The following is a 54,326-nucleotide window of genomic DNA, read 5'->3' on the forward strand; positions in this document are numbered from 1 at the left end:
TTCCTGTACGTCTCGTGGGCTCGGTGTTGTGTATAAGAGACAGGGGGGGGATTATGTGCGCCTGTTGGGGATCGATCCCAAAGCCAAGCGGCGGGTGCTGGAGCAGATTATCCAAACCCCAGAAGGTCCCGCAACCCCCTCGGGATCCTCTGGCCGCCTTTCGGTGGCTATGCCAGGCTCCAGCAGGGGGGAATGGCGTCTGGAGGAGGAGATCCAAAGCCTGGTGGCCCAAGGGTACCGCGTTGGCCTGGAAGTGGCCGATGCTCGCCGCTACCGCACTTCTTCGTGGCAGACCTTGGGTACTTTCAGCGGCTCGGTCCAGGAGATCCTAACGGCTGTGCGGGCAGCCCTAGCCGAGCACGCGGGAGAGTACGTGCGCCTGTTGGGGATCGATCCCAAAGCCAAGCGGCGGGTGCTAGAGAAGGTGATTCAGACCCCCAAAGGTCAGGTGGGCAGCAGTCCGGCGGAGGCGGGCGCGGCGACAAGCACGACTTCTGCTTCCGGGGCAGGGGACAGCAGCAGCCCGGATTTGGAGCTGCAGGAAGAGGTGCACCGGCTACTAGCCCAGGGCTACCGCATCGGCTACGAATATGCCGACGAGCGCCGCTTCAAAACTTCCTCTTGGCAGAGCGGGCCGGTCCTTCGCGCTAGCCGTGGGCCAGAGGTGTTGGCCGAGCTGAGGGCGGCGCTGGCAGAGCACCAGGGCCACTACGTGCGCCTGCTGGGGATCGATCCCAAAGGGAAAAAGCGGGTCTATGAGCGCCTCATCCAGACCCCCAGTGGCAAGCCGCCCACTTTTGCGCCAGCAGCTCAAGGAGCGCCGGTGGCTGCAGTTTCCCCTCCCTCCACCCCTAGGCGACTTAGTAGCGAGGTGGTGTCGCAAGTCCAGCAACTACTTAGCCAGGGCTACCGCATCGGCACTGAACACGCTGACAAGCGCCGCTTTCGCACCTCCTCTTGGCAAAGCTGTAGCCCCATTGAAGCCACGCAATTGGACCAAGTGGTAGCAGCCTTGGAGGCCTGCCTAGAGGAACATCGCGGCGAGTACGTGCGCCTGCTGGGCATTGACCCCAAATCTAAGCGGCGGGTGCTGGAGCAGATTATCCAAACCCCTTGAGGAGTTCCGGGTTGGTTTCCAGCCAGCCCTCTAGCGATGAGAAGCACCTTGGCTTCCACTCTGCCCACCTCCCTCAGGTCCCAAGCCTGGCTTGTGCAGAGCGGTAAAGCCCACTACGTTGTCAGTGGTGAGGTAGACATAGAGGAGGAGGCAAGCATCGGCCCAGGGGTGCTGCTGCGCGCCAATCCCGGCTGCCGTATCCACATCGGGCGGGGCGTCTGTATTGGCGCGGGATCTATCCTGCACGCCTGTGGGGGATCCCTGGTTGTGGAGGCGGGGGCTACTTTGGGAAGGGGGGTGCTGGTGATTGGGCAAGGCACCATCAGCGAAAATGCCTGCATTGGCTCGGAAGCCACGCTGCTCAACTGTTCAATACTCCGCCAGGCAGTCATTCCTCCCGGCTCGCTACTTGGGGATCCCACCTGGGGAAGCGAGGAAGAGGCGACTGGAGTAACCCAGACAGAGCCAGAAGAGACAGAGAGGGTGCAAGAGTTGCCCGCAGCCCCTGTCCAAGGGGTGTCCGAGGCCCCTCCTCCTTCTTCTGAGGCAGAGGTAACCCCTCAGGAGCAGGCAGAGCCAACGCAAGAAAAGAGGGGGGTGGGCAAGCTCAACGGGATCCCAGGCCGTGCCGAGCTGGAGCGGCTGTTGGGCAAGATCTACCCTCACCGTCAGGTTCTCTCCTCGCGGGATGGGCGGTTCTGAGAGCTACCCTGGCATCGAGGAAGTAGAGTTCCATGTCCACCTCTCTAGGCCTTATTCAGACGCGCAGCTTCCCCGTCATTGTCCGCGTTGCCGACGCCATGACCAAGTCGGCCGGCGTGACTCTCATTGGCTTTGAGAAGATCTCCGGCGGCTACTGCACGGCAATTGTGCGGGGGAACATCGCCGATGTGCGCATTGCCATCGAAGAGGGGATTGAAGTGGCTCGCCAGTTTAACCAGGAGGAGATCTCCAGTCTGGTGATCCCAAGGCCCCTGCCCAACCTAGAGGTGGTGCTGCCCATCAGTAGCAAGCTGTCTCAGCTGGCCCAAAGTCGGGGCTACAGCCGCCTCAGCAACCTAGCCGTGGGCCTGCTGGAGACCCGCGGCTTCCCCGCCATGGTGGGGGCTGCTGACACAATGCTGAAAACAGCCGATGTGCAGCTAGCCGCCTACGAGACCATTGGCGACGGCTTGTGTACGGTCATCATTCGCGGCACGGTCTCCAACGTGGCCATTGCCATCGATGCGGGCATGTACGAGGCAGAGCGCATCGGCGAGCTAAACGCCGTGGCCGTGATCCCACGCCCCCTCGACGAACTGGAGCAGGCTCTGCCGGTGGCCAGTTGTTTTGTTGCTCAGCCGGTTACCTTGCCCGTGGCGATCCCTCAAGCTCAGAAAGAAGAGGTACAGCGCAGCGAGAGGGCGGGAGAGCGGATCCCAGTCTATTTGGAGCCGCCAGGCACTCCCTAGGCTCACCGCTAGACAGCAAGCCAAGCAGGAAAAAAAATGCTAGGCTACTGGAAGACCTGGGTCCGTGCGGCTCGGACGCCCAAACCGTGTCAGGATCGGAAGATAGCAGCACTACGGGATGCTCTGAGCAGGCGCGTCAACCCAGGTCGCCCTTTTCCCGCAGCTGGGTTCCACGGGCACTAGCAGGGCACACCCTATGGCTGAAAAAGACAATCCCCTTGCCAACTTGGCTCAAAAAGCCTTTTACTTCGGCATGGGTCTAGCGGCGCTAGTTGCCGACAACGTCCCCAAGGTGGCTGGGAATGCCAGAGACCGCCTGCTGGAGCTGCGCAAGCAGGTACAGGTTCTAGTAGATGAATTGGTAGAGCTGGGGGCAATGAGAGCCGAGGAGGCGCGAGCCTACATGGACGCTATTGCCGCCACTGTCAACCGCAAGGAAGAGGGAAAGGCTGCCGGTGGCCCCCGCAGAATCACCATTGAAGATATGGGCGAGGCAGAGGCAGAAGGGAGCACTGCCATTGAGCTGTCAGAGGCAGCTCGACTGCGTCAGCAGATTGCTGAGCTGCAGGCAGAATTGGAGCGGATCAAGAAAGAGGCCGGTAAAGCCTAGCTTGGCAGAGTATACAGGTTGCACTGCAAAGGCCAGCTTGAGCTCTAGGTAACGCGTCCTGGAGGACTCGAACCCCCGACATCCGGTTTTGGAGACCGACGTTCTACCAGCTGAACTAAGGACGCACTAGAGACTAGCTTTCTATCTAGCCTAGCAAGTTTCCCTGTAGCTTTAAAGGGCCTCCTCCTGGAGATCTTCCTTGGCTTTGATGCGCGTGGCTTTGCCTACTCGCTTCCTCAGGTAGAAGAGCTTGGCGCGGCGCACTTTGCCCCGCCGTAGCACCTGAATGGACTCGATGCGCGGCGAGTGAACTGGGAAGACGCGCTCCACGCCAATGCCCTGGAAAACCTTGCGCACGGTGATGGTGCGGTTGAGACCCGCATGGCGCATGGCAATGACCGTGCCTTCAAAAGTTTGCACTCGCTCTTTGCCACCTTCTTGAATGCGTACCCCCACCCGCACTTGATCCCCAACGTGGATCTCAGGCAGGTCCGGCTTCAGGTATTCCGCCTCCACAAGGCGGAGGATGGCCTCGGGGTTGATGCGAGCGTTCATGGCTTTCCCGCGCTCTCAGCGGCTAACTATCGTAGCAATCCCCCTGCTTTTTGTACAGGTCTCGAAGGGCCGGACGACCCCGGAGCTCAAGACTACGTTGGCGCCCCTCTCTTTGCTAGATAGGCTAGATTGTAGGCTCTTGTGAGAGGCGGGAGACGTCGTGAAGCCCCAGACGGGATCCCTGCCCCCTGCCAAATCTGCAGACCAACCCCTGCTCCAGCCCGAACCCCCTAGGAAAGGGTGGCCTACTGGCTGGATTCTCTTGGGTCTGCTGCTGGCTAGCTTGGGAGGGGGTGGTATCTTGGTTCAGCGGTACCTCCAGCAGCAGAGGGTACAGCGCCTACAAAGGTTGACGGTGCCCGTCGAGGTAGTGGATCTAGTCCAACGGCTGCGGGTAAGCGGCCAGGTGCAGCCCATTCGCCAGGTGAATGTTGGTCCTCGGGAGGCGGGCCGTTTGGCGGAGCTATTGGTGGATCAGGGGGATGAGGTGGTGGCAGGGCAGGTGCTAGCCCGGATGGACTACGGCGATCTAACTAGCGGCATTCGCCAAGCCCAAGCCCGCATCCAAGAGCTACAGGCCCGCCTGGCGGAATTGCAAGCCGGCGAGCGACCCCAGGTCATCGCAGCAGCCCAGGCCAGGGTGGATGCGGCGCAGGCGCAGGTGAGTTTGGCCCAAAAGGAGCTGGAACGGATTCAGGCGCTGGCGCAGGAGGGGGCTGTAGCCCGCAGCGAGCTGGATCAACGCCTAGCTCGCTTGGAACAAGCGCAAGCGGACTTGCAAGCTGCCCAACAAGAGCTGGAGCGATTGCAGTCAGGTAGCCGCCCAGAAACGCTGCGGCAGATCCAAGCCCAGATTGCCCAGGCCCAAGCCGAGCTAGCCCAGCGACAATCTCGCCTAGCTGAGGCCGAGATCCGGGCGCCCTTTTCCGGTGTGGTGGTGCAGCGCTTTGCCGAGGTGGGATCCTTTGTAACTCCCACAACCGCAGCTTCCGACGCCACTGCTGCTTCCTCCAGCTCCATCCTGGCGCTGGCCCAGGGGATTGAGGTGCGAGCGGAGGTGCCGGAGGCGCAGATTGCCCAGGTGCGGGTGGGACAGCCGGTGGAGATCCGATCCCTGGCCTATCCGGATCGAGTGGTACGGGGACGAGTGAAGCGGATTGCCCCTGCCACGGTGGTGGTGCGGGAGGTCACCGTCTTTCGGGTCGCGATCGAGCCGGAGCAGGAGGCAGACTTTCTGCGCATTGGCATGAACGTCTCGGTGGATTTTCTCGGGGAGCAGCAACCCCAAGCCCTCACGGTGCCCTCAGTGGCCATCCTGCGGGAGGGGGGCCAAGAGGGGGTAATCCTGTTGGATCCGCAAACCCAGCGGCCTGTCTATCGGCCAGTAGAAACGGGCCTCACCCAGGGAGGGATCACCCAGATCCTTTCCGGCCTGCAGGCGGGGGATCGAGTCTTTACGGCGCTGCCGCCAGGAGTAACCCTGCAGAGTTTGCTTCCACAAGAGCGCCGTCCTAGCCGAAGTGGGAGAGTTAGGCCGCACCCATGAGCTTTCTGGTTGCAGCCAAAATGGCCTGGCAAATGGTGCGACGGCACCGCTTGCGCACAGGCTTGAGCATGCTGGGGATCCTCATCGGCAACGCGGCAGTGGTAGCCATTGCTGGCTTTGGCCATGCTGCCCAGGAGCTGGCTGTGGATCAGTTTCGGGCTTTGGGCACCAATTTGCTGATTGTCTTCTCTTCCAGCTTTGGCCTAGCGGATGCCAGCAACGTCCGTCCTCTTACCCTCGACGACCTGCGGGCGATTGCTGCGGAAGTGCCTGCGGTATCGGCAGCTGTCCCCAGCCTGGCGGTCAATGTGCGGGCTGTGCGGGGCGGGGTGGATCGCCGCTATGAGGTCATAGGCACCTGGCCGGAGTATTTGTCGGTGCTGAATTTAGAGGTCGAGGAGGGCCGCTTCCTCTTGCCAGCGGACATTGAGGAGCAGCGCCCGGTGGTAGTGCTGGGCAGTGAGTCCGCCCGCGAGCTGTTTGGCTTGGATCCCGCCGCCGCTATTGGAGAGACGCTGCTGCTCAACAACTTGCCCTTTGAGGTAGTCGGCATTTTGCGCCCCAAGCCAACAGTGTTTGGCAACAACGATGCCCGCCTGTTTCTGCCGGTAGACGTGGTGGCCAACCGCTTTGTTGGACGGCGCTCTCCCTATGGCCTGGAGTTGACGGCCATCTTTGTCTCAGCCCGCTCCGAAGCAGATCTGCCGGCTGCCGAGTTCCAGATCCGCAACCTGTTGCGCCAGCGGCACCAACTGATAGGAGAAGATGACTTCGTCATCCGCAACCAGAAAGTGTTGCTGGATGGGGCAGCCAGGATTTTAACTCTACTGCGGGTACTGCTGAGCGGCACAGCAGCGCTCTCGCTGCTGGTGGGTGGGGTGGGGATCATGAACGTGATGTTGATCTCGGTGGCAGAACGCACCCCTGAAATTGGCCTGCGCAAGGCAATTGGGGCCGACAGCCGGCAAATTTTGCAGCAGTTTGCAGCCGAGGCTATCCTGATTGCCGTCAGCGGGGGAGTGGCCGGGATCCTCCTCAGCAGCGGCCTCCTGGTGGCAGTGCGAATGTTTACCCCCTTGGCCACGACTGTCGATCCCGTGGCAGTGGTCATATCTTTTTCCCTCTCGACGGGGGTTGGACTGGTCTTTGGCATTTTCCCCGCCCGCAAAGCGGCGCAACTGGATCCCATTGAGGCCCTGAGAGCCTGAGATCCACCGTCTGTAGGATAGTAGGTGTGAGGTGCCCGCTGTTCGCTAAGGAGCTTTCCCTTGGTCAAAGAGCGAGTAGAGGTAATTGTCCCAGCCACTACCGCCAACCTGGGGCCAGGGTTTGATTGCATGGGTGCAGCCCTGCAGCTCTACAACCACTTCCAGTTTCGCGAGATCCCTGCTGGACTCAGCATTCACTACCGCGGCAGCGATCCTATCAGCCAGGGCAAGGACAACTTGGTGTATCGCGCCTTCTGCCGGGCCTTTGAGCTGCTGGACAAGCCTGTGCCGGGAGTGGAAGTTGAGATTACCCTCAACGTGCCCCTGGCGCGAGGGCTGGGCAGTTCTGCTACTGCTATTGTCGGCGGCCTGCTGGGAGCCAATGCCCTTGGATCCCTTAACCTAGCCTCCGAGACCCTCCTCCAGTTAGCCATTGTCCTCGAAGGTCACCCCGACAACGTGGTGCCCGCCCTTCAAGGCGGCTGTCAGCTCTGTGTGCAGGGACAGCAAGGGCAGTGGGTGTTCTGCCCAGTGGAGTGGCACGAGCGCATTGGGATCGTGGCAGCGGTGCCTAGCTTCAAGCTCTCCACTCAGGCAGCCCGCGAGATCCTGCCCAAGTCCGTCAGCTTGGCCGATGCCGTTTTTTCCAGCAGCCATCTGGGGCTGCTCATCCGCAGCTTGCAGTTGGGGCGGGTGGACTGGCTGAGGGTGGCTTTGCAGGATCGGCTGCACCAACCGGCCCGCATGGAGTTGATCCCTGGTTTCAAGGCAGTCCAGGAGGCAGCCCTGGCTGCAGGAGCCTACGGAGTGGTGATCAGCGGGGCTGGGCCTACCCTCCTGGCGTTCTGTGCGCCTGAGGATCGAGAAGGGGTAGGAGCGGCCATGGTCAGCGCCTGGGCCCAGCTAGGCATCGAGGCAGAAGCGAAACCCCTGAGTTTGGATTGGCAGGGGGGAAGAGTAATCACCCACTCTAGAGATGAGGAGCTATCTGAGAGATAAACGTCGTCCCTGGTGCCCCACACCGCTAGCCCAAGCAGAGCGGGCAAGGGTAGGACGGACAGCAGAGCTGTCTTCTTGCAAGAGCAAGCTGGAGGCCTTCTTGGGTCAGCAGGACGGAGTCCGTAAGTCGCGCTTCATGCTGGGCTAGGGAGGAGTTAAAGAGGCAAGCGCTCTGTTTGCCCCGATTTTCCAGATTTGCTCTTTGTTGGCTAGGGAGGCAAGCAGCTTGCTCGGCAGGAGGAGATTTTAGCGGCGCCAGCTAGTAGTCATCAGGCAGTTGCTCTAGCAACAAGCCGGGGGAGCTAGGCTTAGGGTCAAATTCAGTTGAGGATGAGACGGGGCTACAGGTAAGATCCATGGGGGTAAACCCCAAGGGGAAGCTCTAGACTGACAGAACAAGGAAGGTGGCTGCGCTGAGGATTGGGTAAGTAAGGTAAAACAGAGAAAAAAAGTTGCCAGGGGAGTCATTGTACCAGCTATGGTTTCGTAGCTATTGGAGCTAACGATCTGGAGGTTTTAGCTTGAAGCCTTCTGAAGCAGGTAGTCGCTGTTTGCTGAGCTTTGTGGGGAAGCGTAACATCTTATCCTAAGTTGTGACGGAGCTGAAATGTCGGTTCTGGGGAGCGCTTGTTTTCCCTAGAATGGGATCGCTAGCCTGGTTCACTCTTGCAGTTTAGCCCTTACCCTAGGCGATGGACGATGCCATGACTCCTGAGATGATACGTCAATTCTGGTCTTTGGTCAGCGAGATCGGCAGACCGGATTGGCTGAATCAGCGTGACGATGACTTGGTCAATCTCCTCCTGAATGCCTGTCAGAAAAGACATGCCCTCAGCACGGTCGATACCTCAGTTCTCAACCGTTACATTACCCTCCGCCTGCCTCTAATCCGCGAAATTGTTGTGGACTAAAGCAAGGTAGGAAACTTTTTTCTTGTCATGGCGATTGCACGGATTACTTTGCTCGTCTACGGGGTACTGCTTTTGGTAGGCGGAGTGGTCGGTTATAGAAGAGGCAAAAGTCTCAAGTCTTTAGTTGGAGGTTTGGTGGGAGCGGTTCTCAGCGGAGCTAGCTATGGCCTCCTGGGAGCGGATCCCCGTTGGGGCCTAGGCTTGGGCTTAGGGACGGCGGCGCTGGGATCCCTTCTTTTTGCCTTGCGCTACCGCAAAACTGGCAAATTTCTGCCCGCTGGTCTGATGTTGGCCGTGAGCTTGACGGCTGTTCTTCTCTTGGGCTTAAGTTTCGTTGAGGTTCTCCCCAGTCCTAGGGGGTGAGGATTCTTCCACAGCTTGTAGCTAGAGGAGCTTCCTACCACAAGGCGGTCTATCCCTGTCGCGGCAGCGGCGCGGAGTGTTTGCCAGGGAGCCTGCGCTGCCTTTTTGGGGCAGGTTTGGGCTGCTGGGCGTCCTTGCTCTAGGCTGAGAGCTCAGCGAGGAGCGACGCGATAGAAGCGAGTGGTGGTCGCCCATTCGCGGGCAGGGATCTTCTCGACGAGGATGGCGCGGGCGATGGCGTCGCCTAGTCTGGATCCCTCCACCTGCACCCGGGCAAAGGATCCACCCTCTTCAAAAGCAACGATCTCCTGGAAGTTGAGCGGCCGGGGGGAGGCCACCGCCAACACTTGGGCTTGGCCAAAGGGCGGGGCAATGGTCAGGCGGTAGCTGGCGCCAGGGGGTGGGAAGGTGCGCACTTCGCCGGCCCGCAGAAACTCCTCTCCACCCGAGAAGGGATTGGGCAAAATAAGGTGAGTGCGTCCATCGGCTTGGATGCTAAACAGGTAGACGTAGGCGTCACGGTTGGTACTGAGAGTCAGGCGAATCGGCTCGCCAGGCCGGTAGATGGGGTTAGAGCCGCGCCGATCCAGCTCCAAGGTCACCTGCAAGTCGGAAGGCACAGGGTTGACGAGGATGGAGCGGGCCCCGGTTTCTAGGCGAGTGTCAGCTAGTTGTAGCCTTGGCAGCGAGGGGTAGATGCCCAGCGTTTTGGGAAAAACAGCGGCGGTGGGCGCCACCGACAGCCCCAAAGCCAGCGGCAGGAAGAGCAGTTTGGCGTCCATGGTTCGCACCTGACATTCAGTGGCTATGTTCAGCCTAGGAAGGGGCAGAGTTTTACTGGAGCGGGCTTCGCGCAATCTCAGATCTCCTGCTGAGGCAGTTTCCCTTGCTGCAGATGGCAGGCCCAGGGGGAAAAGCGCTGAACCGCTTCTCACATTTGGGTGGGAAAACTGGGAGATCCCAGCTAGAAAGGGCTAAGCTGCAGATCAGGGATCAACCTTGCCTATGGCCAGCGACAGTTACCAAGAAGGCATCGCAGCGGTTCAGGCGGGCGATTTTCCGGCTGCCATTCAAGCATTTCGCCGGGCAGTTGCCGAGGATCCCACCCATACAGAGGCTCGCTACAAGCTGGCCTGGGTGCTGGGTATGAGCGGCTATCTGGATCCAGCCCTGGCCGAACTGGAGGTGGTGGTGGCGGCGGATCCCGGCCATGTTGCAGCCCACTACAACCGGGGGGCCCTGCTGTTGCAAAAGGCCCAACTGGAAGCAGAGGTCGAGGGCCAGATCGATCTTGAGGTGCTGCGGCGGGCGGAAGAAGCTTTTCAAACGGTGATGCGCTTGGATCCTACAGATCAACGGGCCTACGCCTTTCTCACCTTGGTCAGGCGGGCGATCCGCAACTACCATAGCCGCAGGGATGAGGAGGCCAGGATCCCCTAGCTTGGCTGTCGCCCGCACCCCAGTTGCAGCTTCTCTACCAACTAGCGAGGGACGCCAATGTGGAAAACCAGGTCACCGCAGGCCCAAGCCTACGGCTCGAAGGGCGTAAGCGGCTTCGGCCCGGGGGAGATCCTAAGAATTGAGTGGAGGAATCTCAAGGTCAGACGAGAATGCCGCCGAGGTACGCAATTGCGGGGCCTCGGAAGCTTGGGAGCTTGATCCCTGGCTAACCTTGGAGATATCCACCATCGAGACCAACCCTTGCAGGGTGGCAGGGATGGAGCGGGGATCCATAAAAATGACCTTCGAGCTGGGGCTGCTGCCCACTTTGAGGCCCATATCGATGTAGCTTTGGGCCATTAGGTATTGCAAGGCGTTGGCTGCCTCGGGGTGTTCTTGCAAGGCAGCGGCAATGGTTTTGATGGCCTCTGCTGTACCCTCGGCCAACAGCAGCCGCTGTCGCTTTTCGGCTTCTGCCCGCAGGAGTTGGGCCTTGGCAGCCCCTGCCGCCTGGTTGATGCTGGCCTGCTGTTCCCCCTCTGACCTGAGGATGGCGGCTCGCTTCTCCCGCTCGGCAGCCATTTGCTTTTCCATCGAGTCCTGCACGGTTTTGGAGGGTTGAATATCCCTGACTTCCACGCGGGTGATCTTGATCCCCCAGGGATCCGTGGCCTCGTCCAGTTCGGCCAGAAGGCGGGCGTTGATCTCGGCGCGCGAGGAAAAGGTCTGATCCAAGTCCATGCGGCCAATCTCAGCCCGCAGCGCCGTCAGCACCAAGTTCACCAAAGCTCGCTGCACATCTTCTACCGCATAGCGAGCCTTGATCATATCCGTGATGCGCCAGTAAACCACTGCGTCGGCCATTAGTGAAACATTATCGCTGGTGATGCACTGCTGCGGCGGCACGTCCAGTACCTTCTCGCGGATAGTTTCCTGGAACACAATCCTGTCGATGGGGGGAAAGATGACGTGCAAGCCGGGTGTTAGCTTGCGGTGAAACCTACCCAGACGTTCTACCAGTGCCTCATAGCCCTGGCTAATGATCTTGACAGAGCTGAACAGGTAGCCGATAAAGATGAGGGCAATGGCGGCTGGGATGACCGGCATACGACTCTTCTCCTGACAGAGGGTTCAGCCCCTATTCTAGACGGTTGCTGGAACTGATCCCTTCACCTCGATACGCCTGAAGGCTATCTAGTAGAAAGCCTGCGGGAGGATCCCTTCTGATGAAACTAAACAGCAAGAACCTAGAAGTTGGCTTAAACAAAATTTACGATGTCATTATTGCTGGCGGTGGCGCGGGGGGGTTGTCGGCAGCCATTTACTTGGCCCGCTACGGCTTGAGCTGCTTGGTGGTGGAAAAGGGCAGAGGCCGCTCTTTTTGGATGCAGGACTTGCGCAACTATTTGGGCCTGCCGCCAAACACGCCAGGACGAGAGCTGTTGCGACAAGGAAGGGAGCACGCCCTTAGCTTGGGGGTGGACTATCTAGGGGGCTATGTGGAAGATGTTACAGATGAGGGGGAGCTTTTTGCTGTCAAGGTCAAGGTGGGGAAAGTCAACAGTGTCTACCCTATTTTTCGCAGCAAGTATTTGATTGCGGCAACAGGTATTATTGATTATCTGCCTCAATTGGCTGATATGCAGAATGTTTACGAATATGCAGGCTACTCGCTACATGTCTGCATGATCTGCGATGGCTATGAAATGCGGGATCAGAAAGCAGTATTGATTGTCAATTCAGAAGATCGGATTAATACAGCTTTTGTCCTCAACTGGTTTACGCCTTATATCTCGGTGTTAACCCATGGCTTGTGCTCGGTTGGCCCCGAGATACGCAAAAAGCTGGCAGATCATGGTTACCCTCTCTACGAAGCTCCCATTCGTCGCTTTCTTGGAGAAAACCACCAGCTGCAAGGAGTAGAGCTGGAGGACGGCACCTACATCGAGGCTACTACTGGCCTGGTAGCCATGGGCGCCAAATACCACAACGACTATTTGAAAGGGATCCCCGGCTTGACATGGCAAGGGGAGAACCTGCTCACCGATGAGTGGTGCCGCACTTCCCACCCGCGCCTGTTTGCAGTAGGAGATTTGAAGCAGGGCCTCAACCAGGTGGCGATTGCCGTGGCTGATGGAGCGCTGGCCGCCACGGCCATCTGGCGGGACATCCGCCGATCCTCACCTCCCCGTAAGTGGGAAGAGCGCCTGCACTCAATTTAGGCTTACCCTACTTGCTGCAGGGAGTGGTGATAGTCTTTTGCTCTGTAGTTGTTGTGAAAACCTTGGCAACTCCATGCATTTTCTGAAGGCGGTGATCTTTTTTTTGGCTTTCCTCTTGGTGGGTCTATATTACTGTGCTGCGGGGGCCCGCCCTCTTTTCAACCTCAACCTCACCTCGACCCTAGGATACAGTCCCGTTCTCCCAATTGAAAGTGTTCGCGTTCTGCAAGGCAGCCATCCGCAAGAACTACTCATTTATCTATCGGCTCCCTCTGCTGCTTGGGTCTATCAAGAGCGGCTGAACGGGCATTATCTAATCGACATTCCCTATGCTGTAATCACTCATTCCACAAGGGTTGAGGTTGCCAAGGAACTGCCCTATCAACTCAACTGGGGCAACCAAGAGCAGCACACTGGGCGTCTGTTGATTACACCCGCGCCTGCTTATGTACAGGTGTTTCTACAGCATGGCTGGGTTCCAGATCCTAGCTTTCTCGACCCAGCGGAAAATAGCCAGCCCTTGCAACTGCCTTTGGAAGAAGTGCTGGGGCCTTTGTTGGAGGTGCCGGCCCGTTCTGCCTTCCTCACGATTGACGATGGGCCTTGGCCTCAGTCCACCCCTCGCCTTTTAGAGGTTTTGGATCAGCTACAGATTCCGGCCACCTTCTTTCTTATCGGCACTCATGTTTCCCAATTTCCAGAGTTGGCCCAGTCCATTCAAGCTCACCACCACACGATAGCCAACCATACCTTTACTCATGATTATCGACGTCTCTACAGCAGCAACGAGATATTTTATGCCGAGGTGGAGCAGACAACCGAGCTGATGAAGAGGCTGGGCTTGGATCCTCAGCTGATTGTTCGGCCACCGGGGGGCTTTCGCCTAGATCCAGCTTTACGCCACTCTTTGGAACAGGCGAGGTATCAGGTTGTTTACTGGAACATTAGCCCTGAAGATGCCTATGCCGACCAAATACCGGCCCAGCTGGCGGAGCGGGTTCGCGCTCAGTTGCAGGCGCTCAGGAACTCGGAACAACCGCTAGTTTTGCTGCTTCATGACCGCTGGCCCCATACCGCTGAGGCCCTGCCAGGTATCGTGGCTGCCGTTGAGGAGGCAGGCTATCGCTTTTTGCCCTGGCCGACTTCTAAGAATGCTGCCTGATATTCTGGATGACGGTTGAATCCAAAGGAGCAGTCAGTTTTTGGTGGAGGAGGGGGAAGCATGCGCAAGCTTATAGTAGGGGGAGCGGCCTTGGCTTTGGCCCTGCCAGTCGCCTCAGCTTCCGCCTATTCCCAGCCGCTGCTGCCGCTATTGCCTGCTGCCTCTGCAGGCAGTACTGCTCGCGAGGGAGTTGTAGCCCTGTTTCGTCAGTCCATCTGGTGGGATTTTATCCGCGGCAATCGTGGGGAAAACCTGCGCTTGTTCCCTGCTCAGTTGCTCTCCTCCTCGCAGCAGGGAGTGGTGGCCGTGTTTGAGATCCAGCGGCAGCCGACGGTGGAGCCCGTGGTGCGCGTGCTCAGCTTTGACCATCAAGGAGGGTACGATTTTCGTCTGCTCCACATGGCTGAGCCCATCCCAGGTCGGCTAATCGAGGCTCAGCTGCGCACCGACATCACACCCACTCCCCAGCCCAAGTTGGTGCTCCTCACTGAGCGAGGGGGAATCAGCCTGCTGCGGTCGGTTCTGATCTTAGAACACCGAGCAGAGGGGCTTGTGCCGCTGCTGAGCGTAACAGATTTGAACAACGCCAGCCTGCGGGTCAGTCCCCAGGGGATCCTAATCCTCTCCAGTGCCCCGGGAGCTAGCCGCGACTTGCGGGCTACGCTCTACCAGTGGGAGGGAGATGGCTTTGTCCGCCGCGATCTCTAGCCTCCCCGCCTTTTAAACCGCTCTAGGGCCGCAGGTGTCTATGACCAGGAAGCTGTTGAGCCCGCCAACAGGCCCCTAGGCTGGGGGCTTGGCCCACCTGCCAAAGAAACAGGCTCTCTGCTCCCAGGGGATGGATGCTCCAGGGATCCAGGTCAGCCCCAAACCAGCCGTAGGGATCGACAGGGGCGGGCTGGCCGGAATTGGTTTGGTCAAAGCGGCGCACCTCAAAGTGGAGATGGGGCCCGCTGGCACAGCCGCTTTCCCCTGACAGGCCAATCACCTCCCCAGCTGCCACCCTCTGCCCCTCGTGTACCCGGATTTGGCTGAGGTGGGCGTAGAGGGTTTCTAGGCGGATCCCGCCCGGGGATTCCCCTTCGTGCAGGATGCGCACCCGCAGCCCTCTGACTGGACGGCTCAGGCTGGGGCAGAAAAACTCTGGTTCCGGGCGCGCTACAGTAACTCGTCCAGGGGCGGCGGCCAGGATGGGGGTGCCTACCGGCATGGCCCAGTCGTAGCCGGCGTGGCCATCGCTTTTGCCACAGGGGTGCTGGGGACTGGGAGTCCAAACCTGGCCCTGGCCGCTGACAAACCGGCCATTGCCGTCTTCCTTCCCCAAAGGCAGGTCGTGGTCGAAGAGGTTGGTGACCGGGAAGTCACCGATAAAGGGTTTGTGCAAAAGCGGCCACTGGGGCGGCGGCGGGTCCCCTTGGACTTGACGATAGCTCTCTAGTTGCCGCCGGTAGCCTTCCAGCTTCTGAAGCTGAGCGGGATCCTGCAACTGCTGCCGCAAAAGATCCACCAAGCGCAGGGCCTGAGCCCAGTCCCGGCGCTCCACAGCCCGGCTCAACTGGGCGTAGACTCCCCTCAGGACTTCCTGGGACACGGAGGAAGGGGGCCTCTGGGGAAAGCCAGGCAGAATGTTTACGAATTGATACAATAGGCAGCAAAGTATCAGTAGGCATACCTTGAGCAGACTAGGCGGTTTGGCTCGGGTGCCACTTTCCTTTTTGCCACCCGCTTTTCTCCTCAGCCCCTGCCCAAGCTGTGGGAAAGCGCAGTGGCTCTGACCAACCACCCCGCGGGAGCTTCTCATGCGTTGGCTGTTATCCTCTGGTGTTCTGGTTAGCTTGCCTTTCCAGTTTTCTAACAGGCGAGGTGTTCTCCTTTGGTCTGGGTCAATCTGGCAGTGGTTGGAAGCTTCGGCGCTAGGCTTGCACATTCTCTCCTTGCTCTTCGGCCTAGTGGGCCTACTTTGGGTAGTACCGCATCCCGAGTGGGTGGCCAGTTTGCCTCCCATTGGCCTCCAGGCCTTCTCTTGGAGCATGGGCAACGGCGGCGTTGCCTACATGGTGTCTGGGGCGCTGGCGGCAGTTCTAATGGGATCCCGCCTCCTGGGGGTGCGACGCCTGCTGATGTTCTTGATCCCAGCGGTGGGCATCTCCCTAGCCAGCGAGCTGCTGGGCACCAGCACTGGGATCCCCTTTGGTGACTACGGCTACCTCAGCGGCTTGGGCTACAAGATTGCCGGCTTGGTTCCCTTTACAATCCCTCTGTCCTGGTTCTATGTGGGGTTATCGGCCTACCTGTTGGCGCGGGTGGCTCTGCAAGCGGGGCGCCACTGGCTGATCCACTTTGAAGCCATTCTGTTGGGAGCGCTCTTGCTCACTGCCTGGGACTTTGTGCTGGATCCGGCCATGACCCGCGGCCTGATCCCCTTCTGGACCTGGTTTCAGCCAGGGCCGTTCTTTGGCATGCCGCTGCAAAACTTCGGCGGCTGGATGCTGACAGGGACTGCCTTTATGACCGTGGCCAACCTCCTCTGGGGGAAAGATCAGCCTGTCCTTAACCGCCGCCAGTTGCTGGGGCCGCTGCTGCTCTATGGGGCCAATTTTGCCTTTGCCCTACTGGTAAGCCTGGGATCTGGCATTGTCGCGCCGGCAGGGTTGGGCCTGCTCCTGGGACTGGGGCCAGCCCTGGGGTTGTGGTGGAGCGCGCCGCCAGCTCTTCCCTCTCCTTCCGAGGGAGCAAGCGGGAGGATTGCCGGTGGGCGGGGGTGAAGTAGGCAGCTTAGTCGAATTTTCGCAGGGATCCCGGCACCGTCTTCTTCGGGCTGCCCTGCCACAGGCCAATCACCAGGCAGACCACCCCCAGGTTGATGGCCACATCGGCCACGTTAAACACGGGGAAGCCAATCCAGACGAAATTGAAAAAATCCACCACGTAGCCGTTGAGAAAGCGGTCGACGCCGTTCCCCACCGCTCCCGCCCAGATGAGGCCATAGCCCACCTGCTCCCAAAGGTTGAGGCTGCTGCTGCGCAGGGCCAGGAGCGCCAGGGCTATTGCCACCCCTAGCGAGACCCACTTGAGAAACTCCGCCGAATCGGCAAACAGACTCCAGGCAGCACCGGTGTTTTCCACGTAGGTGAGGTGGAACACCCCTGGCCATAGCTGGATCTCCGGGCCCGGCAGCAGCCGCTCCACCGCCCAGCGCTTGCTCAGCTGATCCAAGGTCGTCCCCAGGATCCCGACCAGCCAAAAGCCTTTGTTCTTCATGCTGCTTGCGCTCCCCGGCGGTTTGCTGGCCCAGATAGGTACCTTTCCCCTCGGCTGAAGAGGTGCAGAGCCTGCTGGGAGATCCAAGCGGCGAAAACAAAAGCGCCTGGCTGGGCCAGCCGGACAGGGATCCCAATGGCTACCGCCCCCGTTGCTCTAGAGATCGGCGTAGTTCGCTAGCCATCTGCAGAAACTCCCGGGGGCTACCCGCCTTGCCGTAGGAGGCGCGATCTTGAACCTTCTTGCCACTGCCCTGGCGGGTGCGGAGGTTGAGCAGAGAGCTGGCCATCTCCAGGAACTTGGCGGGGTTTCCCTCGCTGCTGCCCCGCATCACAAAGGTTTGTCCAGCACGAGTTACTGCCATGGCTACCTTGACTCTCAGAAAAGAAATACTCGTTCACATCTTCCCACAAGGGATCCCCAGCCGGCCAGGCCCGGTGCTCTCTGAGCCTCGTTAGAGATAGCCACGGCTTCTGAGACTTTGCATAACCAGCTCAATGCATTCGGGGATGCTCTGTTCGGCAGTTTTGCAGACCACCTCTGGGCATTCCGGCGGCTCGTAGGGATCGTCAATGCCGGTAAAGTTCCGAATGAGGCCTGCTCGCGCCTGGCGATAGAGACCCTTGACATCGCGCTGTTCGCACACCTCTAGGGGGGCATCCACAAAGACTTCGATAAAGTTGCCGATCTGCTGCCGCACCTCCTGCCGCGTTGCCCGATAGGGAGAAATGGCCGAGACCAGCACGATCACGCCGTGGCGAGTCAGCATCTTAGCCACAAAGCCAATGCGGCGGACGTTCTCGTCCCGGTCTTCTTTGCTGAAGCCCAGCCCTTTGGTGAGGTGTTGCCGCATTAGGTCGCCGTCAAGCACTTCCACCGGCAAACCCAGAGCTTGCAACTGTTGGGCCACGCCGCAGCTAAGGGTGGTTTTGCCCGCCCCACTTAGCCCTGTAAACCAGACTGTTACCCCCCGCCGCCCCATGGGTAGGCATTCCTCGTCCTCGGGCTTCGCTAGAATAGCATCCCCAGGGCAGAGTGATACACTCGAGACGCTGTCTCCATTTTTCCCCTGCCGAGCATGTCCCCGCCAGGCTTCTCTCCCCCTGACACTCTCCCAAGCCCTGCAACCACTGCCGAGCTGTTTGAGCGGCATGTGATGTCCACCTATGCTCGCTATCCCCTGACCCTAGTGCGCGGGGAAGGTTGCCGGGTTTGGGACGAAGAGGGGCGGGAGTACCTGGATTTTGTGGCAGGCATTGCCACCTGCACGCTGGGCCATGCCCATCCTGCCTGGATCCAGGCGCTGACGCAGCAGGCGCAGCAGTTGCACCATGTCTCCAACCTCTACTGCAACCGCCCCCAGGCGCAACTGGCCCAGTGGCTGACCCAGCACTCCTGTGCTGACAAGGTGTTTTTCTGTAACTCGGGGGCAGAAGCCGTCGAAGGTGCCATCAAGTTGGCCCGCAAGTATGCCCACACGGTGCGCGGGATCGAGGATCCCATCCTCCTCACCGCCCACGGCAGTTTCCACGGCCGCACCCTGGCTGCCCTCACGGCCACCGGCCAGCCGAAATACCAAAAAGACTTTGCGCCGCTCGTGCCTGGCTTCGACTACGTCCCCTACAACGATATCGAGGGCACGGCAGCGGTGTTGGAGCGCTGGGGCGAACGGGTGTGTGCCGTGCTGCTGGAGCCGCTGCAGGGGGAGGGGGGGGTTGTCCCTGGGGATCCCGCCTACTTTCAGTGGCTGCGCCGGGTTTGCAGCGAGCGGGGCATCCTGCTGATGTTGGACGAGGTGCAGGTAGGGATGGGCCGCACCGGCAGGCTCTGGGGCTACTGCAACCTGGGGGTGGAGCCGGACGTGTTTACTCTGGCCAAAGGCCTGGCCGGCGGGATCCCCATTGGTGCCCTGTTGGCGAAGGACTTTTGCGCGGTGTTCCAGCCAGGGGATCACGCCAGCACCTTTGGCGGCAACCCCTTGGCCTGTGCGGTTGGCCTAGCGGTCTGCCGCACCCTGATGGCGGAGAGCCTGGTTTGGAATGCTCAGCAGACGGGCAGCTATCTGCGCCAGGGTTTGTCTTGCTTGGCAGAGCAGTTCCCACAGCTTGTTCAAGAGGTACGCGGCTGGGGCCTGATCCAGGGGCTGGTGCTGCGGATCCCGGCGGCTGAGGTGGTCAGGGCTGCCATGGAGCAAGGGCTGTTGCTGGTGCCAGCAGGATCCCAGGTGGTGCGCTTTGTGCCCCCTTTGATCGTCACTCCTGCGGAAATTGACGAGGCGCTGGCGCGGTTGGAATCGGCTCTGCAGGAGCTGGCTGGTGGCCAGTCCGTTGGCGATTCCTAAAAAGCCTAGCCCTGCCAGAGCTGCCGCAGAAACCCCTGGAGCCGCTGGCGCGCAGAGGGCTCGTGGGGGCCAGGATCTCTAGCCTGCTCCAGCAGGGGCAGGATCTCCTCGGCGTAGGCTGGAACAAAACCGGCAGCAGGCCAGAGCAAGTCCGGCGTGGCCCGCAGCTTCCAAACTTGGGATCCCTCCCTAAGCAGCAGGGGTCGCACCCAGAGCAGGGCTTGAGATCCCGCCTCAAGATGGTGGAGAGAAGCCTGAATCAGCTCCCCATAGAGAGTGGCCTGCGGCCCTGGCAGGGCTAGGATGGGGCGGGGCAAGGTGGGGACACTCCCTTCTTCCCCCCTTCCAGCAGGCAGAGGACGTTCCTCAATGGAGGGATCCTCACCAGAGCCACAGCGGGCAGGCAGACAGGGCCACAGGGTCATGGGATGGCTGGCTTCCGCCTGGTGAGCTTGAGACCAACTACCACCTGATCTTAAGAGACTGCCCACGGTGCTAGCCTTGCAGGCAAGGCATAAACTCCTTGCAACCGGATCCCGCCATGATGCACACCTTTATCCCGCCCCACCGCTTTTTCCCCTACCTGACCTGGACAGAGATCCAGGCCATGCCCAACAAAGAGAATGTGGTGATCATCCAGCCAGTAGCCTCGATCGAGCAGCATGGGCCCCATTTGCCCCTGGTGGTGGATGCCTGCATCGGCACGGCAATCATCGGGCGAGCCATGGAAAAACTGGAGCCGGAGATCCCGGCTTACGTTCTGCCCACCCAGTGCTATGGCAAGGCCAACGAGCACTGGCATTTCCCAGGCACCATCACCCTCTCGGCCCAGACCCTGATGGCTTTGCTCACCGAAGTAGCCGAAAGCATCTACCGGGCTGGATTTCGCAAGCTGGTGTTCCTTAACTCCCACGGCGGCCAACCTGAGGTGCTGCAGATTGTGGCCCGCGACCTACACCAGAAGTACGAAGATTTCCTTCTTTTCCCCATCTCCGTCTGGCGCGTTCCCCACCAAGGGCAGGAGCTGATGACAGAAAAAGAACGGGAATTGGGCATCCACGCTGGCGACGGCGAGACCAGCATGCTGATGTACCTGTTGCCCGAGACGGTGCGCACCGACCGCCTAGTCTGCGAGTACCCCCAAGATTTGCCGGAAGACAGTCTGCTCAGCCTGGAAGGGCGAATCTCTTTTGCTTGGACAACTCGCGATCTCAGCCAGAGCGGCGTTCTGGGGGATGCCACCGCTGCCACGCCCGAGAAAGGCAAACTTTTGGTGGAGTCCATGGCCGATGGCTGGGTGCAGCTAATCCGGGATCTGTACAAGTTCCGACAGCCCCAGGCTTGGCGCAAAGCCCCGCTGCCGGCCTAGACTTCTGAGGCTTCTGGCCGTCCCTAGCCTGCCTCTTCGCGAGGACGGGTGATAGGCTTGAGGGAAAGTTCCCCCACCCCCTGAGGGAAGAGCAATGGTTCTTGCCTCAAAGCCGGCTACCCCTTCCATCCTCGAGCGGCACGACGCCACCTGGCAGGACTACTTGACCATTTGCAACCATCCCACCCTGGACTGGCAGAAGATTTCTTTTTACCAGGGCTGGTTGTGGGTCAGCATGGGCAAGGAAGGGCCAGAGCACGCCTCCGTCAGCGATTTGATGACGGCAATCTTTTTCGCCTGGGCCTTTCTGCACCCGGACGTGCCGCTGCAGTCCTACGGTCGCTGCCTGATTGAGTACCCAGAAACCCACGCCTGCGCCCCCGACCTAGTGCTCTACAAGGGAGAAAACATCCCCAGATACCAAGCCGGCGAGCCGCGGCGGATTGACTTGCGTTTCCAAAGGCCTCCCGACCTGGTGGGCGAAATTGCCGACACCACCCTCAGCCTTGACCTAGACGAGCAAAAGCAGCTCTACGCCAGCCTGGGCATTCCTGAGTACTGGGTCATCGATGTCAAAGGGCGGCGTGTTTTTGCTTTTGCCCTGGCCGAGGATGGACGCTACCGGGCCATTGCCCAGTCGCAGGTGCTAGCGGGCCTGCCGATAGCCCTGCTTGAGCAGACTCTGGAACGCTTGGCCAACGAAACCAACACGGCGGCCGCCAACTGGCTTCTCCAACAGCTCCAATGCCAGGCATAAAGCCATCAGGGCTCTCCTCTAGTCCTTGATTCACCGTTCGCGTAAGCGGGACGGAGTCCGTACAATCGGCCACTTTGCGGCATAACCAACCTCCTGCCTTGACGTAGATTGGCTGAGCTAGTAGGTCTGCAAGTACATCTTTTCTGGTAGGCACCTAGGCTAAAGTTGGCTCCGTCTTTAGCCTGTGTGCCCTCTAAGGGTAAGGAGCAACTACCGTCAGCTCGACGGGAAGTCACGCCTGTGGAGATCCCTCTGGCGGGGTAGTAGGTGTTGTTCGCGTATGCGGGACGGAGTCCTTACCTGCTACTAGCTATGGGTCGTGGAAGTAGGAAGAAAGCATCAACCGCGAGCAAAAGTCCGCTTTTGCCCGAGGTTGTATGAGTCTTTCAGAGCGGCGTTTGGGCCAGCTTGATGATGAGATGGTGGTTTTTGTCCACTGTGATCCAGCCCTGCTGGCGGAAACGGTTCAAAAGACGGGTGATGGTGACGCGGGTAGTGCCGATGGCATTGGCCAAGTCTTGGTGCGTAAGGCGCACCTGCAGGCGCACTCCTGTCGCAATGGGGGATCCCAACTCCACTGCCAACAGGGAGAGCAACTGACGCAGCCGATCCTCCACTCGCCGCCGCCCGGCCAGAGCCAGCAGTGCTTCGGTTTGGCGCAGTCGCCGCACCAACTGCTTGAGCAGCCCCTGGCTCAGGGTTTCTGAGGCTTCCACCTCGGCTGCCGACAGCCGCAGCACGTCAACTGCCGTCAACGCCTTAGCTTGGTAGGGATCCAACTTTGCCAGCGGGGATCCCAGCGGCATGGAGGGAACGGCAAAGCCCAAAATGGCCTCGCTCCCGTTGGCATGGACAGTACTCAACTGCACTACGCCCCGGCAGACAATCACCCACTCTTCGGGCGGCAGAGGAATGATTTGGCGAGGGCTGTAGGAAGATAGGCTGCGGCCTCGGTAGAGGTCTTCTAGGAGCTGACGCTCCCGTTTGACATACCGGCTGGGCGGCGTTTCAGGTATCATGAGCTAGCTCTGCTGGAGCAAACTTGGGTTCAGCGGGCGGCCTTTCCCCTGCTAAGGGAGAACAAGAGTCGGTCTGGGAACCAAGGATCCGTGTTCTCGACTACACCATATCGCTTGCCTTTCCCGCTGAAGTAAAGAGGAGGTTATGCTTGGGTTAAGTCTTGCCCTCGGCTTGGAAACGGGCAGAGCTGGGTGCAACCGCCATCCGGTAGGATAAAAACAGCCAAGCTCAAGCTTCAGGAGACTTGCCGTGACGCTGATGGTTCGCGTGATTACTCCTGACCGCATTGTTTGGGATGCCCCTGCCGAGGAGGTGATCCTCCCTGCCACCTCAGGCCAGCTGGGTATCCTGACCAATCACGCTCCCCTGTTGACAGCCATCGGCAACGGCGTGATGCGGGTCAAGGCCGGTGGCAAGTGGTCGGCCATTGCCGTGATGGGTGGCTTTGCAGAAGTGGAAAACAACGAGGTAACGGTTCTAGTCAACCGGGCCGAGCGAGGGGAACAAGTCGACAAGGCTGCAGCTCAAGCTCTTTTGGAGAAGGCCAACCAAGTTTTGAACACTAGCAGTGACAAGCAGGAGCGCCTGCAGGCTCAGTTGGATCAGCAACGGGCCAGGGCTTTACTCCAAGCTGCCGAAATGGGTTCCAAAAGCTAGGGGATACCTCTTGGTTAAGGTGAGGCTAGCTACCCGTAGGTTAGCAGAGTAGGATCCTCAAGACTCTTCCGCCCACGTGCATCCCCAGAAGCCTCCTCTGTTTTCTGATCCTCCCGAGGATTCTCACCAGCTTCTCCCGATCTCAGCCATTGGCGAGGCAGGTCTACTGCAGGTGGTGCAACGCTACTGTCCTGAGCAGGTGGTAGGAGATGATGCCGCAGTGCTGGCTGTTCCCGAAGGACAGTTGGTGGTAACCACCGATGTCTTGGTGGAGGGAGTTCACTTTAGCAACTTGACCACCCCGCCCCATGCCGTGGGCTGGCGCGCGGCAACTGCCAATTTGTCGGACTTGGCGGCGATGGGATCCCGTCCCCACTCGTTGCTCGTAGGCCTGGGCCTGCCGCCCTCCACACCAGTGGCCTGGGTGGAGGAGCTCTACCAGGGAATACAGGCTTGCTGCGCCCCCTGGGGATGCCAAGTGGTGGGAGGGGATCTGTGCCGCTCGCCCCAGCGGTTTGTGGCCATTACGGCGCTGGGATCGGTGCAGCCAGGGCGGGCCATTGAGCGCAAGCGGGCGCAGCCGGGCGATTGGCTCATCGTAACTGGGCCCCATGGAGATGCGCGGGCTGGCCTGGAGCTCTTGCTTCACCCTGAGCAGGGATCTATAGTCCCGGCAGCCCAGCAGCAGTTAATTAGGGCCCACCAATACCCACAACCGCGGCTGGATCTGTTGCCGCTGTTGGCAGCGATCCCTGACCCCATGCGCCTTGCCGGCATGGACACTAGCGACGGCTTGGCCGATGCCCTGGTGCAGGTGTGTCAGGCTAGCGGGGTGGCAGCGAGGATCGAGGCGGAGCGGATCCCGATTTCAGAGGCTTTGCAGCAGGTCTTTCCGGCCCAGGCCCTAGAGTGGGCCCTCTACGGCGGGGAAGACTTTCAGCTGCTCCTTAGCGCTGAGCCCTCTGTAGCCCAGTACCTCTTGGAAAAGCTGCCAGGGGCAGCCTGGATTGGCGAAGTCACTGGCTGGGATCCGCAGGGGACGGTGCGGCTAGACAACGGCCAGATCCTCAGCCGCCAGCAGGCCTTCCAGCATTTTTGAGCGGCTCAAAAGTGCAAGTGTCGGCTGACGCGCACCAAGGGACCCAGCCCTAGCCGCTTGGGACTGAGGGCCTGCATCTCAAACAGGGCCAAAATATGGTGCACCGGCAGCTCTGGCTGGTGGGAATTTGCCCCCATCGCGATGACCAAACCACAGCAGCCCCCCGTATCGCGGCAACGCCGCTCCCAGCGCCTGCGAGCCCTCGAGTGCACGGGATCGTCTTTGGGAAATTCGCCAAACAAGTGCAGGTCGCGGTTACCCGTCTGGACAATTTCTAGCTCGTAGCGATGGCCATCGAAGGGATCCACTCCCGTATTGAAACAAATCCCTTGGGGGCCCCCCTCGCCGCGCAGGTTTTCAATCAGTTGCTTGGCCTTAGAGCGAGAGGTGCGCACAATCACCACCGGCAGCCCCTCCCCCTTCTGCACCAGTTTGCTCTGAGGGAGAGGATGCACTTGCCCTGCACGGCGCAACACCTCCACTGTGGCCCAAGGCAGCAGTCCCAGGCCAAGCTGCGCTCCCTCAGGCAACAGATCCTCTCGGAGCAGAGCTTGGGTGGGTTTCTCTTCCTCTAATGCCAGCAGCTCTGCCGCCAACTCAGGCAGGGTGCGCACCTGCACCGACAGGGCTTCCCCTTGGGGATTGGGAACGCAATACTGCCCCTGACAAGGTTGAAAGCCCTTTTCCAGCTTGCGGCGGTACTGCTTCAAGAAGCAATGCAAGGCCTCCAAGGCCACGGCCAAGGTTGCTGCCTCCTCTTCCTGTAAAACACCGCGCAAGCCCTCCAGCGGGTGGATGGTGCCGAAGTTCGGCTCGATTTCCTCGGGATCCAACTCTGCCAAGTCCAAGTTTGGCCAGTCTTCCAGTTCGGGATGGCGGGGTTGAAAAGTCAGGTAGAGACAGTCCTGCCTCAGGAAGACTTCCTCCATCTCAGCAGGGTCCGCTTGCCTAGCCTGCTGGCGAAACTGTTTGAGGGAGGGCAGGGAGCGGTAAAAAATCACCCCATACTCCATTCCTGCCCGTCCCATGATTGAGACGTAGAGAGTTTCGACGTCCCACTGATGCAGCTCAATGGCTAGAATGTGGTGATCCTCAAGGTACTCCCAGGGGGCATCCTGCCAGAGGGTAAAGGCTTTGCTAGCCAAGAGTTCTGCGTAGTTTTCTGGCAAAGGTGGGGGGATCTGCTCCTGAGCCTCGGCAAAGCTTTGTAGGATCTCATCGATGAGCGGTAGCTCCGGCTGGTATTCCACTTTGATGTCCAGCTCGTGCAGAATGCCGCGCAGGAAAAACTGCACCTCCCGGTTGCGCACGACGATTTTCTGGGGACGGGCTGGCAAGCCCGCATTGGGCCGCTCCATGGCCGCGATCAAGGCCCGCACCATTGGCTCCATGCCAGAGCCAGCAGGCACCACCTCCATAGCTCGCACCACACCCTGAACGCCGTCCACCCAGAGAATGCATTCCCCCTCGCCGGGAGAAGGCTGGGAGCCAGCAACTGGCGAGCTTGGCAGGCTGTGGCGATCCCCTTCCCACACGGAAGGAATCTGGGGCAGCTTTTGCAGTCGACGAACCGTAGCGGCTGGCAGACGCGACATAGACATCCCGAGACCACAAAAACCACCCAAAGGCCTAGCAGATGCCTTGGGTAGGGATCCCTCTCTCCTCAGCCAAGTTGAGAGTGGGGATCCCCCTCCAGCCACTCTAACCGAGCCCGGAGAAGCTGAATCCCCGCTAGGGACAATGGCCAAGCAAACCCGAGTAAAGAGCTGATGGTCAGATTCGAACTGACGACCGCTCGATTACAAGTCGAGTGCTCTACCAACTGAGCTACATCAGCCCGTTCTACCTGGATTATATACTAGCACCTCCCTTGCAAGTTGTCCCCGCCTGCCAGTTTGTTGCTAGGGGGCAGCAGGCAGGGGATTGAGCTGACAGCCGAGAGAGGCAAGGAAGCTACTGCCGATCCTCTGCTGGCTGTGGAATGGGAGCTAGGTAAATAGCCAAAGCTCCGGCCAGAAAGCCCAGGATATTGCGCACCACTGGCAGCCAATCTCGGGTGCGGGCAACCACTGGGCCAAGGCCAAAGGCCCCAAACAAAATGAACCACAAGGGAGAGATGAGCAAAGCCCAGCGCCAGTTAAACACCTCCTCTCCCTGGCGGGGTTTGCCGGCAAACCCAAAGACAATCCCACCCAAGATAGAGGTAATCAACGTCAGGATCCACTGCTCCTGCGGCAGCCCAGGCACTACCCGGCAACCGCCTTGGCGAAAACAGCGATCCAGAACCTCAACGGCCTCTAGAATGGCGCGGTGGGCGCCATGTTCCTGCACATAGAACTGGTTGCCAAAGCGAGACTGCAGCTCGATCCAAAAGGTGCGCGGCAAGATCTCCCGCACCGCATCCCCCACGTTGAAGGCCAGCAGGTTGCCCCCCCGGGGATCCGCCACCATCAAAACGCTGCGCTCGTTTAGGCCCCAGTACTCCTTCACCTGGCGGCCCGGGGTTTGGTCAAACTGGGTCAACACCCGCAGCTTCCAGCCAGTTTCTTCCTCCAGCCGGCTCAGGTGCTCGGCCAGTTCGGCTTCCTCCTTGCTGCTCAACTGATCCGCCAAGTCCAAAACCGGAACAGGCGGCTGAGGCAACTCCATCGGCACTACTGGCAGGGCAGGCTGCGCCCCCAGGGGAGATCCCCCGCCCACCCAAATCCATAGCCCTAGGCAAAGACTCACTCCAAAGCCAAGTACCCTTTGCCACTGGATGCTCATGCTACTCCCTCTTTAAAGACCCAATCCTGAAAACTGATGTTAAGAAGTGTTTCAAGTTCTTACAGATCCATCATGCCCTGGAAGCCAACATTTGGCCAGAGGGAGTTCTTTCTGGGTTTTCCAGGTAGCTGCGGGAAGGGTTGGCAGCAGAGTCTTTTCTGGTCAATTGCCCATCGAGAGGGCATACTGGTGGCAACAATTTTGGATGCCGGGGGCGTGCATGATGAAGTTCAGACGCTGGTTGGGTCTCTGCTGGGCCGGCCTGATGGCGCTACTCCTCACGGCCTGCGGCCAGGGATCCACTCCCTACGACAGCATTGTGATCAACTTTGTTAACACGGCTACTCCCAGTGAGATCGCTGCCCTTGCCAAAGAGTACAACTTGACGCTGCGACCCAGCAGCAACAGTGCCTTTGCCCGCCAAGAGGTTATTTACCTAGCCACTGGGGAGGCGACTCATCCCAGGGCCACCCGGCGGCTGCTCCAGCGGCTTCAGCGGGAAGCCCTCGTTGAGTATGCCCACCCCAACTACCAATTCCAGGCCGCTTTCGTGCCCAACGATCCCCTTTACTCCCAGCAGTGGAACCTACGGGCCATCCGCATGCCCGAAGCCTGGGAGATTTCTCAAGGGGAAGGGGTGACGGTGGCAGTCGTGGACACGGGGGTGACGCGGGTGCCGGATCTGGCCCAGACCGAATTTGTGAAGGGCTACGACTTCGTAGATGACGATGAGGATCCCACCGACCTCAACGGCCACGGCACCCATGTGGCTGGCACCCTTGCCCAGTCCACCAACAACGCCCTGGGCGTGGCAGGTGTTGCCTTCAAGGCCAAGATCATGCCCGTGCGGGTGCTGGATGCCAACGGCTTTGGATCCCTGTCGGACGTGGTGGAAGGGATCCGCTATGCCGTCGACCATGGCGCTACCGTCATCAACCTCAGCTTGGGCAGTCGCGCCTCAGCTCGCTTGATGGAAGAGGCGGTAGCTTACGCTCACAGTAAAGGAGTGACCGTAGTTGCAGCTGCTGGCAACGAAAACTCCAGCCAGGTAAGCTACCCAGCCCGCTATCCCCATGTCATCGCCGTCTCAGCCACGGGGCCTGATGGCACCAAAGCTCCCTACTCCAACTATGGGGTTGGCGTGGATATTGCTGCTCCTGGTGGGGCCAAGACGCCCGAGCACCCAGAGTACGGCATCCTGCAACAGACCATCAACCGCCGCAACCCCGACGAGCCGGTCTTCGCCTACTTCCAAGGCACCAGCATGGCTGCCCCCCACGTGGCTGGCGTGGCGGCGCTGATCCAGGCTCAGGGCATCAAGGATCCGGACAAGGTGGAGGCCATCCTCAAGATGTCAGCTGCCCCAGTACCTGGCGACAAACAGAACTTCTATGGCGCCGGTCTGCTGGACGCAGCCAGAGCCTTGGCCCGAGCCAGGGGTCAGCAGGAGGAGAACCCCTTGGTGCTGTGGCTGAAGGACTTCCTGAAGTACCTAAACGACAACGGCTACCTCAACCCTCGCTTCTGGTTTGATGGGGGCGCAATTGCCCTGGTGCCCAAGCTGCTGATGGTGGTAGGTGGCTACATCCTCCTGGTGCTCATTCGCTGGTGGTTGGCTCCCAAGCCCGTACCGGTGACAGTACCCCTATTGTCCGGGATCCTCCTGGGCAGCGCTGGCCTCTTCCCCCTGCAAGGGTTGGCCATTGTGGGTTTCCCCCGCTGGCCCTTGCAACTGCTGGGCAGCTCCCTGCCAGAGCTAGGCACCGCCTTAGCCCAGACCAATGCCCTAGATCCCTTGTTTGCCAGCGTGTTGATCCCTGGCCTGTTGATGGTGCTCCTCCTGGGCCATCGGCGCTGGCGCTGGGCGGTCATCGGCCTCTGCCTGGGGGTGGCTTCCCATCTGCTCCTGTCGGGATCCCTGTTCTATGAGGGGGTACTATGGCTTGGATCCTCTGCTTGGTTGGGGCGCTCCTTCTTGCTCCTCAATGGCTTGCTCTGCCTGGGCCTGGCCTACTTGGGAGCACAAGCCATCTTGGATTTGCAGCCCAGCAGCACCGTCCTAGCTCTGAGGAAGTGATGCAAGAATTCAGGGGTACCATTGAGTTTCTCGACATTGAGGGGGGGGTGTGGGTGCTGACGCTCCCTTCAGGTCAGCACTACGCCCTCTTCCGCGCCCCCAAAGAGCTCCTGCAGGAGGGATTGCAGGTTACCATTCAGGGGCAGGTGAGGGAAGACTGGGTAACAACAGCGCAGGTGGGTCCAGTCTTGGAGGTAAAAAGCTTCCGGAAGCAGCCCTAGCCAACTGAACCTCTGGGAGGACCCTAGTACTCCCTGCCAGCCATCCCCAGGCCGGCAGTTACTCCGAGCTCGGGATTTGACTGAGAACTGCTTGCAGAGAGCGGACATCGCAGCAGTACACCTGGTGCGGGCGGGCATACCCTTTGAGCTCCACCACCTGCTGGGAGAAGCAAGTGGCTGACTGACCTAGTTGTCGGGTCAAGTAGGCGTAGGTGCTCTGGCTGATGGCCAGGTCAGTGTTGAGGGTGCGGGTGGCGCTTTCGAGGCGAAAGGCCAGGTTGACGGTGTCGCCCAGAGCCGTGTACTCCTGGCGAGTGGTGTTGCCTACCTGGCGCACGATGGCTGGGCCAGTGTTGACGCCTGCTCCCAGGCGCAGGGGAGAGGGCAGGGGAAACTCGCTATTCAGTTGTTCGGTCATCTGGAACAGCTTCACCAGGGCCTGCAGAACTGACTTCACGTCAAGCTCGATCTCCGCCTGGTCGGCTGGCAAGGGATCCGCATGGGGTGTATGGAACCAGACGGCCATGATGGCGTCGCCAATGTACTTATCAACGCTGCCTCCCTGTTGCTGGATGATGTCGCCGCCGCGCCGGAACCAGTCGCCCATCACCTGGGAAAGCAGCCGCTCGTCCAGTTGTTGGGTCAGTTGTCCGTAACCGCGCACGTCAACCACGGCCACTGAGATGAGCCAGCGGGTCTGCAGCACCAGGGTGTCCGAAGGCCTGCCGGCAGAGCCGGGCTCTGGGCTAGTCAGAGATCCGCTGTGAAACTCAAGCTGGGATTGGCCAAGAGTAAGGCGATCCCCGTCTTGCAGCAGCGTGGGAATGCTGATGCGGCGATTGTTAACAAACGAGCCGTTGCGGCTGCCCAGATCGATGAGATAGATGCTGTTGTCATCCAAGTACTGCAGCAGGGCGTGCTGGCGGGAGACACTGGGATCATTGAGGACGATGGCGTTGCCCTCATCGCGGCCCAGCGTCCAAGCTGTGGCTCCAGCAAGAACGTACTTCCTCTGGCTGCCGTCCGGCTCTCTAAGAATCAGGTAGGGAGCAGCGGCAGGTTCGCCTGGGACGCTCATGGTAGGAGAGGAGATAAGGCAACCCCACTCTAATACGATACCCCTCTCCCCTGCATTTGAACCGCAGCTAGGCTGGTCTTGGCGGGCATCAGGCCAACTAATATCATGTTGTGTAGATATGTTAAGGCCCTATGGCGAATCCTTCCCATCCCATTCCTGCTGAGCAGCAGCCTCTGCGGCAATATGCGGAGCTAAGGGAAGCTTTTCTTTTTCGCTGGCCAACACTGGCCTGGCTCCCCTACTTACGGCGGCTCCTGGGCGTGTGGGGAGTGGTTGCGGTGGGAATTTTGCCACTGGTGTGGGGCAGCTTTGTCGGGGATTGGGGCCACTTCACCTTGGCATGGGTCCTGGGAGCCAATGCCTTGCTAGGCCTAGTGCTGCTCCACCTCTACTTGGGCTGGGCCCACGTGCGGCGGCGCTTGGTGCAGCCGCGGATCCCTTACGAAGAAAGCGGCTGGTACGACGGGGCAATGTACGTCAAATCGGAAGAGGAGCTGGCTCAGCATCGGCTCATTGTCCGTTATCAGGTTGAGCCGGTGTTGCAGCGCCTGCGACGCAGCTTGTGGGGGGTGGTTGGGCTGAGTGCCCTGACGGCCTTGCTTTGGCCACTCTGGTAGGGAGAACCAAGGGGATCCCAAGCGGTGCATGTAACTTCTGATCTGGCTCAAGCCTTGCGGCCCACTGCCGTTGCCATTGGTAACTTCGATGGCTTGCACCTGGGCCATCAGAAAGTGCTGCAGCCAATTCGAGACTCCCCAGAGGGGGTGCGCACGGTTCTCACGTTTCATCCCCACCCGCAGGAGGTGTTGACGGGGCAAAAGCAATGGCTGCTGACTCCGCCGGCGGAGAAGCTGGCGCTGTTGGCTGAAATGGGCTTTGAACAGGTGGTGCTGCTCCCCTTTACCCCTGCCCTGGCTTGCCAGCCTCCCCAAGACTTCATCCAGACAGTTCTTGAACAAGGGTTGCGCGTTCGCCACCTCAGCGTTGGCTGGGACTTTTGCTTTGGCCATCGCCGCTCAGGCAACGCCCAAACTCTGAAGGCCTGGGGATCCCAGTGCCGTATTCCAGTAGAGGTCATCCCAGAGGTGCAACTAAACGGGAAGCGAGTCAGCAGCTCCCGCATTCGCGCCGCCCTAGCTACAGGGGAGGTGGCAGCAGCCGCAGAGCTCTTGGGTCGTCCCTATCGGCTCATTGGAGAGGTGGTGCCAGGGGATCGCCGGGGACGGGAGCTGGGCTTTCCCACTGCCAATCTGCGCCTGCCGCCCGAGAAGTTCTTGCCCCGCAACGGAGTGTACAGCGCCTGGGTGGAGGTGCCCGCTGCCGCGGGAGCTCTGCCAGGAGTGATGAACATCGGCTACCGTCCTACGTTTGCTGGGCTGCGGCACACGGTTGAGGTGCATCTGCTGGATTGGACGGGCGATCTCTACGGGCAGGAGGTGCGGGTGGCGTTGCAGGGGTTTATCCGCCCAGAGCGGCGCTTCCCCAAAGTGGCGGACTTGATCCACCAAATCCAGCAGGATTGCCAGAAGGCTCGGCAACAATTGGGCTTGGCGGAGCCGGTTCCTCTCCCAGCGCAAGAGAGACCTCAGGAGAGCTTAATCAGGGATCCCCACAGCAGGGCTATCGCCTCAGACCACTCCACCGTGGCCCCGTAGGTATCCCCCGTGTGTCCTCCCAGTTGGCGGTAGATCCAGTGGCCCACGGCCAAGGCTCCCAGAGCAGCGCCTAGCGTCCAAAGTAGCAGAGGCCCCCAGGCCAGGATCCCGCTTCCCCCCAGACCGGCTGTGGTAACCCCTAGGAGCAGGGTGCCCGGCCACAGGGATCCCGGCAGGGAGGTGGAGTCTTTGAGGAAGCGGGCGGATCCCTGCTCCCGCAAGTAGGGGTAGAGAGCAATGGCCAGCAGTTGGCCCCAGCGACCCCAGGCTGGCACCAAGAGCAGGAGGGGCCAGACTTGTAGGCTACTCAGGGCAGCAAACTTCAACAGCAGCACCAGCCCTAGGGCCAGTACCCCGTAGGCTCCCGTGTGGCTGTCGCTCATCACTTGGAGGCGGTGGGAATTGCTGGCTGACTGCTCTGAGCTGGTGTGGAGATTGGCCGCCAGGCCATCGGCGGTATCGGCCACCCCATCCAGGTGCAGCCCCCCGGTTAACACCACCCACAGCGCTACCAGTAAAGCTGCCCGTACTCCTGCTGGAAAAACCTGAAGCAAGAGGGAGGCCAAAAAGAGGATCCCGCCTAGGCATAGACCCACCGCCGGTAGCCAGGCGGCGATGCCCTCAAACTGCAGATCTGCTGCCCGTCCTAGGGGCAAGGCGGTGTAGAAAGTTAGAGCTGCCCAGAAACGCCGCAATGGTGTCCTCCTCCCTTCGAGGAGCTGGGATCCAGCCTCCCAGGATCTGGGGAGGTAGCAGCCAGGTCTAACTAGGCCCGGCTAGCGGATGTACTCTTTCAACACGCTGTTGCGATTGGGATGGCGCAGCTTGCGCAGCGCTTTGGCCTCGATCTGCCGGATGCGCTCTCGGGTAACGTTAAAGATTTGGCCAATCTCCTCCAGGGTTTTCATGCGGCCGTCATCCAGCCCATAGCGCAGCCTCAACACATCCCGCTCGCGAGGGGTGAGGGTTGCCAAAACGCTTTCCAGATCTTCCCGCAATAACATCTTGGCCACCCGCTCCTCGGGAGTTTCTCCCTCCGACTCAATAAAGTCTCCCAGCCGCGAGTCCTCCTCTTTGCCAATAGGCGTCTCCAAGGAAATAGGAAGCTGAGCCGACTTGGCAATGAAGCGCAGCTTCTCGATGGTGATTTCCATGCGAGTGGCGATCTCCTCTTCCGTGGGCTTGCGGCCCAACTCCTGGGAAAGCTGCTTGGTGACTTTCTTAATGCGCGAGATGGTTTCGTAGAGGTGAACCGGCAGGCGAATGGTGCGCGATTGATCGGCAATGGCGCGGGTGATGGCTTGGCGGATCCACCAGGTGGCATAGGTGGAAAACTTGTAGCCCTTTTCGTGATCAAACTTCTCGGCTGCCCGAATGAGGCCCAGGGAGCCCTCCTGGATCAGATCCTGAAAGGAGAGACCCCTGTTCATGTATTTCTTGGCAATAGAGACTACCAGCCGCAGGTTGGACTGCACCATCTTTTCTTTAGCCCGCCGCCCCTGGTGTAGGCGCCGCCGGAATTCCGGCAAGGGCATTTTGACTTCCTCTGCCCATAGCTCCTCCGGCACCTCCTCCGGGCTGGACCAGAGGCCCATTCGCTCGAAAACGGCCTCACGGGCGCGCTCTAGCTCCAGCAGATCGGCAATTTTTCGCGCTAGCTCAATTTCTTCGTCAGGCCGCAGGAGGCGAATGCGCCCAATTTCTTGCAAATAGACGCGAATAGAGTCGTCGGTGTAGACCTTTTTCTTGCTAGCCGATTTGCGTTTCGCATGCCCTTTGGCGGCAGTAGCCTCATCCTCCTCCTCGAGGAACTCTTCGTCGCCCTCCTCCTCGTCCAAAGCCTCAGGGTCACTGGCATCCAGTTCAAACTCGAGGGGATCCGCTCCATTGTCTGCATCCAGGAGGATGGAAGAGGAGCTTTCCAGATCCGAGTCGAGAAGAGCCGTCTGACCAGATGTCACCAACTCCTTTGCTTGCACCATGCTGATTTCCTCGTGACGCTAATCACAAAACTGGAGGCAACTAAGAGCTTCTAGACGCCAAGGCAAAAGCAGCAAGTCCCAAGTCCACTGCAACCCAGAACGCTAGCTCTAGGGCGCCAAGAGCTGCAGAACTAGACCCCGCTCGCGCTAGGCAAGCTGGCCCGCTTCTAGACAGCCAAGGGCTGGGGTTACTCTCGAAGCAACGGTGGCTCATGGGGCTCAATGAAACTGGTGCAAAACTTGTTGGACAGGCAAGCCCCCTCGAAATTGAGGAAGCCCACCTTTTGCTCTTCCCTGGCGCAGGGCAAGGCGCCTCCTGGAAGGGCTGGCTACCTCAACCCCTCCCCACGCTTGGAGGAAGGAGCACACCACAGCTGCCGGCAAGGGATCCCTGCAGGCAGCTGTAGCCGTTCACACCAAACGCCTTCCCTAAATTAGCCCGCCCTTGGGGAAACAGCAACGGGGCAGGTGAAGAAAATCTAAACTTTGTCCCGCCGCCTCACAACGCTCCAATCCCGATGTCAGGGATCCCTACGACTTGACGGGGCGCTGGAGGATCCTCCAGGAGCCGATTCTGGTGGGCCGGAGACGGTGGAGCAACTCCACCAAGGCTTTCTAGGTCATCAAGACCCATACCTTGCAGCAGGAACCTGCCCAGTGGGGGATCTGCCTGCCGGTGGTGTCGCTTCAGGGGGCGCTGGCTAGGCCCTCTTTTTCCGCAGAGCGCAGGATTGGCCAGAACCAGTGGGGCCGCATGAGGATCACCGTGTCGATGACATGAATGATGCCGTTGTCGGCTTCAATATCGGCCTGGATAACGGTAGCATTGTTTACCTCAAACACGTCCCCTTCGATAAACAAATCGATGGGGGATCCCTCCACCGAGCCTACACTTCGATACTTGGCCAAGTCCGCCTTTTTCAGGCGACCGGGCACCACATGGTAACACAAGATGCGAGTCAGTTGAGGGATGTTTTGCACCAGGGTGGTAATGGTGCCAGGGGGCAACTTGGCGAAAGCGGCATCGGTGGGCGCAAAAACAGTAAAGGGGCCAGGGCCTTTCAGAGTATCCACCAAGTTTGCCGCTTTCACGGCTGTAACTAGGGTGGAGAAACCTTCCGTAGCAACTGCAATATCGACAATATCAGGCATGGCCAAAATCCTTATTTTGCTAGAAGTTGGGATGACAGGAAAGTCAAAGTGGTGCGCAGTTTCAGAGCTACCTGGCCTGAATACGACTGAAAATGGGCAGAGTCAATGCCTAGACTTGAAGTCGGCTAGCGATAGTTCTGATCCTGAATGTAGGCCAGGCGAGCTGCTTCTCGAATCCCGTATTCCGGCCGAGTGAAGCGATTGAGTTGCCCCTCAAAGTAACGACGGTTCATCATCAAATGTCGCGGATTGGGATCGTCCAAAGGATAGAGAAAAGCTGCTCTCCCCGCCTGGATCACGGCTGAGGTGACATTGTACATGGATCGCTGAAAGCTAATCCCAAGCTGGATCAGCATGTCATCTTCGCCGCGGCAATGCTTGCGGTAATACTCCACTAAATACTGGGGCAAAAAGTGGTACATATCCTGGTGCAAAAGCGTCGGCGGGATCCCGGCACTGGCCACGGGAAACTTGTCGGCGTAGAGAACCCCGTAGTGAAAGTCCAACTGGTTAACGGGCACTTGGTTGGCCTGGGCGTTATAGGACTTGGTGCCGCGGAAGGGAGAAGAGCGATAAAACACCGCCTCTACGTAGGGGAAAGCCGCCTCGTATAGCCAGGTAAATCCCTTGGATTTGGGCACAATATCGTACCATTCTCCGCGGATGCGCACCCGGTGATAAATGGGCCGTCCGGCAATGGCGAAGATCCCCCTGACCAAGAAGTTCATCGCCTCCGGCACGCTGGTAATTTTGCCCTCGTCGTAGAGATCGCTCATCTCAAGAAAGACAGGGGCCATCACCTCCCAAAACAGGCCCAGCACCGAGTACATGGTGGCCTGGCGGCATAGCTCTAAAAACATGTCTGGGAAGAGCTTGTATAGCCCCATCAACAGGGGGTTGCCTTGGCAGTAGGCGCGGATGGCGCGGTCGGCATTTTGCTTGTATTCTTCCGAGTCCATATAGGGATCCAGCAGGCCCCCCATATCTCGGTGCCAGAGCATGGCCCGCATACACTCTTCCGCAAATTCCATGTTGATGCGATCATGCCAAAGGTGATGCAAGATCCGCGGCAGCTTGCGCTTGAGCTCCCCTTTTTCCATGAACTCCAGGAGCTCTGGGTGGGCCGTGGCAGGACCACGCCAAATGCGCAGATCCGCATCATCTCCAGCGTAGTGGTTGGCCAGCTTCAGATACTCTTCGGGAATGATGTACTTAAAAAAGGGCAAGGGATCCACAAACACCTGCTCGGCAATGTAGAGCAGATCGCGCCAATAAAAGTCCATCGGAATGGCATAGGCTTTGTAGATGCCGATAATTTGCATCAAGTTTTCCGGCGTATCCGGCAGCATCGATCCCCCTGCCTCGAGGCGATGGACTATCTCGGCAAAAGGATGAGTGGAAGGAGGTAGCTTAGGTGCAACTAGGGTTGTTGCCATGGAAAGTCTCCAACTCTTCAATTCCTGGGAGTTTCCCGACTACCTGGTGAGCTCGTTGCTAGGGAGAATGATCCGGGTTACCGGCTGAGGCCAAGATAACCGTTTGGGCCTGAGCCACCTGGGTGGAGAGGGTAAACGCCAAGGGTTGCGGCCATTTCACCAAGTTCATGGGCTGGATCCCAAACCAGACGATCAAGGCAGTTAAAACAAAGCCCGGGATCCGCTCCCAGCCCTGCACCCGTGGGTAGTAGGCGGTGCGGTTGTCCAATTTGCCAAAGCAGGTGCGGTTGAGCAAAATCACAAAATACACCGCTGTCAAGCCGGTGCCGCAGATGCTGATCAAAGTGGGCAAGGGAAAATCTTGGTAGCTGCCCTGGAAGATCAAGAACTCAGCCACAAAGCCCACCAAGCCTGGGATCCCGGCACTGGCCATGCCGCCTAAAATCAGCAGGGCACTCACCGTGGGCAGGCCCCGCAGGGGATTGAGCAGGCCGTTGAGCACGTTGAGATCCCGCGTTCCTACCTTGCGCTCCACCAGGCCCACCAGATCAAACAGCAGCGCCAAAATCAGGCCGTGGGAAACCATCTGCACCATTGCTCCCGTCAAGCTAATCGGCGTGGCCGCCGCCATGCCCAGCAGGATGTAGCCCATGTGGCCGATGGAACTGTAGGCCACCATGCGCTTGATGTCTTTTTGGGCAATAGCCGCCAAAGCTCCCGAGAGCACGGCAATGGCCCCCCACCAGGCCAGAAGCCCGGCCAGGTCAGCCCAAGCTTGGGGAAACAACTGCAGCCCAAAGCGAAATAGGCCATAGGTGCCCAACTTGGAGAGCACCCCTCCTAGCAGTATCGCCACCGGCGGGGAAGACTCTCCGTAGGCATCAGGCAGCCAGGTGTGGAGGGGCACCAGCGGCATCTTGATGCCAAAGGCCACCATCAACGCCAAGAGCGCCAGAGTTTGGGCAGCAGGGCTCAGAGAGCTGATGCGAATCTCAGCCAGCTCAAAGGTATGGGGATCCCCAAGCCAGTAGATAGCCAAAAAGGCCCCCAGCAGGAAGATGGCGGAGACAGCGGTGTAAATCAAAAACTTGATGGCGGCGTAATCCCGCTTGGGGCTGCCCCAGATGGAAATAAGTAGGTAGATCGGGATCAGCACCAGCTCGTAGAAGAGGAAAAACAAGAGCAGGTTCTGAGCAGCAAAAGCCCCGTTGACCGAGCCGCTCATCAGCAGAATGCAGCCGTAAAAGAGATTGGGACGCTGCACCTCTGGCTCAGCCGTCAGGATGGCGATGAGGGTAAGCAGCCCGTTCAGAGCTACCATCAGCAGGGACAAGCCGTCCAAGCCCAGGGAGTAGCTCAAGCCAATCTCTGGGATCCAATCCCACCGCTGCTCCCACTGAAAGCCAGTTGCCTGCACGTCAAAGCGGGTAAATAGAAACAGCGAGATGGCCAACGGGATCCCGGCCAGGACCACCGCCAGCTTTCGCCCTCCCAAGCCCAGGAACAGGAGCAGGGATCCCAAAATCGGCAACCCAATCAAGGCACTCAGCATGGTCTTTACCCCCTCGACCTACCCAAGCCTAGAGAACCACCAACCCAGCAGAGCCACCCCCGCCACAATCGTCAGCACATAGGCCTGCAACTGGCCGGAGGTGGTGTACTTCAGGACTTGGCCGCCTGCCAGCACCGCCAAACTGGTCAAATTCACTAGGCCGTCCACCACGTAGCGGTCAAAGAGCGCCGTGACCTCGGAGATGATGCGCACCACAAACACCACACTGGCTCGGTAGAGCTTGGGAGTGTAGAAGTCGTTGGCCAATAGGTCCTGCCAGTCAGCCAAGAAAGCCCAGTCCACCGGCCGCCGCTCCCGCGGCAGGTAGAGCACTGCCCCCAAACCCATGCCTACCAGGCTGGATGCGGCCATCAGGGCAACAGGGATCCCTTCCAGCGTGGGCGTTAAACCCAGCGCCGCCAGGATCATGGTTATGTGCAGAACCACCCCCATCATGACCGTGCTGGGCAGCATCATCGGCCAATGCACTTCTGGCGAGCGCTCGCTCATCTGCTGTGGCTTACCCCCCCAAACAAGGCCGAATACCCGGGTTAGGCCCAGTGCCGTCACCGCGTTGGTAACCAGCACAACTGTTGCCGCCAGCCCCTGCCCTGACTGCACCAACTGCTGCCACAGATCCGTCAGCACCCAAAAGGAACCGAAAGGCGGCAAAGCGATGATTCCGGCCATTCCGGTCAAGAAGCACAGCCCTGAGATAGGACGCCGCGACCACAAGCCCCCTAGATAACGCAGATCCTGGGTAATGCTGTTCCAGATCACCATGCCCAGCGCCATCACCAGCAAAGCCATCGCCGGCGCATAGGTAAGCAGCAACTGATACGCTTGCTGGACATGGCCGGTGCCCACTGCTACAAAGATCAAGCCCATGTAGGCGCTCACCAGGTAGGACAAGGCCCGCTTGGCGTCAATTTGAGCCAGGGCCACAAAGGCTCCCCCCACTGCCGTCAGCCCCCCAATTACCAGCATCACCCGCAACACCGTTGGGGAAAGAGCATAGAGCGGCTGCAGGCGGATCAACACCCAGGCCCCTGTGCCCACCACCGCGGCGTTGCGCAAGATTGTGGCAGGGATCGGCCCCTCCATCGCCTCATCCAGCCACAGGTGCAGGGGGAACTGAGCACACTTGCCCACAGGTCCAGCCAGCAAGCCCAGCCCTGCCAGCGCAAGCAAAGTTGGATCCACAGAGATGGCTCCTGCCTGCACCGCCTTTGCCCAGGCCGCCAAGTCCTCAAACTCCCAGGAGCCCGTCAGGGGATAAATGGCAATAACCCCCATCAAGAGCAAGAGGTCGCCGATGCGCTTGGTTAGGAAAGCATCTCGCGCCCCGGTGACCACCAGCGGCTGGTTATACCAAAAGCCCACCAATAGGTAGGTGCCCAGGGTCAAAATCTCCAAGATGACGTAGCTAAAAAACAGAGAGCCACACATGGCCAGGGCGCACATTCCCCCCTCAAACAGGCCCAGCAGGGAGAAGAAGCGCGCCCAGCCCCAGTCCATTTCCATGTAGCCAAAGCCGTAGATCTGGGCCACCAGGTTCAGCCCCGTCACCACAGCGCAGGCCCCCAGCGTTACCGAAGAGACCTCTAGCGGCAGCTCCAACACCAGATCCCCCACCTGCAGCCAGGGCAGCGGAATCACCTGCGCCGGCTGATCCCAAATCGCCACCAGCGCCCCCACACTGTGCAGAAACGCTACCAAAGTCAGCAGCGCATTTAGGTAGCCCGCCGGTCGAGGGCCAGTGCGGCGGGTGATTCCTGGGGACCAGATCAGCGCTCCCCCCCACCCCACCAGCGCATAGAGGGGAATTAACCATGCGGTTGTAACCAGCCCGTTCAAGCTCATAGTCCTCCTTCCGACCCGGGATCTCGCCTGACCCCATCGCTGGCTGAGATTCTGTAAAAAATCTTAAGAGGCATCCTAGTGGCAAACTAGGATAGACAAAAGTCAAGTTTTCCGATGAAGACCGTAGACTTAAGTCTATCCGCCGAAAAAACGCTGGGAAGTCAGGAAGACCCACCTAAGGGATCCCGCCTGCAGGCCACTTCAGCCGCACCTGCATTCTGTTGCAAAAAGCAAAGAGCCCCCTGTAGAAGTCCCTGCCGAGTTTTGGGGGCTACTGCCAGTTAGGTTTCCGCCAGCTCTACTAGGGCCTTTGCCTGCCCTGAGCAACCAGAGCTTGCTCGACTAGCTTTCCGACTTGCTAGAAGTCTGCACGTATAGGATTACTAGAAAGATGGAAGGTACCAAGATAAGCAAAAGAGTGGCCAAGATGCCCAGGTAGTTTGTCTCCATCGCTCCGCACGCGGCAAATCCAACTGGCAGCTAGCATACCATTCTCAGGTGCGCCTTGCCCAAACGACCCAGCCAGCCCTAGGGCTTGGTTCTCACCGCAACATCCCCCAGCACCTTAGTCTGGCAGGCGAGGCGATAGGTCTCAGGCTTGCGCCTGAGTTTGCGGTTTTCTGCCTCTGTGCGTGGCGAGAGGTTTTCAGCCCCCTCGACAATCTCCACCACACAGGTGCCACACTGGCCGTTGCCGCCGCAGTTTAGCAGCTTGGCCACCATCTTATAGAGGTCAACCTGGTTCTCCAGCGCCTTCAGGCGCAGGTTCGACCCCTCTGCGACGACGACCTCCCGGTTCTCGTTCACAAACCGAATCGTTGCCATAGCTCTGCCAAAAAACCTTGCTCGAACTGAGCCAAGAAAGAGCGATGTTGCTAAGTATTGTTACATTTTAAGTCATGTTTTTAATCTTTGGCCAGAGATCGGGGAAGATGGTGCCAAATATGAGGGGCATCCCGCCTGCAGCCACTCAGGTCGGTTGCGCTTCGTTATACTGTCTGATCTCTGGGAGGGAAATTCTGCCGGCAATACTTTCAGTGGGTGTGCCCTTAGGTTAGGTAGGCATGGCACCCCTTAAGCTAGAAGGGACTGCTCAGGTCAGAACCTAGGGGGGTGTCGACTTCGCTTTTTGACTGGATATTGCCCAAGTGTTGAAAACGTGGAGGATCGAGCTTTATGGGACTACCGTGGTATCGGGTCCACACTGTTGTACTCAACGATCCAGGCCGCCTCATTGCGGTACACCTAATGCACACTGCCCTGGTGGCGGGTTGGGCCGGATCGATGGCCCTGTACGAAGCAGCCATCTTCGACCCATCGGATCCGGTCTTGAATCCAATGTGGCGCCAGGGCATGTTTGTCATGCCGTTTATGGTGCGCCTGGGAGTGGTCAACTCATGGGGTGGATGGAACATCTATGGCGAGAGCGTTGCCAACCCAGGCTTCTGGACGTTTGAGGGGGTAGCCGCTGCCCACATCGTTCTATCAGGGTTGCTCTTTTTGGCTGCCTGCTGGCACTGGGTGTACTGGGATCTGGAGCTGTTCCGGGATCCCCGTACCGGTGAGCCAGCCTTGGACTTGCCGAAAATCTTTGGGATCCACCTGCTCCTGGCGGGGATTCTCTGCTTTGGCTTTGGCGCGTTTCACCTGACGGGCGTCTTTGGCCCAGGGATGTGGGTGAGCGATCCCTATGCCACAACAGGGCATGTGCAGCCGGTGGCGCCGGAGTGGGGGCCAGCCGGGTTTAACCCCTACAATGCTGGCGGGGTGGTGGCCCACCACATTGCCGCGGGCATCGTCGGCATCATTGCCGGCTTGTTCCACATTACAGTCCGTCCGCCCCAACGCCTCTACAAGGCTCTGCGCATGGGGAACATAGAGAGCGTGCTCTCCAGCTCGCTGGCAGCAGTGTTCTTTGCTGGCTTTGTGGTAGCCGGGACAATGTGGTATGGCAGCGCCACCACACCTGTCGAGCTGTTTGGCCCCACCCGCTACCAATGGGATTCCGGTTACTTCAACCAGGAAATTAACCGGCGCGTCAATGCTGCCGTGGAAGCTGGGATGACCCTCAGCGAGGCTTACAACTCTCTGCCTAAGTCCTTGCTCTTCTACGATTACGTGGGCAACAACCCAGCCAAGGGTGGCCTGTTCCGGGCTGGCCCCATGAACAAAGGGGATGGCATTGCCATCGCGTGGCTGGGCCACCCAGTGTTCCGGGATCGTGAGGGGCGGGAGCTGACGGTGCAGCGCATGCCTACCTTCTTTGAGACGTTTCCCGTCATCCTGCGAGATGCCGATGGCGTAGTGCGAGCTGACATTCCCTTCCGCCAGGCCGAGTCGCGCTACAGCTTTGAGCAAGTGGGCGTGACGGTGGAGTTTTACGGCGGCAAGTTGGACGGGCAGGTGTTTACGGACCCGCCAACGGTTAAGAAGTATGCCCGCATGGCCCAGTTGGGTCGGCTCTTCGAGTTTGACCGTGAAACGCCCAAGGCCGATGGCACCTTCCACACCAGCCCCCGCGGGTGGTTTACCTTTGCCCACGCTGTCTTTGCCCTGCTATTTTTCTTCGGCCACATTTGGCACGGCGCCCGTACCCTCTTCCGCGACGTGTTCGCTGGCATTGACCCGAACATGAGTGAGGAGATGGTGGAATTCGGCGTCTTCCAAAAAGTGGGGGATCCCACCACCCGCAAGGTGCAAGAAGCCTAGAGCTTTCTTGGTTCCTAGCCGTCAGCACTCGGCTCTCTTTGGGAACAGGGTGCTGGCGGCTCTAGAGAGTCCATGGGAGGTTGCTATGGAAACCATCCTCTACACCTTTATCCTGTTTTTGACGTTGGGCCTTCTGTTTTTTGCTGTTGCTTTTCGCGAAACTCCCAAGATCCCTAAGAAGTAAGCCCCACCAATTGGGTCCGCCACGCTAGTAGGGTCTGAGGCTAGGAGGCCGCGCAAACAATTGCCTGGATCCCTGGGCAAGGGCAGTTGCCCCGAGACTAGCCTGGGGATCGCTACAATTGCCTTGGGTTGGTGCTAGCTGGGCTCTAGAGCCCAGGGGAACGATGGCAAAGGTGCTCCTGGTAGAGGATGATCCGGCCAATGCCCGCGTATTCGAGAAGGTGCTGCAGCGACGGGGTGGGTTTGAGGTTCTTCACAGCCAGGATGTGGAGCAGATTCTGCAGCTGGCCCAAGCCCGTGAAGTAGACGTCATTTTGCTAGATGTCTCCCTCTCCCAGAGCACCTTTCGCGGCGAGGCAGTGGACGGGATCCGCATTGCCCAGCTGCTTAAGGGGGATCCCCGCACCAGCTCCATTCCCATCCTCTTGGTAACGGCCCACGCCATGCGGGGCGACCGGGAGACTTTTTTGGCCCAGAGTGGGGCCGATGGTTACATTGCCAAGCCAGTCGTGGATCACGAGGAGATGGTGAACCAAGTGCGCCAGGTATTAGCGCAGGCTCAGCAGGGCTAGCTGGCAAGGCTTTGCACAATCGACTGCCAAAAAGGGATCCCATCCTGGCCTGGCAAATCGGGGTCGGCAGCGCGTTCTGGGTGAGGCATCAAGCCGAGGATGCGACCGCTGGGATCGCAAATGCCGGCGATGTTATCCACCGAGCCGTTGGGGGCAACGGGATCGTAGCGGAAGACAATCTGACCCCCATCTTGCAGCTGCTTCAGGGTGTCGGCCTCGCAGACGTAGCGTCCTTCTCCATGGGCAATCGGCAGGGTTACAAGGGCGGACGGGGGGTAGGCGCTTGTCCAGGGCAGATCTGGCCGCTCCACGCGGATCCTCACTCGGTCGCAGATAAAGTGCAGATTAGCGTTGCGCAGCAGCGCCCCTGGCAGCAAGCCCGCCTCTGTCAGGATCTGGAAGCCATTGCAAATGCCCAAGACATAGCCCCCCCGGGCTACGTGCTCGGCTAGAGACCCCATTACCGGCGCAAAACGGGCCAACGCGCCCGCCCGCAGGTAATCTCCGTAGCTGAATCCCCCCGGCAGCACCACCACATCCAGCCCTGACAAATCGGTTTCCCGGTGCCAGATGAGTCGCGTCGGACAGCCTAAGAGGCCGCGGGTTACCCAGGCTACGTCGCGGTCACAATTGGAGCCAGGAAAAACAACAATGCCAAACCTTACCTTGGCCATGGGGATCCCTTGGGGCGAAGGCAAAAGCGGTGAGGGCTGGAGCGAGAGAGCTTCTGGGTGAGAGATCAGCCCTCTAGAGGCTCCACTTGGATTTGATAGGTCTCGATTACTGGATTGGCCAGCAGTTGCTCGCACAGCTTGCTCACCTGCTCTCGGGCAGTTTCGGCGTCAGGGGCCTCTAGCCGCAGCTGGATGTGTTTGCCAATGCGCACTCCCTGCACCTGGGTATGCCCTAGCTGATGCAGGCTAGCCTGGAGAGCAGCCCCGGCAGGATCCAGTACCGAGGGGCGCAGGTGGATCTGAATCTGAGCCTGGAACTGCATAGAATGAAGCTGGGCTTCTACAAGTGTATAGCCGGTTGTCGCTCGCTTGAGGCCAGCCTATGGATGCAGGGCGCGTCGTGGCCATTGCCCAGAATGTTTTTCGGGAAACCATTCGGGATCGCGTTCTTTATCTGGTGATGGTGTTTGCGGTGGCCATGCTGGGGGCCATCGTTTTGATTCCCCAGGTAGCCAACCAGGCCCACAACAAGATCATTGCCGATTTGGGTCTGGCCGCCATCCACTTCCTGTTGCTGGTGGTGGCCATTTTCGTCGGCACGGGGCTGGTAAATAAAGAGATCGAGAGGCGCACGGTCTACGTGCTGATTGCCAAACCCATGAGCCGGGCGGAGTTTATTGTCGGCAAGCATCTGGGCCTGTCGGCTTTGCTGTCGGTGCTGCTAGCAATGATGACGGCTGTCTTTTTGCTCAGCCTGCGGGTGGTGCAGGCCCCCATTTCCCCCTGGGCCGTTCTCTGGGCAACAGTTTTTACCTTTTTGGAACTGGTGCTGATTGTGGCAGCAGCGCTGCTGTTTGGGGTTTTTACCTCCCCGATTTTGGCTACCCTCTACACCATTGCCCTGTTCATTATGGGCCACACGAGCCGTGCCCTGCTGCAGTTAAGCAAGCTAGTGGAAGACACAGGCGTCGGCAAGGTGTTTGAGGTAATCTACTTAGTCCTGCCAGATCTGGAGCGCTTTAACCTAAGAGATGCTGCCGTTTACGGACAAATTCCCCCGCCCACCCAGCTTCTTGGCGATGCGCTTTACGGCCTGATCTACACCGTTTTGCTGCTCATTTTGACGGCGCTGGTGTTTGCCCGGCGTGAGTTCTAATAAGCTCTCGGTGGATCCTTCTCTCATGCGATTTTTCCACTTCCACACCCCTGAGCAAGTCCCCTCGTCAGGGATCCCAGTCTGCGCGGTGGCCATTGATGTGCTGCGGGCCACCACCACCATTGCCACAGCCCTGGCCGCAGGGGCAGAGGCCGTGCAGGTGTTTGCCGATTTACAACCCTTGCAAGCGAACAGCCAAAGCTGGCCGGCCTCCAAACGGCTCTTAGCTGGGGAGCGAGGCGGCAAAACAGTGGCGGGCTTTGACCTAGGCAACTCCCCCCGCGAGTATACGCCGGAGCGTGTGCGGGACAAGCGCATCTTCATGAGCACCACCAACGGCACCCGCACCCTTCAGCGTTTAGAAGGGATCCCAGTGTTGATCACAGCAGCCCTGGTGAACTTGGGAGCAGTGGTGGAGTTTCTCAGGCAAGGAGCTTTTGCCGAGGTGTGGCTGGTGGGAGCTGGCTGGGAGGGGGCTTTTGCTTTGGAAGACACCGCCTGTGCCGGAGCCATTCTGCATCGCCTGGGCTGTTCGGAGGAGCAGTTGGGCAACGACGAGGCAGTGGCCGCCCTGGCCCTCTACCAAACTTGGCAAGACAATCTCCTGGGCCTGTTGCGGCGCTCCAGCCATGGGCAGCGGCTACTGGCCATTAGCCCTGAAAGCGACAGGGACCTGGCCTATTGTGCGGAGTTGGATCGGCTCTCAGTGGTGCCCCGGCAGATTCAGCCCGGCGTTTTGGCCCTCGCCGGCTAGCTGGCCTGGGGTGTCTCGGCGGCAACAGCCAAAGCCTTCTGGTGCAGCCACTCCTGCCATTCTCCCGGGATCAACTTGCTGTGAAACGCATCTCCGGAGACAAACACCTCCTGCTGGTTTTGGGCCAAAACAAAAATGGAGCGGCGGTCGAAATGGGAGGTGAGCTTGTAGAGGGTGTAGGGGCCTTCGGAGTAGAGGGTCAACGTTTCCTGATCCAGGCCGTGGCGGCTGCTTTGGCCGCAGGCCCGCAGGATCATGTTGATCAATTGTTCGTAGTACATATAACCCTTCCCGACGAGGTAGGGAACATCCCTGGGAACGACCTCAACAGCCAAGGCGGCTGCTGAGGCCCGAGCGGCTCGCGTGAGCCCAGTATAACTCCCGGCTCAGGCAACACTGAGCCCAACAGATCAGGTGAGTTCAACCAAGGCAGCGGCAAATGCGATAAATAGTAAGGCAAACCGTCAGTTTTGCAATTCTGCACAAGCATCCCCCATGGCCACTACGGCGCCTCACTCTCTTCCTCCCACCAATCCTGTCCGCGTCGCCATCGTCGGGGCCTCCGGCTATGGAGGGGTGCAGTTGGTGCGGCTGCTCAGCGAGCATCCCGGCGTGCAGATCACCTACCTGGCCGGTCAAGACAGCGCCGGCAAACGCTACGGGGATCTCTACCCTCACCTGGCCCAAGCGGTGGATTTGACCATCCAGCCGGTAGATGTGGAGGCCATTGCCGCCAGCAGCGACGTTGTCTTCCTCTCTCTGCCCAATGGCCTGGCAGCAGACTTGGCGCCGCCTTTGCTTGCCAAAGGGTGCAAAGTTCTAGATCTCTCGGCAGACTATCGCTTTCGCAACCTGGCCACCTACCAATCCTGGTATCGCCTGGGGCAGACGGATCCCAACTGGCCCAGCCCTGCCTATCGCCAGGCCAACGAGCAAGCGGTCTACGGGCTGCCGGAACTCTACCGGGAGGCCATTGCCCAAGCCCAACTGGTAGCCTGCCCCGGCTGCTACCCCACCGCCTCCCTGTTGGCGGTTGCCCCCCTGCTGCGGCAGGGGTTGGTGGAGCTGGACAGCCTTATTTTCGATGCCAAGTCCGGCGTCTCTGGCGCGGGCCGCACCCCCAAGCTGGGATCCCTATTTGCCGAGGTAGATGGCTCTCTGGGGGCCTATGGCGTGGCCCAACACCGGCACACACCCGAGATCGAGCAGGCCTGCAGTGACCTCACCCACACTCCCATCACCGTACAATTTACGCCCCACCTCGTGCCGATGGTGCGGGGTATCCACGTCACCTTGTACGCCAACCTGCGGGATCCCGGCCTCGTGGGCGAAGATCTCATCACCATTTACAACGCCTTCTATCGCCAATCCCCCTGGGTCAAGGTGCTGCCCCGCGGCGTTTACCCGCAAACCAAGTGGGTTGCCGGCACCAACACCTGCATGATCGGGGTGGAAGTGGATACCCGCACCAACCGAGTCATTGTCCTGTCGGTAATCGACAACCTCATGAAGGGACAGGCCGGGCAGGCGGTGCAATGCCTCAACCTAATGATGGGGTGGCCGGAAACCTTGGGCTTACCGCAGCTTGCCTTTTACCCCTAGCTATAATGCCGGTAATTCCCCTGCAGCCCAGTTTGCCCATGCCTAACCTCTTCTCCCCCAATCTTGATCCCAACAGGCCCGCCACGCCGGCGAACTCTCCACCTTCATCCGGTAGGGCTGGGGACCTGAACTGGGAGGGGCTGTGGCGGCAACTGGAAGCGGGCTGGCAGGAGCTGCCCCGGCGCTCTGAAGAAACCCTGCAGCAAACCCTAGCTCGTTTGCAACTGGAGTGGGGCGGCCTGTGCCGCGAGGCAAGGGATCGGCTGCAGGCAACTTTAGACAAAGCTAGAGCCACCAGCTCTCCAGAGCCGCTCCAGCAAGACCTGCAAGCGCTTTTGCCTCTGCTCAGCCCCCGCCAATGGGAGGTGGTCATTGGCTCTCTGGAACGGGCCGCCGACCGCGCCTGGCTGGCCAGCCTGCTGTATCACAGCCTGCAGGATCGGGCCTATTCTGGGGCAGAAACCAACGGCATCCCTTCTTGGGCATGGGCCTTAACCGCTGAGCAACGCTCCACCTTGGAGGCGATGAGCCTACGGGCCTATGGCAATAGCCGCCTACCTCTGGTGGTGGACAAAAGCGGCGAGATCCAGGTGAAAGCCTCAGCCGCCCTCTTGGCCGCCCTCATTGCCGTCGAGATCGGCAGTGTGGGATCGGCAGGGGCCCTCTCTCTGCTGGGCACACCGGAGCTGCGCAAACTCTTGAATGCCGAGGGCAAGCTGCGGCGCAGCGTCTTAAAGCAGGGGCGAACTGCCCTCACCGAAGAGGAATGGCAAACCCTGCGCCAGTGGCTCGATCCCAAGGGATCCCCCCCCGACTGGTACCTCTCCCTCACCCAACTGGGGATCCAAACCACGCAGGTGGGGGACTATCTGGCGCGGCGGCTGCGGGAGTTTTTCCAAAGCGAATGGATCAAGCTGGTGATCCCTCCCCTGTATCACCTGGTTATCGACGCTGTGCGGCTGTTGACGGGGGAAGTGTTTCTCAGTGTGGGCACAACCCTAGAAGCGGCTTTGGAGTCGGCAGAAGCTGAACGACGCCTGGAGCTGCTGCTGCAAGCTTTGCCCCAGGCCCGGCACATTCCCAGTCCCGAGCGCATCCAAGCCGCCCTTCCCGCCGTTGTGGAGGCTGCTGAGACAATCCTTAGGCCGCTCCTGGGCCGTCAGTTGATGACGGTGGCCGACATCTTCGACCCGCCCCTTCGCAACGAAAGCCTCAACGAGTTGGGGCGGCAGCTCAACCTCTGGAATCCCCTGCAGTTTTTGCTCACCTGGGGTACGTCTGGCTGGCTAGAGGCTCTGCTGGATCAGATCAAGGAATTGCAGCAGACCTACCCGGAAATGCCCCTGTGGGAGAGCTATCGGCAAGGGGTTGAGACAGCAGTGCAAGCCCCTCGGGTGATGGAGCAGGCAGAGGCCCTGCGCCTTACCGCCAAGAGCTTGGATCCCGAGATAGAACCCTCGGACGACTGAGCCATTCAAGGGTACCCCCCCTTCTGGGCAGGGCCTTCTTGAATGGTGGCGGATATCAAGAGATGCTCTTGTGCTACAATGTGTAAGCCATGTTTAGGGATGTCCATCAGTAGATGACAGCCAGATAGTCTAGTCTACCCCTCTTGCGCCTGTAGCTCAGTGGACTAGAGCACGTGGCTACGGACCACGCGGTCGGGAGTTCAAATCTCTCCAGGCGCGTTCCAGTCCCAGAAGATTTTTCGTCTGGGGTGTTCGCTGTCCCTTAGCTGGCCTGAATCCTGTGTTAGGATCAGGCCTATCAGGTCCGCCTTGATGCAGGCGTAGGGAGCTCGAGGATCATGTTTGAACGCTTTACAGAAAAGGCCATCAAGGTGATCATGCTGGCCCAGGAGGAGGCCAGGCGGTTAGGTCACAATTTCGTTGGCACTGAGCAAATTTTGCTGGGGCTCATTGGCGAGGGCACGGGGATCGCCGCCAAAGTCCTCAAGTCCATGGGAGTGAACTTGAAGGACGCCCGCATTGAAGTCGAGAAAATTATCGGTCGGGGATCCGGCTTTGTGGCCGTCGAGATCCCTTTCACTCCCCGCGCCAAGCGAGTGCTGGAGCTCTCCCTAGAAGAGGCCCGCCAGCTCGGCCACAACTACATTGGCACGGAGCACCTACTCCTGGGCCTGATCCGAGAAGGGGAGGGAGTAGCCGCCCGCGTTCTGGAAAACCTGGGGGTGGATCTCTCCAAGGTGCGTACCCAAGTCATCCGCATGCTGGGCGAAACCGCCGAAGTAACGGCAGGCGGTGGCTCCTCTAGCCGTACTAAGACACCTACCCTGGATGAATTTGGCACCAACCTGACCCAACTGGCTCAGGAAGGCAAGCTGGATCCGGTGGTAGGCCGGACGCGGGAGATCGAGCGGGTGATCCAAATCTTGGGCCGCCGCACCAAGAACAACCCCGTCCTCATCGGCGAGCCGGGGGTTGGCAAAACCGCCATCGCCGAGGGTTTGGCCCAGCGCATTGTGCAAGGCGATGTGCCCGACATCTTGGCCGACAAGCGAGTGATCAGCTTGGACATCGGCCTGTTGGTGGCTGGCACCAAGTACCGCGGCGAGTTTGAAGAGCGCCTCAAGAAGATCATGGATGAGATCCGCAACGCCGGCAACATCATCCTGGTCATCGACGAGGTGCATACCCTGATTGGGGCGGGGGCGGCGGAGGGTGCTATCGATGCTGCCAACATCCTCAAGCCGGCTTTGGCTCGCGGCGAGCTACAGTGCATCGGGGCCACCACTCTGGATGAGTACCGCAAGCACATTGAGCGAGATCCGGCTCTGGAGCGCCGCTTCCAGCCCATCATGGTGGGCGAGCCGAGCGTGGCTGAGACCATTGAGATTCTCTATGGCCTGCGGGAGCGCTATGAGCAGCACCACAAGCTGAGGATCTCCGATGCGGCTCTGGAGGCGGCAGCCAAGCTGGCCGACCAGTACATCTCCGACCGCTTCTTGCCCGACAAGGCCATTGACCTCATCGACGAAGCGGCTTCGCGAGTGCGCTTGATCAACTCCCAACTGCCGCCAGCGGCGCGGGAGCTGGATCAGGAGCTGCGGCGGGTTCTCAGGGAGAAGGATGCCGCAGTGCGAGCCCAGGACTTCGACAGGGCTGGTGAGCTGCGGGACCGGGAGATGGAGATTAGGCAGCAGATCCGCGCCATTGCAGCGGCCAAGAAAGCCGAGGACAGCAGCCGCACGGAGCTGCCAGAGGTAACGGAGGAAGATGTGGCCCAGGTGGTGAGCGCTTGGACAGGGGTGCCGGTAGCCAAGCTCACCGAAAGTGAGTCGGAGAAGCTGCTCCACATGGAGGAGACCCTGCACCAGCGCATTGTCGGTCAAGATGAGGCTGTGCGGGCTATCTCTCGCGCCATTCGTCGCGCGCGCGTGGGATTGAAAAATCCCAATCGCCCCATCGCCAGCTTCATCTTCTGCGGCCCAACTGGGGTGGGCAAAACGGAACTGACCAAGGCCTTAGCCGCCTACTTCTTCGGCTCCGAGTCAGCCATGATCCGCCTTGACATGTCGGAGTACATGGAGCGGCACACGGTCAGCAAGCTTATTGGATCCCCGCCCGGCTACGTCGGCTACAACGAGGGGGGTCAGCTGACCGAAGCGGTGCGGCGCCGCCCCTACACGGTGGTGCTTTTTGACGAGGTTGAGAAAGCCCACCCGGATGTGTTTAACCTGCTGCTGCAGATTCTCGAAGATGGCCGCCTGACAGATGCCAAAGGTCGCACGGTGGACTTCAAGAACACGTTGATCGTGATGACCTCTAACATTGGCTCCAAGGTCATCGAGAAGGGCGGCGGCAGCCTTGGCTTTGAGTTCAACACCAATGAGGAAGAGGCCAACTACAACCGCATCCGCAACCTGGTGCACGAAGAGCTGAAGCAGTATTTCCGGCCCGAGTTCCTCAACCGGGTGGACGAGATCATCGTCTTCCGGCAACTGACCAAGGACGAGGTGAAGCAGATCGCCGACATCCTGCTCAAGGAAGTCTTCGACCGCATGAAGGAGAAGAAAATTCACCTCACGGTCAGCGATCGCTTCAAAGACCTGCTGGTGGAGGAGGGCTACAACCCCAGCTACGGGGCACGTCCCCTGCGCCGGGCCATCCAGCGCCTGTTGGAAGACCTGCTGGCAGAGGAGATCTTGACTGGCCGCGTCAAAGAGGGATCTGAGGTGCTCATCGACGTGGACGAGGAGCGCAAGCCCAAAGTCCTAGTCACGCAGTCAGATCGGGTGCTCTTGCCGCAGGGAGCTGAGTAAGGTCGCCAGGACGCTCTTCTGTTGCTGGTTACTGGACAAGGGATCCGCTGCTATTTCCGGATCCCTTGTTCTTGACTAACAAGGGATTGGCTGTAGGAGAACTCTGGCATGGTGCAATCTACCTACTATTACTACGGTGGCGCTCCGGTTCGGACGCCTCCCCCGGATCTAGCTTCCCTGCTGCTCCAGGAGCGCATTGTTTACCTGGGTTTACCTCTGGCGGAAGAGTCAAATGCCAACGTCACCAAGCTGATCATCGAGCAACTGCTGTATTTGCAGTACGAGGATCGGGAAAAGCCGATCAAGATGTACATCAACTCAACGGGCACCTATAACTACGACACGGCAGCCTTTGCCATTCTGGACACCATGAACTACATCAAGCCGCCAGTGCACACTATCTGCATTGGTACTGCCGTTGGCATGGCAGCCATGCTGTTGGCAGCGGGTGCTAAGGGGTTTCGGGCTAGCTTGCCCAATGCCACGATTGTGCTGCATCAGCCCTATGGGGGTGCCCGAGGACAGGCCAGCGACATTGAAATTCGCACCCGCGAGATCCTGACCTTGCGCAACATGATGCTGGAGGAACTCTCCCGCAGCACGGGTCAGCCCGTGGAGCGCATTAAAAAGGACACGGAGCGGCTGTTTTTCATGACCCCGGAAGAGGCTAAGGCCTATGGCCTCATTGACCAGGTGCTGACCAGCTCCAAAGGCTTGCCAGAGTTGGCAGCAGCCAAAACCTAAGGGTCAACCTTGAAATACCCGCACTGGGCTGTGGTGGGTTTTGTCTTGGCTAAGCCTGAGTGCGGGAGCAATTTGGCAAGCGCCCTATTCTGGTTCAAACTTTGCCAGGAGACATCTATGCCAATTGGAGTGCCTCGCGTTCCCTACCGTTTGCCCGGCGATCCTTACACCCAATGGATTAGCCTCGATGACCGCCTCTACCAAGAGCGGATTTTGTTTATTGGCGAGCCGATTGACGACAACTTGGCCAATACCATTGTGGGGGTAATGCTCTACCTCAATTCCCAGGACCCCCAAAAAGATATCGTGATGTACATCAATTCCCCCGGCGGCTCTGTGACGGCAGGGATGGCCATTTATGACACCATGAACCACGTCAAGCCGGACATTGTTACGGTTTGCGTGGGCCAAGCCGCCTCAATGGCAGCCTTTTTGCTGGCTGCCGGCACCAAGGGAAAACGCTTTGCCCTGCCCCACGCTCGCATCATGCTGCACCAACCTTCGCTGGGAATGATCCAAGGCCAAGCCAGCGACATTGAAATTCGAGCCCGCGAAACGCTGCGGGTCAAACGGCGCATGAACGAGCTGCTGTCGCAAATGACCGGCCAGCCGCTGGAGAAAATTGAGCGGGACGTGGAGCGAGACTTTTACCTCTCGGCTACAGAAGCCCAGGCCTATGGAATTGTCGACCGGGTAATCCAGGAGCGCTCGGAAGCTATGGCCAGCTAAACGCGAGGGGAAGCGGTCGGATGCTCTGGAGGCTGGGACTGGGCGGTTGCAGCGGCTTGTTGCTGCTTTGGGGTAGCCAAGCCTGGTCATTGCCGCCAGCTTCCGAGATTCCCGAGGAGGTGTTGCGGGCTCAACCTGACCTGCGTGCCCGTTCGCCGGTTGATAACCAGCCCCTCACTGCTAGCGAAGCGCAGAAGCTGCAGGCAGAGCTAGCAGCCCGTCCTGCCACGGGATCAGTTTCGCCAAAGGTGGAACAGCTGATCTTTCTACTCAAGCTGCGCAAAGGAGTTCGCGACCTGTTTCCTTTCTTGCTCCCCTAATCCAGCCTACCCCCTATCTATTTCTAAGGGCGGGGAGGGATCCCTTTCTGGTAGCGGTAGGGGCCAGCACGGGATCCCCAAGTTTGCTGACCAGTGGTGGCGTCGAAGCCGCGATCCCAGGTGATGAATTCTTGGGCTGTGAGGTCGAACTCAATGTGGATATAGGTACTGTCGCCGGGGTTGAGGCGGCAAGCTCCCCCTGGCAGCATCTCGCCGTGAAAGCAGCCTGGGCGTTTTTCGACCAAAATACGGCAGCCCGGCAAATGCTCGAGGTCTGAGAGTGACAGCTGCGCTAAACGCTGCGGATCCTGGGAGGCGCCTGCCCAAGCCGCTTGATCTCGCAACTTGTAGTTTTCTATCCGCAAGGGATCCGCCAGCAACTGTAGCACTCGGCTGCGGTAGAATCGGCCCGGTGTGTGTTCATTGAACTGCTCGGTAAAAAAGCCAATTCCCTCGGGAAACAGGTGAGGCAGACGCACGTACCAAAGGCTTACTGGCACAAACCACACCGGCTCCGCCATTGCCTGAGCGCGGTTGCTGTAGTAGCCTTCCAGCCAATTGGCTAAGGTGTTGAGGTCGGGATCGAAAGTTGTCAAGGCTAACGCGAAAGAGTCTTTTGCGCTTCTCAATTCTACTCCCCCGCGGGTGCTGCGGCGGGGGTAGCCTCTTGACTCTGCTAAGGGCAGTTTGCCTATGACCCAGCTTACCCCCAGCGCCAGCTACAGTATTGC

59 protein-coding genes, 3 tRNA genes and 1 other RNA gene (1 of these 63 running past the window's edge) are annotated in these 54,326 nt (G+C 59.5%); 37 read left to right on the forward strand and 26 right to left on the reverse strand.

What is annotated here, in order from left to right:
* From NW833_RS04900 to NW833_RS04920, 5 genes are all read left to right on the forward strand, one after another.
* Positions 1-1,117: ribulose bisphosphate carboxylase small subunit (locus NW833_RS04900; protein ID WP_414411745.1), on the forward strand; the 1,117-nt coding region annotated here is incomplete at its 5' end.
* Between the two features lie 48 nt (positions 1,118-1,165).
* A complete protein-coding gene (locus tag NW833_RS04905; protein ID WP_414411746.1) occupies positions 1,166-1,819 on the forward strand; it encodes a hypothetical protein in 654 nt (217 codons plus the stop codon).
* Between the two features lie 32 nt (positions 1,820-1,851).
* A complete protein-coding gene (locus NW833_RS04910) occupies positions 1,852-2,568 on the forward strand; it encodes a carbon dioxide-concentrating mechanism protein CcmK (RefSeq protein ID WP_414394944.1) in 717 nt (238 codons plus the stop codon).
* Positions 2,569-2,621: 53 nt separating this feature from the next.
* Positions 2,622-2,719: signal recognition particle sRNA small type (gene ffs / locus NW833_RS04915), an RNA gene on the forward strand.
* A gap of 45 nt (positions 2,720-2,764) precedes the next feature.
* Positions 2,765-3,178 carry a hypothetical protein gene (locus tag NW833_RS04920; RefSeq protein WP_414411747.1) on the forward strand — a complete coding sequence of 138 codons (414 nt, stop codon included), beginning with the start codon at positions 2,765-2,767 and terminating at the stop codon, positions 3,176-3,178.
* 52 nt (positions 3,179-3,230) lie between these two features.
* On the opposite strand, the gene NW833_RS04925 is transcribed toward NW833_RS04920, so the two are convergent.
* Positions 3,231-3,303 (reverse strand) — tRNA-Trp (locus tag NW833_RS04925).
* Positions 3,304-3,349: 46 nt separating this feature from the next.
* Positions 3,350-3,733 (reverse strand): 50S ribosomal protein L19, encoded by a 384-nt coding sequence (rplS, locus tag NW833_RS04930; RefSeq protein WP_414394941.1) that lies wholly within the window; start codon positions 3,731-3,733, stop codon positions 3,350-3,352.
* Positions 3,734-3,893: 160 nt separating this feature from the next.
* Between rplS and NW833_RS04935 the strand changes: the two genes are divergently transcribed.
* The 5 genes from NW833_RS04935 to NW833_RS04955 all read left to right on the forward strand — a co-directional run bounded on the left by NW833_RS04935 (position 3,894) and on the right by NW833_RS04955 (position 8,760).
* Positions 3,894-5,279: an efflux RND transporter periplasmic adaptor subunit gene (locus NW833_RS04935; protein WP_414411748.1), complete on the forward strand. Its 1,386-nt coding sequence runs from the start codon at positions 3,894-3,896 to the stop codon at positions 5,277-5,279.
* Positions 5,276-6,487, forward strand: coding sequence for an ABC transporter permease (locus NW833_RS04940; protein ID WP_414411749.1), 1,212 nt, complete (start codon positions 5,276-5,278; stop codon positions 6,485-6,487). The genes NW833_RS04935 and NW833_RS04940 overlap by 4 nt, the downstream gene beginning before the upstream one ends.
* A gap of 60 nt (positions 6,488-6,547) precedes the next feature.
* Positions 6,548-7,486, forward strand: coding sequence for a homoserine kinase (gene thrB, locus NW833_RS04945; protein WP_414411750.1), 939 nt, complete (start codon positions 6,548-6,550; stop codon positions 7,484-7,486).
* A 704-nt stretch (positions 7,487-8,190) separates the two neighbouring features.
* Entirely contained in the window at positions 8,191-8,397 is a 207-nt protein-coding gene (locus NW833_RS04950; RefSeq protein WP_414411751.1) for a hypothetical protein, read from the forward strand.
* Between the two features lie 27 nt (positions 8,398-8,424).
* Positions 8,425-8,760, forward strand: coding sequence for a TMEM14 family protein (locus NW833_RS04955; protein WP_414394932.1), 336 nt, complete (start codon positions 8,425-8,427; stop codon positions 8,758-8,760).
* Between the two features lie 152 nt (positions 8,761-8,912).
* On the opposite strand, the gene NW833_RS04960 is transcribed toward NW833_RS04955, so the two are convergent.
* Positions 8,913-9,542 carry a DUF4384 domain-containing protein gene (locus NW833_RS04960; RefSeq protein WP_414411752.1) on the reverse strand — a complete coding sequence of 210 codons (630 nt, stop codon included), beginning with the start codon at positions 9,540-9,542 and terminating at the stop codon, positions 8,913-8,915.
* Positions 9,543-9,765: 223 nt separating this feature from the next.
* Between NW833_RS04960 and NW833_RS04965 the strand changes: the two genes are divergently transcribed.
* Positions 9,766-10,200, forward strand: coding sequence for a tetratricopeptide repeat protein (locus NW833_RS04965; RefSeq protein WP_414411753.1), 435 nt, complete (start codon positions 9,766-9,768; stop codon positions 10,198-10,200).
* Between the two features lie 132 nt (positions 10,201-10,332).
* On the opposite strand, the gene NW833_RS04970 is transcribed toward NW833_RS04965, so the two are convergent.
* The gene (locus tag NW833_RS04970) at positions 10,333-11,307 is read right to left on the reverse strand and encodes an SPFH domain-containing protein (protein ID WP_414409758.1); all 975 of its coding nucleotides are present in this window, start codon (positions 11,305-11,307) and stop codon (positions 10,333-10,335) included.
* 119 nt (positions 11,308-11,426) lie between these two features.
* On the opposite strand from NW833_RS04970, the gene NW833_RS04975 reads away from it, so the two are divergent.
* The 3 genes from NW833_RS04975 to NW833_RS04985 all read left to right on the forward strand — a co-directional run bounded on the left by NW833_RS04975 (position 11,427) and on the right by NW833_RS04985 (position 14,292).
* Entirely contained in the window at positions 11,427-12,422 is a 996-nt protein-coding gene (locus NW833_RS04975; RefSeq protein WP_414394926.1) for an NAD(P)/FAD-dependent oxidoreductase, read from the forward strand.
* Positions 12,423-12,495: 73 nt separating this feature from the next.
* Positions 12,496-13,584: a polysaccharide deacetylase family protein gene (locus NW833_RS04980; RefSeq protein ID WP_414411754.1), complete on the forward strand. Its 1,089-nt coding sequence runs from the start codon at positions 12,496-12,498 to the stop codon at positions 13,582-13,584.
* Positions 13,585-13,644: 60 nt separating this feature from the next.
* The gene (locus NW833_RS04985; protein ID WP_414394924.1) at positions 13,645-14,292 is read left to right on the forward strand and encodes a hypothetical protein; all 648 of its coding nucleotides are present in this window, start codon (positions 13,645-13,647) and stop codon (positions 14,290-14,292) included.
* Between the two features lie 22 nt (positions 14,293-14,314).
* Here NW833_RS04985 and NW833_RS04990 read toward each other — a convergent pair whose 3' ends face one another.
* Positions 14,315-15,175 carry a M23 family metallopeptidase gene (locus NW833_RS04990; RefSeq protein ID WP_414411755.1) on the reverse strand — a complete coding sequence of 287 codons (861 nt, stop codon included), beginning with the start codon at positions 15,173-15,175 and terminating at the stop codon, positions 14,315-14,317.
* A 328-nt stretch (positions 15,176-15,503) separates the two neighbouring features.
* On the opposite strand from NW833_RS04990, the gene NW833_RS04995 reads away from it, so the two are divergent.
* Complete coding sequence (locus NW833_RS04995; protein ID WP_414411756.1) at positions 15,504-16,349, forward strand: carotenoid biosynthesis protein; 846 nt, start codon at positions 15,504-15,506, stop codon at positions 16,347-16,349.
* A 10-nt stretch (positions 16,350-16,359) separates the two neighbouring features.
* On the opposite strand, the gene lspA is transcribed toward NW833_RS04995, so the two are convergent.
* The 3 genes from lspA to cysC form a co-directional block, all read right to left on the reverse strand.
* Positions 16,360-16,845, reverse strand: a complete 486-nt coding sequence (gene lspA, locus NW833_RS05000) for a signal peptidase II (RefSeq protein ID WP_414411757.1) — start codon at positions 16,843-16,845, stop codon at positions 16,360-16,362.
* A 139-nt stretch (positions 16,846-16,984) separates the two neighbouring features.
* Positions 16,985-17,209, reverse strand: a complete 225-nt coding sequence (locus NW833_RS05005; RefSeq protein WP_414411758.1) for a hypothetical protein — start codon at positions 17,207-17,209, stop codon at positions 16,985-16,987.
* Positions 17,210-17,299: 90 nt separating this feature from the next.
* On the reverse strand, positions 17,300-17,827 hold the full coding sequence (gene cysC, locus NW833_RS05010) for an adenylyl-sulfate kinase (RefSeq protein WP_414394914.1): 528 nt from the start codon (positions 17,825-17,827) through the stop codon (positions 17,300-17,302).
* 96 nt (positions 17,828-17,923) lie between these two features.
* Between cysC and NW833_RS05015 the strand changes: the two genes are divergently transcribed.
* On the forward strand, positions 17,924-19,186 hold the full coding sequence (locus NW833_RS05015) for an aspartate aminotransferase family protein (protein WP_414394912.1): 1,263 nt from the start codon (positions 17,924-17,926) through the stop codon (positions 19,184-19,186).
* A gap of 5 nt (positions 19,187-19,191) precedes the next feature.
* Here the strand turns inward: NW833_RS05015 and NW833_RS05020 are convergent, their stop codons facing one another.
* Positions 19,192-19,611, reverse strand: coding sequence for a hypothetical protein (locus NW833_RS05020; RefSeq protein WP_414411759.1), 420 nt, complete (start codon positions 19,609-19,611; stop codon positions 19,192-19,194).
* Positions 19,612-19,730: 119 nt separating this feature from the next.
* On the opposite strand from NW833_RS05020, the gene NW833_RS05025 reads away from it, so the two are divergent.
* A complete protein-coding gene (locus NW833_RS05025) occupies positions 19,731-20,555 on the forward strand; it encodes a creatininase family protein (RefSeq protein WP_414395149.1) in 825 nt (274 codons plus the stop codon).
* A 94-nt stretch (positions 20,556-20,649) separates the two neighbouring features.
* Entirely contained in the window at positions 20,650-21,312 is a 663-nt protein-coding gene (locus NW833_RS05030; RefSeq protein ID WP_414411760.1) for a Uma2 family endonuclease, read from the forward strand.
* A 386-nt stretch (positions 21,313-21,698) separates the two neighbouring features.
* On the opposite strand, the gene NW833_RS05035 is transcribed toward NW833_RS05030, so the two are convergent.
* Positions 21,699-22,331, reverse strand: coding sequence for a Crp/Fnr family transcriptional regulator (locus NW833_RS05035; RefSeq protein WP_414411761.1), 633 nt, complete (start codon positions 22,329-22,331; stop codon positions 21,699-21,701).
* Between the two features lie 250 nt (positions 22,332-22,581).
* Between NW833_RS05035 and atpC the strand changes: the two genes are divergently transcribed.
* Together atpC and thiL are read left to right on the forward strand one after the other, a co-directional pair.
* Positions 22,582-22,989, forward strand: coding sequence for an ATP synthase F1 subunit epsilon (gene atpC, locus NW833_RS05040; protein WP_414411762.1), 408 nt, complete (start codon positions 22,582-22,584; stop codon positions 22,987-22,989).
* Positions 22,990-23,128: 139 nt separating this feature from the next.
* A complete protein-coding gene (gene thiL / locus NW833_RS05045) occupies positions 23,129-24,088 on the forward strand; it encodes a thiamine-phosphate kinase (protein WP_414411833.1) in 960 nt (319 codons plus the stop codon).
* A 5-nt stretch (positions 24,089-24,093) separates the two neighbouring features.
* Here the strand turns inward: thiL and NW833_RS05050 are convergent, their stop codons facing one another.
* The 3 genes from NW833_RS05050 to NW833_RS05060 all read right to left on the reverse strand — a co-directional run bounded on the left by NW833_RS05050 (position 24,094) and on the right by NW833_RS05060 (position 26,737).
* Positions 24,094-25,689 (reverse strand): DUF6930 domain-containing protein, encoded by a 1,596-nt coding sequence (locus tag NW833_RS05050; protein WP_414411763.1) that lies wholly within the window; start codon positions 25,687-25,689, stop codon positions 24,094-24,096.
* Positions 25,690-25,852: 163 nt separating this feature from the next.
* Positions 25,853-25,925 (reverse strand) — tRNA-Thr (locus NW833_RS05055).
* Positions 25,926-26,041: 116 nt separating this feature from the next.
* Complete coding sequence (locus tag NW833_RS05060) at positions 26,042-26,737, reverse strand: TPM domain-containing protein (protein WP_414395147.1); 696 nt, start codon at positions 26,735-26,737, stop codon at positions 26,042-26,044.
* Between the two features lie 337 nt (positions 26,738-27,074).
* Between NW833_RS05060 and NW833_RS05065 the strand changes: the two genes are divergently transcribed.
* Together NW833_RS05065 and NW833_RS05070 are read left to right on the forward strand one after the other, a co-directional pair.
* The gene (locus NW833_RS05065; protein WP_414411764.1) at positions 27,075-28,931 is read left to right on the forward strand and encodes a S8 family serine peptidase; all 1,857 of its coding nucleotides are present in this window, start codon (positions 27,075-27,077) and stop codon (positions 28,929-28,931) included.
* Positions 28,931-29,152 (forward strand): hypothetical protein, encoded by a 222-nt coding sequence (locus NW833_RS05070; protein ID WP_414394901.1) that lies wholly within the window; start codon positions 28,931-28,933, stop codon positions 29,150-29,152. Before NW833_RS05065 ends, NW833_RS05070 begins: the two co-directional genes overlap by 1 nt.
* A 58-nt stretch (positions 29,153-29,210) precedes the next feature.
* On the opposite strand, the gene NW833_RS05075 is transcribed toward NW833_RS05070, so the two are convergent.
* Positions 29,211-30,230 carry an FHA domain-containing protein gene (locus NW833_RS05075; RefSeq protein ID WP_414394900.1) on the reverse strand — a complete coding sequence of 340 codons (1,020 nt, stop codon included), beginning with the start codon at positions 30,228-30,230 and terminating at the stop codon, positions 29,211-29,213.
* A 131-nt stretch (positions 30,231-30,361) separates the two neighbouring features.
* Here NW833_RS05075 and NW833_RS05080 point away from each other — a divergent pair, with 131 nt between their 5' ends.
* Both NW833_RS05080 and NW833_RS05085 read left to right on the forward strand, forming a co-directional pair.
* Positions 30,362-30,847 (forward strand): CGLD27 family protein, encoded by a 486-nt coding sequence (locus tag NW833_RS05080; protein WP_414411765.1) that lies wholly within the window; start codon positions 30,362-30,364, stop codon positions 30,845-30,847.
* A gap of 24 nt (positions 30,848-30,871) precedes the next feature.
* Entirely contained in the window at positions 30,872-31,885 is a 1,014-nt protein-coding gene (locus tag NW833_RS05085; RefSeq protein WP_414411766.1) for a bifunctional riboflavin kinase/FAD synthetase, read from the forward strand.
* Here NW833_RS05085 and cobS read toward each other — a convergent pair.
* The 8 genes from cobS to NW833_RS05125 all read right to left on the reverse strand — a co-directional run bounded on the left by cobS (position 31,816) and on the right by NW833_RS05125 (position 40,695).
* Positions 31,816-32,580, reverse strand: a complete 765-nt coding sequence (gene cobS, locus NW833_RS05090; protein ID WP_414394896.1) for an adenosylcobinamide-GDP ribazoletransferase — start codon at positions 32,578-32,580, stop codon at positions 31,816-31,818. The genes NW833_RS05085 and cobS overlap by 70 nt on opposite strands.
* 81 nt (positions 32,581-32,661) lie before the next feature.
* Positions 32,662-33,867: an RNA polymerase sigma factor RpoD gene (gene rpoD / locus NW833_RS05095; RefSeq protein ID WP_414394894.1), complete on the reverse strand. Its 1,206-nt coding sequence runs from the start codon at positions 33,865-33,867 to the stop codon at positions 32,662-32,664.
* 687 nt (positions 33,868-34,554) lie between these two features.
* Entirely contained in the window at positions 34,555-35,019 is a 465-nt protein-coding gene (locus NW833_RS05100; RefSeq protein WP_414405283.1) for a fasciclin domain-containing protein, read from the reverse strand.
* Positions 35,020-35,144: 125 nt separating this feature from the next.
* On the reverse strand, positions 35,145-36,455 hold the full coding sequence (locus tag NW833_RS05105) for a CO2 hydration protein (RefSeq protein ID WP_414394890.1): 1,311 nt from the start codon (positions 36,453-36,455) through the stop codon (positions 35,145-35,147).
* 58 nt (positions 36,456-36,513) lie between these two features.
* Entirely contained in the window at positions 36,514-38,007 is a 1,494-nt protein-coding gene (locus NW833_RS05110) for an NADH-quinone oxidoreductase subunit M (RefSeq protein ID WP_414394888.1), read from the reverse strand.
* 18 nt (positions 38,008-38,025) lie between these two features.
* Positions 38,026-39,870: an NAD(P)H-quinone oxidoreductase subunit F gene (locus tag NW833_RS05115; RefSeq protein ID WP_414411767.1), complete on the reverse strand. Its 1,845-nt coding sequence runs from the start codon at positions 39,868-39,870 to the stop codon at positions 38,026-38,028.
* Positions 39,871-40,212: 342 nt separating this feature from the next.
* Complete coding sequence (psbM, locus tag NW833_RS05120; RefSeq protein WP_414394884.1) at positions 40,213-40,320, reverse strand: photosystem II reaction center protein PsbM; 108 nt, start codon at positions 40,318-40,320, stop codon at positions 40,213-40,215.
* A gap of 78 nt (positions 40,321-40,398) precedes the next feature.
* A complete protein-coding gene (locus NW833_RS05125; protein ID WP_414394882.1) occupies positions 40,399-40,695 on the reverse strand; it encodes a 2Fe-2S iron-sulfur cluster-binding protein in 297 nt (98 codons plus the stop codon).
* A 351-nt stretch (positions 40,696-41,046) separates the two neighbouring features.
* Between NW833_RS05125 and psbB the strand changes: the two genes are divergently transcribed.
* From psbB to NW833_RS05140, 3 genes are all read left to right on the forward strand, one after another.
* Positions 41,047-42,579 (forward strand): photosystem II chlorophyll-binding protein CP47, encoded by a 1,533-nt coding sequence (gene psbB / locus NW833_RS05130; protein WP_414394881.1) that lies wholly within the window; start codon positions 41,047-41,049, stop codon positions 42,577-42,579.
* An 85-nt stretch (positions 42,580-42,664) separates the two neighbouring features.
* A complete protein-coding gene (locus tag NW833_RS05135; protein ID WP_414394880.1) occupies positions 42,665-42,763 on the forward strand; it encodes a photosystem II reaction center protein T in 99 nt (32 codons plus the stop codon).
* Positions 42,764-42,926: 163 nt separating this feature from the next.
* The gene (locus NW833_RS05140) at positions 42,927-43,334 is read left to right on the forward strand and encodes a response regulator (RefSeq protein WP_414405289.1); all 408 of its coding nucleotides are present in this window, start codon (positions 42,927-42,929) and stop codon (positions 43,332-43,334) included.
* Here NW833_RS05140 and purQ read toward each other — a convergent pair.
* Positions 43,331-44,008 carry a phosphoribosylformylglycinamidine synthase subunit PurQ gene (purQ, locus tag NW833_RS05145; RefSeq protein ID WP_414411768.1) on the reverse strand — a complete coding sequence of 226 codons (678 nt, stop codon included), beginning with the start codon at positions 44,006-44,008 and terminating at the stop codon, positions 43,331-43,333. The two genes, NW833_RS05140 and purQ, sit on opposite strands and share 4 nt — an antisense overlap.
* 65 nt (positions 44,009-44,073) lie before the next feature.
* Entirely contained in the window at positions 44,074-44,331 is a 258-nt protein-coding gene (gene purS, locus NW833_RS05150) for a phosphoribosylformylglycinamidine synthase subunit PurS (protein WP_414411769.1), read from the reverse strand.
* Positions 44,332-44,390: 59 nt separating this feature from the next.
* On the opposite strand from purS, the gene NW833_RS05155 reads away from it, so the two are divergent.
* Positions 44,391-45,164 (forward strand): ABC transporter permease, encoded by a 774-nt coding sequence (locus tag NW833_RS05155; RefSeq protein ID WP_414411770.1) that lies wholly within the window; start codon positions 44,391-44,393, stop codon positions 45,162-45,164.
* A 25-nt stretch (positions 45,165-45,189) separates the two neighbouring features.
* The gene (locus NW833_RS05160; protein ID WP_414395146.1) at positions 45,190-45,918 is read left to right on the forward strand and encodes a 2-phosphosulfolactate phosphatase family protein; all 729 of its coding nucleotides are present in this window, start codon (positions 45,190-45,192) and stop codon (positions 45,916-45,918) included.
* Here the strand turns inward: NW833_RS05160 and NW833_RS05165 are convergent.
* Positions 45,915-46,199 (reverse strand): hypothetical protein, encoded by a 285-nt coding sequence (locus NW833_RS05165; protein WP_414394870.1) that lies wholly within the window; start codon positions 46,197-46,199, stop codon positions 45,915-45,917. The two genes, NW833_RS05160 and NW833_RS05165, sit on opposite strands and share 4 nt — an antisense overlap.
* 214 nt (positions 46,200-46,413) lie before the next feature.
* Here NW833_RS05165 and argC point away from each other — a divergent pair, with 214 nt between their 5' ends.
* The 7 genes from argC (at position 46,414) to NW833_RS05200 (ending at position 53,595) form a co-directional block, all read left to right on the forward strand.
* On the forward strand, positions 46,414-47,520 hold the full coding sequence (gene argC / locus NW833_RS05170; protein WP_414394868.1) for an N-acetyl-gamma-glutamyl-phosphate reductase: 1,107 nt from the start codon (positions 46,414-46,416) through the stop codon (positions 47,518-47,520).
* The gene (locus NW833_RS05175) at positions 47,454-48,989 is read left to right on the forward strand and encodes a hypothetical protein (RefSeq protein ID WP_414411771.1); all 1,536 of its coding nucleotides are present in this window, start codon (positions 47,454-47,456) and stop codon (positions 48,987-48,989) included. Before argC ends, NW833_RS05175 begins: the two co-directional genes overlap by 67 nt.
* A gap of 145 nt (positions 48,990-49,134) precedes the next feature.
* Positions 49,135-49,208, forward strand: a tRNA-Arg gene (locus NW833_RS05180).
* 119 nt (positions 49,209-49,327) lie between these two features.
* Complete coding sequence (locus NW833_RS05185) at positions 49,328-51,802, forward strand: ATP-dependent Clp protease ATP-binding subunit (RefSeq protein ID WP_414394865.1); 2,475 nt, start codon at positions 49,328-49,330, stop codon at positions 51,800-51,802.
* 108 nt (positions 51,803-51,910) lie between these two features.
* Positions 51,911-52,546 carry an ATP-dependent Clp protease proteolytic subunit gene (locus tag NW833_RS05190; RefSeq protein ID WP_414411772.1) on the forward strand — a complete coding sequence of 212 codons (636 nt, stop codon included), beginning with the start codon at positions 51,911-51,913 and terminating at the stop codon, positions 52,544-52,546.
* A gap of 117 nt (positions 52,547-52,663) precedes the next feature.
* On the forward strand, positions 52,664-53,275 hold the full coding sequence (locus NW833_RS05195; RefSeq protein ID WP_414394862.1) for an ATP-dependent Clp protease proteolytic subunit: 612 nt from the start codon (positions 52,664-52,666) through the stop codon (positions 53,273-53,275).
* Positions 53,276-53,295: 20 nt separating this feature from the next.
* Positions 53,296-53,595, forward strand: coding sequence for a hypothetical protein (locus tag NW833_RS05200; RefSeq protein WP_414411773.1), 300 nt, complete (start codon positions 53,296-53,298; stop codon positions 53,593-53,595).
* Between the two features lie 23 nt (positions 53,596-53,618).
* Here NW833_RS05200 and NW833_RS05205 read toward each other — a convergent pair whose 3' ends face one another.
* The gene (locus NW833_RS05205; RefSeq protein WP_414411774.1) at positions 53,619-54,191 is read right to left on the reverse strand and encodes a chromophore lyase CpcT/CpeT; all 573 of its coding nucleotides are present in this window, start codon (positions 54,189-54,191) and stop codon (positions 53,619-53,621) included.
* 97 nt (positions 54,192-54,288) lie between these two features.
* Between NW833_RS05205 and NW833_RS05210 the strand changes: the two genes are divergently transcribed.
* Positions 54,289-54,326, forward strand: partial view of a malic enzyme-like NAD(P)-binding protein gene (locus NW833_RS05210; RefSeq protein ID WP_414411775.1) — the beginning only. Its footprint extends 1,357 nt past the window's final position; only the first 38 of its 1,395 coding nucleotides appear in the window; the start codon lies at positions 54,289-54,291; its stop codon lies beyond the right edge, outside the window.

The organism is Synechococcus sp. O70.1 (genome assembly GCF_047462215.1).
In the GTDB taxonomy this organism is placed as follows: Bacteria; Cyanobacteriota; Cyanobacteriia; order Thermostichales; family Thermostichaceae; genus Thermostichus.

Excerpts from the sequence above, each read along its gene's own strand:
- NW833_RS04910 (WP_414394944.1), top strand. The coding sequence starts at position 1,852 with ATGTCCACCTCTCTAGGCCTTATTCAGACGCGCAGCTTCCCCGTCATT.
- NW833_RS04920 (WP_414411747.1), top strand. The coding sequence starts at position 2,765 with ATGGCTGAAAAAGACAATCCCCTTGCCAACTTGGCTCAAAAAGCCTTT.
- rplS (WP_414394941.1), bottom strand. The coding sequence starts at position 3,733 with ATGAACGCTCGCATCAACCCCGAGGCCATCCTCCGCCTTGTGGAGGCG.
- NW833_RS04940 (WP_414411749.1), top strand. The coding sequence starts at position 5,276 with ATGAGCTTTCTGGTTGCAGCCAAAATGGCCTGGCAAATGGTGCGACGG.
- NW833_RS04950 (WP_414411751.1), top strand. The coding sequence starts at position 8,191 with ATGACTCCTGAGATGATACGTCAATTCTGGTCTTTGGTCAGCGAGATC.
- NW833_RS04955 (WP_414394932.1), top strand. The coding sequence starts at position 8,425 with ATGGCGATTGCACGGATTACTTTGCTCGTCTACGGGGTACTGCTTTTG.
- NW833_RS04960 (WP_414411752.1), bottom strand. The coding sequence starts at position 9,542 with ATGGACGCCAAACTGCTCTTCCTGCCGCTGGCTTTGGGGCTGTCGGTG.
- NW833_RS04965 (WP_414411753.1), top strand. The coding sequence starts at position 9,766 with ATGGCCAGCGACAGTTACCAAGAAGGCATCGCAGCGGTTCAGGCGGGC.
- NW833_RS04970 (WP_414409758.1), bottom strand. The coding sequence starts at position 11,307 with ATGCCGGTCATCCCAGCCGCCATTGCCCTCATCTTTATCGGCTACCTG.
- NW833_RS04975 (WP_414394926.1), top strand. The coding sequence starts at position 11,427 with ATGAAACTAAACAGCAAGAACCTAGAAGTTGGCTTAAACAAAATTTAC.
- NW833_RS04980 (WP_414411754.1), top strand. The coding sequence starts at position 12,496 with ATGCATTTTCTGAAGGCGGTGATCTTTTTTTTGGCTTTCCTCTTGGTG.
- NW833_RS04985 (WP_414394924.1), top strand. The coding sequence starts at position 13,645 with ATGCGCAAGCTTATAGTAGGGGGAGCGGCCTTGGCTTTGGCCCTGCCA.
- lspA (WP_414411757.1), bottom strand. The coding sequence starts at position 16,845 with ATGAAGAACAAAGGCTTTTGGCTGGTCGGGATCCTGGGGACGACCTTG.
- NW833_RS05005 (WP_414411758.1), bottom strand. The coding sequence starts at position 17,209 with ATGGCAGTAACTCGTGCTGGACAAACCTTTGTGATGCGGGGCAGCAGC.
- cysC (WP_414394914.1), bottom strand. The coding sequence starts at position 17,827 with ATGGGGCGGCGGGGGGTAACAGTCTGGTTTACAGGGCTAAGTGGGGCG.
- NW833_RS05015 (WP_414394912.1), top strand. The coding sequence starts at position 17,924 with ATGTCCCCGCCAGGCTTCTCTCCCCCTGACACTCTCCCAAGCCCTGCA.
- NW833_RS05020 (WP_414411759.1), bottom strand. The coding sequence starts at position 19,611 with ATGACCCTGTGGCCCTGTCTGCCTGCCCGCTGTGGCTCTGGTGAGGAT.
- NW833_RS05025 (WP_414395149.1), top strand. The coding sequence starts at position 19,731 with ATGCACACCTTTATCCCGCCCCACCGCTTTTTCCCCTACCTGACCTGG.
- NW833_RS05030 (WP_414411760.1), top strand. The coding sequence starts at position 20,650 with ATGGTTCTTGCCTCAAAGCCGGCTACCCCTTCCATCCTCGAGCGGCAC.
- NW833_RS05035 (WP_414411761.1), bottom strand. The coding sequence starts at position 22,331 with ATGATACCTGAAACGCCGCCCAGCCGGTATGTCAAACGGGAGCGTCAG.
- NW833_RS05050 (WP_414411763.1), bottom strand. The coding sequence starts at position 25,689 with ATGTCTATGTCGCGTCTGCCAGCCGCTACGGTTCGTCGACTGCAAAAG.
- NW833_RS05060 (WP_414395147.1), bottom strand. The coding sequence starts at position 26,737 with ATGGAGTTGCCTCAGCCGCCTGTTCCGGTTTTGGACTTGGCGGATCAG.
- NW833_RS05065 (WP_414411764.1), top strand. The coding sequence starts at position 27,075 with ATGATGAAGTTCAGACGCTGGTTGGGTCTCTGCTGGGCCGGCCTGATG.
- NW833_RS05070 (WP_414394901.1), top strand. The coding sequence starts at position 28,931 with ATGCAAGAATTCAGGGGTACCATTGAGTTTCTCGACATTGAGGGGGGG.
- NW833_RS05075 (WP_414394900.1), bottom strand. The coding sequence starts at position 30,230 with ATGAGCGTCCCAGGCGAACCTGCCGCTGCTCCCTACCTGATTCTTAGA.
- NW833_RS05080 (WP_414411765.1), top strand. The coding sequence starts at position 30,362 with ATGGCGAATCCTTCCCATCCCATTCCTGCTGAGCAGCAGCCTCTGCGG.
- rpoD (WP_414394894.1), bottom strand. The coding sequence starts at position 33,867 with ATGGTGCAAGCAAAGGAGTTGGTGACATCTGGTCAGACGGCTCTTCTC.
- NW833_RS05100 (WP_414405283.1), bottom strand. The coding sequence starts at position 35,019 with ATGCCTGATATTGTCGATATTGCAGTTGCTACGGAAGGTTTCTCCACC.
- NW833_RS05105 (WP_414394890.1), bottom strand. The coding sequence starts at position 36,455 with ATGGCAACAACCCTAGTTGCACCTAAGCTACCTCCTTCCACTCATCCT.
- NW833_RS05110 (WP_414394888.1), bottom strand. The coding sequence starts at position 38,007 with ATGCTGAGTGCCTTGATTGGGTTGCCGATTTTGGGATCCCTGCTCCTG.
- NW833_RS05115 (WP_414411767.1), bottom strand. The coding sequence starts at position 39,870 with ATGAGCTTGAACGGGCTGGTTACAACCGCATGGTTAATTCCCCTCTAT.
- psbM (WP_414394884.1), bottom strand. The coding sequence starts at position 40,320 with ATGGAGACAAACTACCTGGGCATCTTGGCCACTCTTTTGCTTATCTTG.
- NW833_RS05125 (WP_414394882.1), bottom strand. The coding sequence starts at position 40,695 with ATGGCAACGATTCGGTTTGTGAACGAGAACCGGGAGGTCGTCGTCGCA.
- psbB (WP_414394881.1), top strand. The coding sequence starts at position 41,047 with ATGGGACTACCGTGGTATCGGGTCCACACTGTTGTACTCAACGATCCA.
- NW833_RS05135 (WP_414394880.1), top strand. The coding sequence starts at position 42,665 with ATGGAAACCATCCTCTACACCTTTATCCTGTTTTTGACGTTGGGCCTT.
- NW833_RS05140 (WP_414405289.1), top strand. The coding sequence starts at position 42,927 with ATGGCAAAGGTGCTCCTGGTAGAGGATGATCCGGCCAATGCCCGCGTA.
- purQ (WP_414411768.1), bottom strand. The coding sequence starts at position 44,008 with ATGGCCAAGGTAAGGTTTGGCATTGTTGTTTTTCCTGGCTCCAATTGT.
- purS (WP_414411769.1), bottom strand. The coding sequence starts at position 44,331 with ATGCAGTTCCAGGCTCAGATTCAGATCCACCTGCGCCCCTCGGTACTG.
- NW833_RS05155 (WP_414411770.1), top strand. The coding sequence starts at position 44,391 with ATGGATGCAGGGCGCGTCGTGGCCATTGCCCAGAATGTTTTTCGGGAA.
- NW833_RS05160 (WP_414395146.1), top strand. The coding sequence starts at position 45,190 with ATGCGATTTTTCCACTTCCACACCCCTGAGCAAGTCCCCTCGTCAGGG.
- NW833_RS05165 (WP_414394870.1), bottom strand. The coding sequence starts at position 46,199 with ATGTACTACGAACAATTGATCAACATGATCCTGCGGGCCTGCGGCCAA.
- argC (WP_414394868.1), top strand. The coding sequence starts at position 46,414 with ATGGCCACTACGGCGCCTCACTCTCTTCCTCCCACCAATCCTGTCCGC.
- NW833_RS05175 (WP_414411771.1), top strand. The coding sequence starts at position 47,454 with ATGCCTCAACCTAATGATGGGGTGGCCGGAAACCTTGGGCTTACCGCA.
- NW833_RS05185 (WP_414394865.1), top strand. The coding sequence starts at position 49,328 with ATGTTTGAACGCTTTACAGAAAAGGCCATCAAGGTGATCATGCTGGCC.
- NW833_RS05190 (WP_414411772.1), top strand. The coding sequence starts at position 51,911 with ATGGTGCAATCTACCTACTATTACTACGGTGGCGCTCCGGTTCGGACG.
- NW833_RS05195 (WP_414394862.1), top strand. The coding sequence starts at position 52,664 with ATGCCAATTGGAGTGCCTCGCGTTCCCTACCGTTTGCCCGGCGATCCT.
- NW833_RS05200 (WP_414411773.1), top strand. The coding sequence starts at position 53,296 with ATGCTCTGGAGGCTGGGACTGGGCGGTTGCAGCGGCTTGTTGCTGCTT.